Consider the following 55,976-nt stretch of genomic DNA (forward strand, 5'->3'; position numbering starts at 1 on the left):
TCCCGAGCCGGCTTTCGCGCGTTATATCTCCGAACACGGCATTCAACTGAAGCGGCAGGCATTTTCCGACGAAACGCTCGCCGGCGCGACGCTCGCCTTCGCTGCAACCGGCGACGCGGCTGCCGACCGGGCGATCGCCGCTGCCGCGCGTGCGCGGGCGGTTCCGGTCAATGCGGTCGACCAGCCGGAGGTCTGCGACTTCTTCACGCCCGCCCTCGTCAACCGGGCTCCCGTCGCCGTGGCGATCGGCACGGAAGGGGCGGGACCTGTTCTGGCGCAGATGATCCGTGCGCAGGTCGACCGGATTCTTTCTCCTTCCCTCGGGCCGCTGGCAAGGCTTGCGGCAAGCTATCGCGAGGTCGCGGAATCGGTATTGCCGCGCGGTTTCGTCCGCCGGCGCTTCTGGCATGCGTTCTTCGGTGGCGCCGTGGCGGCCGCCGTTAGCCGGGGCGATACGGAAGCGGCGCGGCGCGCCGCCAACGGGCTTCTCAATACCGCTCACCGCGCGGAGGGCCGCGTCTGGCTCGTCGGGGCGGGGCCTGGAGCGGAGGACCTGCTGACGCTGCGCGCCCAGCGCGTGATGATGGATGCCGATGTGCTCGTCCACGATGCGCTGGTGCCCCAGGCCGTCATCGACATGGGACGCCGCGACGCCGAGCGCATTTCCGTCGGCAAGCGCAAGGGCTGCCATTCGAAGTCGCAGGACGAGATCAACGATCTTCTGGTGGCGCTTGCCCGCGCCGGCAAGCGTGTCGTGCGTCTGAAATCCGGCGATCCGCTGGTCTATGGCCGGGCGGGCGAGGAAATGGCGGCGCTGCGCCAGGCGGGTATCGGCTACGAGATCGTGCCGGGCATCACCTCGGCTTTCGCCGCCGCCGCCGATTTCGAACTGCCGCTGACGTTGCGCGGCGTCGCGTCCTCCCTGGTTTTCACCACCGGCCACGATCTGACGGGCGATGTGTTGCCGGATTGGGCGCGCCTTGCGGTGTCGGGTGCGACCGTCGCCGTCTATATGGGGCGCACGGTGGCGGCTTCGGTCGCCGGCCGCCTGATGCAGGCCGGCCTTCCGCCGGAGACGACGGTCGCCGTCGTCGAGAACGCCAGCCGCGCCGACAAGCGCCTGCTGCACGGCACGCTCAAGGACCTGCCGGGGCTGGAGCGCTACGACGATCTTTCGGGTCCCGTCATGGTGATTATCGGCGATGCGGTCGCCGGTGCGAATTTCGAACGGTCCGAGCCGCTCGCCTACGGCGAGCCGGCACGCGCCACTGCAACATTGGGAGCATGACATGGCCGACAAGGTTCTGACAGCAAACCGCCTCTGCGACGGCGTTTCCGTTTGGCTGGACGCCGCCGGCAACTGGAACGAATGCCTTCAGGCCGCCTTCGTCGCACGCCACAAGGAGGCCGTCGAAGCACTGGAGGCCACGGGCCGGCAGGCTTTCGCCGACAACAAGGTCGTCGACGTCAATGTCGTCGACGTAGAGGAGGTCGAGGGCGTCCTGCAACCGCTGCGCATGCGCGAGCGCATTCGCGCCCAGGGCCCGACCATCACCTATGCTGCCGGCTACGCCGGCCTGACCGTCACCGACCGCCCGGCGGCCTGAGGATTTTCTTCAATGTATCGTTACGATGAATTCGACCATGCCTTCGTCGCCGGCCGCGTGGAGCAGTTCCGCGATCAGGTAGCGCGCCGCCGCTCCGGGGAGCTGACGGAAGACGCCTTCAAGCCGCTCCGGCTGATGAACGGCGTCTATCTTCAGCTGCATGCCTATATGCTGCGCATCGCCATTCCCTATGGCACGCTGAGTTCGCGCCAGATGCGGATGCTCGCCCATATCGGCCGCAAGTACGACCGAGGCTATGGCCATTTCACGACCCGCCAGAACATCCAGTTCAACTGGCCGAAGCTGTCCGAAATCCCGGATGCGCTTGCCGAACTCGCCGGCGTGGAAATGCATGCGCTCCAGACCTCGGGCAACTGCATCCGCAACGTCACGGCGGATCATTTCGCAGGCGCCGCCGCAGATGAAGCAGCCGATCCGCGCCCCTATGCGGAGATCCTGCGGCAATGGTCCTCCGTCCATCCGGAATTCTCCTTCCTGCCGCGCAAGTTCAAGATCGCCGTCACCGGAGCCGAACGCGACCGCGCCGCAATCCAGGTGCACGATATCGGCCTGCATCTGAAGAAGAACGATCGGGGCGAGATCGGCTTTTCCGTCTACGTCGGCGGCGGGCAGGGCCGTACGCCGATGGTGGCGAAGAAGATCCGCGACTTCCTGCCCGAGGCCGACCTGCTTTCCTACACCACCGCGATCATGCGCGTGTACAATCTGCATGGCCGCCGCGACAACAAATACAAGGCGCGCATCAAGATTCTCGTCCATGAGACGGGTGCGGAGGAACTGGCGCGTCAGGTGGAAGCGGAGTTCGCCGAACTGCGCAACGGCGAACTGACGTTGCCGGCCCAGGATATCGCCGCCATCGCCGCCTATTTCGCGCCGCCGTCCTTGCCGCCGCGCGCCGAGGGCTGGGCAAGTCTTGCGCAATGGAAGAAGGCGGATGCCGAATTCGCGCGCTGGGTGGGGCAGAACGTTCAGCCGCACAAGCATCCCGACTACGGCATGGTGACGATCTCGCTCAAGGCCATCGGCGGCATTCCCGGCGACGCGACGTCCGAACAGATGGAGGCGGTCGCCGATATCGCCGAGGAATATGCTTTCGACGAAATCCGCGTCAGCCACGAGCAGAACCTGATCCTGCCGCATGTGGCGCTCGCCGATCTGGAGCCCGTCTATCGCGGATTGCTCGCCGCCGGCCTTGCGACCGCCAATGCGGGTTTGATCACCGATATCATCGCCTGCCCGGGTCTCGATTATTGCGCGCTCGCCAATGCACGCTCGATCCCGGTGGCGCAGGAGATTTCCACGCGGTTCGGCGCCGCCGCGCGCCAGACGGAAATCGGGGAGCTGAAGATCAAGATCTCCGGCTGCATCAACGCCTGCGGCCATCATCATGTCGGCCATATCGGCCTTCTCGGGGTGGAGAAGAAGGGTGAGGAGCTTTACCAGATCACGCTTGGCGGCTCCGGCGACGAGAACACCTCCATTGGCGAGATCATCGGCCGCGGCTTCGCGCCGGAAAAGGTGACGGATGCGGTCGAGGTGATCGTCGATACCTATCTCGGCCTGCGCCTCTCCGCTTCGGAAACCTTTCTGGCGGCCTATCGGCGCGTCGGTCCGCAGCCGTTCAAGCAGGCGCTTTACGGCAATGCGGCGGAAGCGGCCTGAGGAGCATGACGATGATGAAAATCTGGAACGAAGCCGGCTTCGTGACCGACGATCCCTGGCTCGTCGAGACGGAGGAAACCAAGGCGGGTTCGAACGAGAAGGTTCTCCTCTCCCTCGACGATTTCCTCGAACGGGTCGCGGAAACGGCGGAAACCGGGCTGGGCGTGCTGATCCAGCCTGCCGACGACATCCGCCGGCTGGAAGGCCATCTCGACCGGCTGGCGCTCGTCGCGCTCGCTTTCCCGGCTTTCAGCGACGGGCGTTCCTTCAGCCATGCGGCGCTTCTGCGGTCGCGCCTTGGCTATGCCGGAGAGGTGAGGGCGGTCGGCGACGTGCTGATCGATCAGATCCCGCACATGCTTCGCTGCGGCATCGACAGCTTTGCCGTCACCAATGCCACGGCGTTGAAACGGCTTGCCGAAAGACGCCTGCCCGGCATCGACGTTCACTATCAGCCGGCGGCCCAACCTTCCGTTGCTGCCGGTTCCTATAGCTGGCGGCGGCTGGCCCGGCCGGCGGTTTGAACCGGCGGGAGCTTTCCCGCTGGCAGGGGAACACCGAAAATTGCGCGACCAATGCGCGCAATGGAATGGAAGTGCTTCCTTTGCCGACCTATTTGTCCTATTGGCTGCATCCGGAAGCAGACACGTAAACTCAGGATCGATCCGAGCATGAACGCACCTGCCAAACAACAGGAATTCGCGACCAGCGTGCCCGCCGGCGTCTTCGCCGAGACGGTGACGGAGGTGCAGCACTATACGGACCATCTGTTCCGGTTCCGCATGACGCGGCCGGAAAGCTTCCGCTTCCGCTCGGGCGAATTCGCGATGATCGGCCTCGTGGTGGACGGCAAGCCGATCTATCGCGCCTACTCCGTCGCCAGCCCCGCCTGGGATGAGGAACTGGAGTTCTTTTCCATCAAGGTGGCGGACGGGCCACTGACCTCGCACCTTCAGAAGATTAAGCCCGGCGATACGGTGCTGATGCGCAAGAAGCCGACCGGTACGCTCGTGCTCGACGCCCTGACGCCCGGCAAGCGCCTCTATATGTTCTCGACCGGCACCGGGATCGCCCCCTTCGCGAGCCTTATCCGCGATCCGGAAACCTACGAGAAATTCGACGAGGTCATCCTGACGCATACCTGCCGCGAAGTGGCGGAGCTGCAATACGGCTTCGACCTGATCGAGGGGATCCGCAATCACGAATTCCTGTCGGAGATCGTCGGCGACAAGCTGCGTCACTATGCGACGGTCACGCGGGAGGACTATCCGTTCCGCGGACGCATCACCGATCTGATCAGCAGCGGAAAGATGTTCGATGATCTCGGCCTGCCGCCGTTCGATCCCGCCGTCGATCGCGGCATGATCTGCGGGTCCGCCGCCATGCTGAAGGACACCAAGGCGCTGCTGGAAACGGCAGGGCTGACGGAAGGTGCCAACAGCAAGCCCGGCGAATTCGTCATCGAGCGCGCCTTCGTCGACTGAGACGTTCCAGGTCAGGCTGTGCGGTGGTCCATAAGGTCCGCCATGGCGGTGGCGGCGAGCGGCCCGTCCGCTTGGCGGATGGCGCGAATGACCCGGACGTGCAGTTCGATCGAACGCTCCATGCGCCGGTCGTCGGTTCTGGAGAACCAGAGACGGCGTGAATGGGTCCTGAGGGGCGCGAGGCTCGCTGTCAGAAACCGGTTGGGGCAGGCGTCTTCCATGACCTCGTCGAAGGCCGTGTCAGCCGCCAGAAACCCCTCCGCATCGAGATCGATGGCGCAGGCCGTCATGGCTTGAGCGCAGACGACAAGCCGCCTGCGATGATCTTCCCCGGCATGACGCGCCACCAGATCGGCGGCCAAAGGCTCCAGCCGACCGCGCGCCTGCATGACATCGGCATGATCCTCCGGCCCGATAGCGGCTATACGCAGCCCGGCCCGGGGACGCACCTCCAGCAGGCCCTGCCATTCCAGTTTCTGGATCGCCTCGCGCCCCGGCGTGCGGCCCTGGCCGGCAAGCTCGACGAGCTGCTTTTCGGTGACCATCGCTCCCGGTTTCAGTTTCAAGGTGACGATTGCGCCTTCGAGCGCGCGATAGGCGAGGTGGGACAACGGTGTCGTCGGTTCCGGCATGTTTGCCCCTTCTGATATATCACGCCTCGCCATGTCGCAAATAGCGCTAGACACGCCGTGATATATCAGAGTGCTTTGCAGCAGGGAAGGCAGGCATAGGGTGGCTGGATGGGAAGACGGGGGCGGACGGCCGCCTACAGGCTGAAGGCCGAGCGAACGCCGTCCACGACGAATTGCACCGACAGGGCGGCGAGAATGACGCCGAGAAGCCGCGTCAGGATCGCGCGTCCCGTCGCCCCGAGGAAGCGGTCGACCCGTTCGGCGATGACGAGAGACAGGAAAAGGATGCCGATACAGGCGGCCAGCACGCCGATCAGTTCCAGCCGTTCCAGCGCCGAGGGAAAAGAACCGGCAAGCAGAATCGTCGCCGAGATCGCGCCCGGACCGGCGATCAGCGGCAGGGCGAGCGGAAAGGCGGCGATATTGTGCATATGGTCGCGGGTGATGGCGACCTCGCTGGTCTTTTCCTTGCGCTCGTTGCGCCGTTCGAAAATCATCTCGAAGGCGATCCAGAAGAGCAGCAGTCCACCGGCGATCCGAAAGGCTCCGATGGAGATCCCGAGAAGCGACAGCACGGCCGAACCGGTCAGCGCGAAGACGGCGAGGATACAGAAGGCGATAATCGACCCGCGCAACGCCACGAGGCGGCGCTGCGCCCGGGTCATGCCGACGGTCAGGCCGAGGAAGATCGGCGCGAGCCCCGGCGGGTCGATGGTGACGAGCAGGGTTGTCGTGGCGTTGACGATATGATCGATGTCGAACATCCGGCCGTTCTCCTCCCGTGCGGACCGGCCTCCTCGCCACGCCGCGCACCGGCATTTCTAGGCGAGAGCGGCGGGTGAGGGAAGGGCGTTGCCCGTCGGGCGGCGGGGCGGCCACGAAAAAGCGGAAATCGGCGGCTTATATCGGAAAAGCCTGTTCAAAACCGCGCACGAAATTGGCGCTGACAGCGCTGGTAGGCTATAAATTCCCGAATGATTCTGAACAAAGATCGTGATCGGCATTGACAGACCAAGCGACCCCCGGCGGCAAGACCCCTCCCGGCATTGAACCTATTTCCATCGTCGAGGAGATGCAGCGCTCCTATCTCGATTACGCCATGAGCGTGATCGTCAGCCGCGCGCTTCCCGACGTGCGCGACGGCCTCAAGCCCGTGCACCGGCGCATCCTCTACTCGATGAGCGAGATGGGCGTCGACTGGAACAAGAAATATGTGAAGTCGGCCCGCGTGACCGGTGACGTGATGGGTAAATACCATCCGCACGGCGACTCCGCCATCTACGATGCGCTTGCGCGCATGGCCCAGGACTGGTCGCTCCGCCTGCCGCTGATCGACGGCCAGGGCAATTTCGGCTCGGTCGACGGCGATCCGCCGGCCGCCCAGCGTTATACGGAATGCCGCCTCCAGAAGGCCGCGCATTCTCTGCTCGACGACCTTGACAAGGATACGGTCAATTTTCGCGACAACTACGACGGTACGCTTGCGGAGCCCGTCGTCGTCCCTGCGAAGTTCCCGAACCTGCTCGTCAACGGCGCCGGCGGCATCGCCGTCGGCATGGCGACCAATATCCCGCCCCACAACCTCGGCGAAGTCATCAACGGCTGCATCGCGCTGATCGACAATCCGGCAATGGAACTGCCGGAGCTGATGCAGATCATCCCCGGCCCCGACTTTCCTACCGGGGCGATGATCCTCGGCCGCTCCGGCATCAAGCATGCCTATGAGACCGGCCGCGGCTCCGTCATCATGCGTGGCGTCGCCCGTATCGAGCCGATGCGCGGCGACCGCGAGCAGATCATCATCACCGAGATTCCCTATCAGGTGAACAAGGCGACGATGATCGAGAAGATGGCCGAACTGGTGCGCGACAAGCGGATAGAGGGCATCTCGGACCTGCGCGACGAATCCGACCGCGAGGGCTATCGCGTCGTCATCGAGCTGAAGCGCGACGCCAACGCGGAGGTCATCCTCAACCAGCTCTACCGCTATACGCCGCTGCAGACCTCCTTCGGCTGCAACATGGTGGCGCTGAACGGCGGCAAGCCGGAACAGATGACCCTGTTCGACATGCTGCGCGCCTTCATCGCCTTCCGCGAGGAGGTCGTCAGCCGCCGCACGAAATATCTTCTGCGCAAGGCGCGCGATCGCGCTCACGTCCTGGTCGGCCTCGCCATCGCCGTCGCCAATATCGACGAGGTGATCAACCTCATCCGCCGCGCGCCCGATCCGCAGACGGCGCGCGAGCAGCTGATGGAGCGCCGCTGGCCGGCGAAGGACGTCGAAAGCCTGATCCGCCTGATCGACGATCCGCGTCACCGGATCAACGAGGATCTGACCTACAATCTCTCCGAGGAACAGGCCCGCGCCATTCTCGAACTGCGCCTCGCCCGCCTCACGGCGCTGGGTCGCGACGAGATCGATGACGAATTGAACAAGATCGGCGACGAGATCAAGGATTATCTCGACATCCTGTCGTCGCGCCTGCGCATCATGACCATCGTCAAGGACGAGCTTGCGGTCGTTCGCGACGAGTTCGGCACGCCGCGCCGCACCGAGATCGCCGACGGCGGCCCGGACATGGACGACGAGGACCTGATCGCCCGCGAGGACATGGTGGTCACGGTCTCGCACGCCGGCTATGTCAAGCGCGTGCCGCTCGCCACCTATCGCGCCCAGCGCCGCGGCGGCAAGGGCCGCTCCGGCATGGCCATGAAGAACGAGGATTTCGCAACCCGTCTCTTTGTCGCCAATACGCATACGCCGGTCCTTTTCTTCTCCTCGCGTGGCATCGTCTACAAGGAAAAGGTCTGGCGTCTGCCGATCGGAACCCCGCAATCGAAGGGAAAGGCGCTCATCAACATGCTGCCGATCGAGCCCGGCGAGCGCATCACCACGATCCTGCCGCTGCCCGAGGACGAATCGACCTGGCAGGACCTCGACGTGATGTTCGCCACGACGCGCGGCACGGTCCGGCGCAACAAGCTCGGCGACTTCGTCCAGGTCAATCGCAACGGCAAGATCGCCATGAAGCTCGAGGAAGAGGGCGACGAGATCCTCAATGTCGAGGTCTGCACGGATCGCGACGACGTGCTGCTGACGACGGCGCTTGGCCAGTGCATCCGCTTCCCGGTGGATGACGTGCGGGTCTTTGCCGGCCGCAATTCGGTCGGCGTAAGGGGCATTTCGCTCGGCAACGCCGATCGCATCATCTCGATGTCGATCGTCAGCCATGTGAGCGCCGAACCGTGGGAGCGGGCCGCCTATCTGAAACGCTCCGCCGCCGAGCGGCGCGCAAGCGGCGCGGACGACGACGAAATCGCCCTTGTCGGTGAGGAAGTCGGGGAAATGGGCGAGCTTTCCGAGGAGCGCTACCAGGAACTCAAGGGCCGCGAAGAATTCGTCCTGACCGTGTCGGAAAAGGGGTTCGGCAAGCGCTCGTCGTCTTATGATTTCCGCACGTCGGGTCGCGGCGGCAAGGGGATCCGCGCCACCGATACGTCGAAAACCGGCGAGATCGGCGAATTGGTCGCTGCATTCCCGATCGAGGAAACCGACCAGATCATGCTCGTCTCCGACGGCGGCCAGCTCATCCGCGTGCCGGTGCACGGTATCCGCATCGCCAGCCGCGCCACCAAGGGCGTGACGATCTTCTCGACCGCAAGGGATGAAAAGGTCGTATCGGTCGAGCGCATCAGCGAGCCGGAGAGCGACGACGATGATGGCGAGGAGGAGAGCCTTGCCGACGGCGTCGAGGGGAACGGCGAGATAGAGGCGACCGGGGAATAGACCCCGACAGCCTGATGCAAACGAAAAAGCCGGACGGGCAGGGAACGACCGTCCGGCTTTTCAATGTCGCGGAGCGCCTGGAGGCAACGCGCACCGCGTCGTGACGGGGGCTCACACGCCGAAACCGCCTGTCCGTGTCTTGAGCCTGTTGCGTTTCAGCATCGCGCGATCCTTGTTGATCTCGCGAATGGTATGCGCGAAGTCGACGGTGAAGACGACGCTGATGAACAGGGCGAAAAGAATGCCGACCGCTTCCATTCTGCCTCCTCGCCTAGCGCAGCCATTTGCCGCGGATCGCGGACTTCGGCGCGACGGGGCGAGCCTCCTGCCGCAGCGCATGCAGCGTTGCGGCAGTCATGGCGATGAACATGGTCATGCAGAAAATAGCGAGGGCCATTGCGACTTTCCTTCCAGCCAGAGGAAACGCGATACGTGGTTTCAAGGTGTCGAACCTGCAATGCGCGATTGCGCCGTTTGTTCCCGACATTGGTCATTCAGCCATAATCGGGCTGAAACACGCTTGAACGCCCCGTTCACGCGCCATTCAGGTTCGCGAACGGGGACAACCGCAGGCCGGGGAACCTGGAGCCTTGCGGAAACCGGCCGTCCGTGACACAAGGCGGCAAACGAGGCCTTGCCGATGACCATTGCCTTTTATCCCGGATCCTTCGATCCGATCACCAACGGCCATGTCGATGTGCTGGTGCAGGCGTTGAACGTCGCGCCGAAGGTCATCGTGGCGATCGGCATTCATCCCGGCAAGACGCCGCTCTTTTCTTTCCATGAGCGCGCGGACCTGATCCGCCGTTCGATTGCCGCCGTGCTTCCCGAGCGGGCGCAGGACGTGAGCGTCGTCTCCTTCGATAACCTCGTCGTCGACGCGGCGCGCGAATATGGCGCCGGTCTCCTCATCCGCGGATTGCGCGACGGAACCGATCTCGATTACGAAATGCAGATGGCGGGCATGAACCGGCAGATGGCGTCCGATGTCCAGACGGTGTTCCTGCCGGCCGGCGCCCTCTCGCGGCCCATTACCGCCACATTGGTCCGCCAGATCGCGGCTATGGGTGGCGATATCAGGTCTTTCGTTCCCGCGCCCGTTTTCGAAGCCCTGAGCGCAAGGCGCGAGGGCTGAACGTCGTTCCATAGCAACGCTTGAGAGAACCCATCATGAATATCCTTCGCATCGCCTTCGCCGGAGCCGCTTTCGTCGCTTGTGCCGCCGGCGCGACGCTCGCCCAGGCCGCCGAGAACCTGACGATCCAGCTCAAGGACGGCCCGGTCGTCATCGAGCTTCTTTCGGATGTGGCGCCGAAACACGTCGAACGGATCAAGGAACTGGCCACCGCCGGGGAATATGACAATGTCGCCTTCCACCGGGTGATCGACGGCTTCATGGCCCAGACCGGCGACGTGGAATTCGGCGATATGGAAGATGGCTATCAGCCGCAGCGCGCCGGCACGGGCGGCTCCAGCAAGCCGAACCTGCCGGCGGAGTTTTCCGAGGTGCCTTTCGAGCGCGGCACGGTCGGCATGGCGCGCTCGCAGGATCCGAATTCCGCCAATTCGCAGTTCTTCATCATGTTCGCGCCCGGCGACTTCCTGAACGGCCAGTACACGGTCGTCGGCAAGGTCATCGAAGGCATGGAGAACGTCGACAAGATCAAGCGCGGCGACGAAGCCGCCAACGGTTCGGTGAACGATCCCGACCGCATGATCAAGGTAACGGCGGGCGAGTGACCCGCTTGCGTCCCACATTTCATTTTCGAGAAGGAGAAAACCATGGCCGAGATCAAGGACCCGGAAAACACCGTCATCATGGAGACCACGAAGGGCAGGGTGGTCATCCAGCTTCTTCCCGATCTCGCCCCGGGCCATGTAGCGCGTGTCAAGGAATTGACGCGGGAAGGCGCCTATGACGGCGTCGTTTTCCACCGGGTCATCGAGGACTTCATGGCGCAGACCGGCGACGTCAAGTTCGGCAAGAAGGGCGGCGAGAACTTCAACCCGTCCCGCGCGGGCATGGGCGGCTCCGACAAGCCGGATCTTGCGGCCGAATTCTCCAACATGAGCCATGTGCGCGGCACCTGCTCCATGGCGCGCAGCCAGGCGCCGAATTCCGCGAATTCGCAGTTCTTCATCTGCTTCACCGATGCGCCCTGGCTCAACAAGCAGTATTCGGTCTGGGGCCAGGTTATCGAAGGCATGGAAAGCATCGACAAGATCAAGCGTGGCGAGCCGGTGAGCGATCCCGATTCCATCGTTTCGATGAAGGTTGCCGCAGACGTTACGGCCTGATAGAAAACCGTCGATTTCAACCGCGCTCGCCTCCAGCGGGCGCGGTTTTCTTTTGTCGCTTTTGCAAGAGTATTGATATGGCTGCATTCCTATGGGCGCTGCTCGCCGTGGCCGCCGGCGCTTGCATCGCGATCCAGGCACCCATCAATGCGCTGCTCGGCCGGGGTCTCGGCATGCCGGTTGCGGCGGCCTGCATTTCCTTTGTCGCCGGCGCGATCGTGCTGGCGTTCCTCGTGCTGGTGGTGACGGCGTTCGAAGGCCGGGCTCCCGCCTGGCGCACGCCCGATGGCTGGCTCTATGTCGTCGGCGGCGTTCTCGGCACGGTCTATGTCACGACCGCAATCTATCTGACGCCCCGCATCGGCGCCGCCGCCGTCATGGCGTTTGCCGTCTCGGGCCAGCTTCTCGCCGGCCTGCTGCTCGACCGGATCGGCTTTCTCGGCATGGCGGTGCGCGAGCTTTCCCTCGGCCGGGTTGCGGGCGCGGTGCTGCTCGTTGCCGGCGCGCTTATGATCCGCGTCTTCTGAGGCCCCCATGCGCGTCGACCTCTTCGATTTCGATCTGCCGGAAGACCTTATCGCGCTTCGCCCCGTCACGCCGCGCGAGGCCGCGAGATTGCTTGTCGTGCGCCCGGGGGGCCGGCCGGCCTGCGAGGATCGGACGGTGGGCGACCTGCCTGGTCTGCTTCGGCCCGGCGATGCGCTCGTTTTCAACGATACGCGGGTCATCCCCGCACAACTGGAAGGCATTCGCCGCCGTGACGGCGCCACCGGCCAGAAGATTTCCGCAACGCTGCACATGCGCACCGCCGCCAATTGCTGGAAAGCCTTCGCCCGGCCGGCAAAACGCATCAGGACCGGCGATCGCATATCGTTCGGCGCGGCCGGGGAACTTTCGGCGACGGTCGGGGAAAAGGGCGAGGGCGGCGAGGTCGCGCTTCACTTCGATGCTTCCGGCCCGGAACTCGATCGCGCCATCGCAGGCGTGGGCCATATCCCCTTGCCGCCCTATATCGCCGCCAGACGCGACGAGGACGCGGCCGACCGGCGGGATTATCAAACCATCTATGCCCGCGAGGAAGGCGCCGTCGCGGCACCCACCGCAGGCCTGCATTTCACCGATTCCCTTTTCCGCAATCTCGACGCCCTCGGCGTGGAACGGCATTTCGTGACGCTGCATGTCGGCGCCGGAACGTTCCTGCCGGTCAAGGCCGACGATACGGCCGATCACGTCATGCATGAGGAGATCGGCTACGTTGCGGAAGAAACGGCCGCGGCACTCAACGCGGTCAAGGCGAGGGGCGGGCGGATCGTCTCCGTCGGCACGACCTCGCTGCGGCTGCTCGAAAGTGCCGCCGATGCGGATGGCACGATCAGGCCATGGTCGGGTGCGACGGGCATCTTCATCACGCCCGGCTATCGCTTCCGCACCGCCGACATGCTGATGACCAATTTCCATCTGCCGAAATCGACGCTTTTCATGCTCGTTTCGGCCTTCAGCGGTCTTGAGACGATGCGCGACGCCTATGCCCATGCGATCGCGACCGGCTACCGCTTCTATTCCTACGGCGACTCCAGCCTGCTTTTCCGGGACGAGCGATGACACAGACCTTCCAGTTCAAGCTGCTTGCCACCGATGGCAAGGCGCGGCGCGGCGCGGTCAGCATGCCGCGCGGCACGATCCGCACACCGGCTTTCATGCCTGTCGGCACGGCGGGCACGGTCAAGGCGATGTATCTCGACCAGGTCCGCGATCTCGGGGCCGATATCATCCTTGGCAACACCTATCACCTGATGCTGCGGCCCGGCCCGGAGCGCGTCGCACGCCTTGGCGGCCTGCACGAGCTTATCCGCTGGCCCTGGCCGATCCTCACCGATTCCGGCGGCTTTCAGGTGATGTCTCTGGCCGGGCTGCGCAAGCTCGATGAAAAGGGCGTGACCTTCAAGAGCCATATCGATGGCGTGCTGCATCATATGTCGCCGGAGCGCTCCATCGAGATCCAGGGCCTGCTCGACAGCGATATCCAGATGCAGCTCGACGAATGCGTGGCGCTGCCGGCCGCTCCGAAGGAAATCGAGCGGGCCATGGAGATGTCGCTTCGCTGGGCGGAGCGCTGCAAGGTGGCCTTCGGTGACCAGCCCGGCAAGGCGATGTTCGGTATCGTGCAGGGCGGCGATATCGCGCCTTTGCGCGAGCGCTCGGCCGCAGCGCTCGCCGGGCTCGATCTCAAGGGCTACGCCATCGGCGGTCTTGCCGTCGGCGAACCGCAGGCCGTCATGCTCGACATGATCGATGCGACCGTTCCGCATCTGCCGCAGCAAAAACCGCGATACCTGATGGGCGTCGGCACGCCCGACGATATGCTGAAATCGATTGCGCGCGGCATTGACATGTTCGATTGCGTGATGCCGACACGCGCCGGTCGCCACGGTCTCGCGTTCACCCGCCACGGCCGTATCAACCTGCGCAATGCGCGCCATGCGGAGGATATGCGTCCGCTCGACGCAGAATCGAATTGCCCGGCCGCCCGCGACTATTCGCGGGCCTATCTGCATCATCTCGTGCGCGCCAATGAGTCGCTCGGCGGCATGCTGCTGACCTGGAACAATCTTTCCTACTATCAGGACCTGATGGCCGGCAGCCGAAAGGCGATCGAGGATGGGCGTTTTACCGAATTTACGGCGGAAACCGCGGATGGCTGGGCGAGGGGGGATCTGGCGCCGTTGTAAGGACGCCGGTCGCCGGACACCAGACCCCCCATCGGCGATGAAAGAGACGTCGTCAAAAAGACCCGCTATCCGAATGGGATAGCGGGCCTGAAAAAAGTCAGGAAAGGAATTCCGGGCACTGTTAGCGGCTGAGGACCACGATCCCGGCGTCGCCGGCGTCGTTCATCTGCACCGTGGCATGGGAGCCGGCGCCGAGGTTTGCCGGAATGGCGACGTCGGATGCGATGGCGACGGTCTTGCCGCTTGCGAACGTGATGACGCGGGCCGCGGGATCATAGGACTGGACCGCGCCGCTGACGGGCATGGCTGCGAAAGCGGAACCGGCGATCAGGGCGAAAGCGGCGGCGGAGAGAGCGATTTTTTTCATTTCAGTCACCTTGTTTGTTTGTCGCTCGAAGCGGTCTGTCCGTTTCGATGAGGAATAGATAGACGCGCAGGATCGTTCAGAGAAGACGATAAATATTGACCATATCGTTCACTAGAAATGAACGATATGGTGTTATCCCGTCAGTGTGCGGTAAGGATCATTGGCACGGCGCGAGTTGCCCGGAGCGCTATCGCTTCCAGCCCGTGCAAGTGTCGCAGATAATTGCGGAGAGGATCGGGGCGAGGGGCGTTCATCCCCTCGACAGGGGGACCGCTCAGATACCGGGGCCTGGCGCGGCGCGCACCAGATGCATGCCGTTGATACGCCAGCTATCGTCCGGCAGGCGCACAAGCTGGTAAAGCACCGTCCAGTCCTTGCCGTCCGGACCGGAAATCAATACTTCCTGCACCACTGCATTCTGTTCCAGCTTCACCCGACCGAAAGCAAAATTGCCGGGCCGGTAGACCGGGGCATATTGCTGTTTCACCATATCGAGGAAACCCGCCCCGGTCCGGAACCGCTCGCGAACCGGCGGCGACGCGAGCGCATAGGCGGTCGCGGCGTCGTCCTTCATAAAGGCCCGGATTTGTTGCTCGATGATTTCCTGCACGACAAATGTCGGGTCCTCCGGCGTCGTATCCGGCGCAACGGAAAGGGAGACGCAGAGCATCAGGGCAAGGGCAAGTTTCATCGGGCGAATCCTCCGCGTCTCCGATTCTAGGGGCGTGAACCGGTGAGGTCCAGCAAAGGATGTGGGCGATCGAAACATAAAAAGACCCGCTATCCGGACAGGAGAGCGGGCCTGAAAAGCCAGGAAAGGAATTCCGGGGACTGTTAGCGGCTGAGAACCACGATCCCGGCATCACCGGCGTCGTTCATCTGCACCGTGGCGTGGGAGCCGGCGCCGAGGTTCGCCGGAATGGCGACGTCGGAGGCGATGGCGACGGTCTTGCCGCTTACGAACGTGATGACGCGGGCCGCGGGGTCATAGGACTGGACAGCGCCGCTGACGGGCATGGCTGCGAAAGCAGAACCGGCAGCAAGGGCGAAAGCAGCGGCGGAGAGAGCGATTTTTTTCATTTCAGTCACCTTGATTGTTTGTTTGTCGCTCGAAGCGGTCTGTCCGTTTCGATAAGTAATAGATGGGTTTTCGGGACCGTAAAAATAAGATCACGATGTTGAACACACTGTTCGTCAGATTGAACGATGGGATTCTACAGTATCAACAAGAGTGACAATCCCTGATTGTGCTATGCGAAGCGGTGAAGTCAGACAGTCGACAGGGCATCGCATCCTTTATGGACGAAGGATGGCATTCATTATAAAAATTCCATCTTTCTGATCTTGAAGGAGACACTGCATGGACCATTTTTCAGGTGGTTGCCTTTGCGGAAACGTCCGGATCGCGGCGTCAGGACGCCCATATCGGGTCGGCCTTTGTCACTGTCTCGAATGCCGCAAGCACCACGGTGCTCTTTTTCATGCTTCGGCGATCTTTCCGGAGGATGCCGTGAGGATCGAGGGCGAGACCCGCGATTACGCGGGGCGATTTTTCTGCCCGCACTGCGGCTCGTCCGTTTTCGCACGCACCGCGGACGAGATCGAAATCAACCTCGGTTCTCTGGACGCGCCCGACCAGTTGATGCCGACCTACGAAAGCTGGACCGTCCGCCGCGAATCCTGGCTGCCGCCATTTCCGCTTGCAAGACGATACAGGCACGATCGCGATCATACCGGTCGGCTGGAGGAGTAGGCGCGTTTCATTGCAGCGTCCTTGCGAGTGACAACCCATTGGTATCATTCGCAAGTCGCACTTCATCCTTGAACCCACCCGGCTACACACAATAATCGCATAAGATAGATTATGGAACTATCGTCCATGAAAGATCGGCCGTTGCTGTGCGGTATGTGGGCGCTCGGTCCTTTCCGTCTTGACCCCATGCGGTTGCGGGCCGTAAGCGGAAATGCAAAATGGACACCAACCCGAAGGCCATGCCGATGAGCGATTTGCGCACTCTCTCCGACGCCCATATTCCGGAATTGCCGAACCGCTACAAGGGCAAGGTTCGCGAGAATTACGATCTTCCCGACGGACGACGCATCATCATCGCGACCGACCGGCTCAGCGCCTTCGACGTCATCCTGACGTCCATTCCGTTCAAGGGCCAGGTCCTGACCCAGACGGCGCGCTACTGGTTCGAGGAAACGGCGGATATCTGCCCCAATCATGTGCTCGATTATCCGGATCCGAACGTCGTCATCGGCACCCGGCTCGACATCCTGCCGGTTGAAATTGTCGTACGCGGTTATCTTGCCGGCACCACCAGCACCTCGATCCTCACCAAATACCGCAAGGGCGAGCGCGAGATGTATGGCATCCGGCTTCCGGACGGCCTGAAAGACAACGAGAAACTGCCCGAACCGATCATAACGCCCACCAGCAAGGCCTTCGACGGCGGCCACGACGAGCCGTTGTCCGGCGCGGAGATCCTTTCCAAGGGCCTGCTGACGGCCGAGCAATGGGAAACCGTGTCGCGCCACGCGCTGGCGCTTTTTGCGCGTGGCCAGAGCCGCGCGGCCGAACGCGGACTGATCCTCGTCGACACGAAATACGAATTCGGCACCGACAAGGACGGCCGCATCGTGCTGGCGGACGAGATCCATACACCGGATTCGAGCCGTTACTGGATTGCCGACAGCTATAAAAGGACCTTCGCCGAAGGTGGACGACCGGCAAGCTTCGACAAGGATTTCGTGCGCGCCTGGGTCACGGAACGCTGCGATCCCTACAAGGATCCGATCCCGGAAATTCCCCGCGACATTATCGAGCAGACGTCGAAGGTCTACAGGGAGGCCTTTGAGAAAATCACCGGCAATACGTTCGTGCCCGATTTGTCCGGAGCCACGGTGCTTGAGCGCATCCGCACCAATCTCAAGCCCTACTTTTCCTGAGCGGCCCTATTTTTCCTGAACGGCCCTACTTTTCCGGAACGGAAAGAGGCTCCGGAATGACGAATTCGAAACGCAATCCGTCATAGGCGGGCTCGACGTGGTCCGGCGTCTCCCGCGCCACGGTGTCATAGTCGAGCGGCACATGCATATGGGTCAGGATCGCCCGTGCCGGCTTCAGCCGGTCGATCCATTGCAGCGCCTGCGACAATGACAGATGACTGGAATGGAAGCGATATTGCAGCGCGTCGATGACGAGCACGTCGAGACCGGAAAGCAGCGGCAGCGTGTCGTCGGGAAAATCGCTGACATCGCTGCAATAGGCGACGTCGCCGATGCGGAACCCCAGCGAGTGGATCGAACCGTGAACCTGGACGAGCGGCTGGAAGGTGATCGGCCCCCCTGCTCCGAAGATCGTCAGCGGCCGATCCATCGGCTCGATCAGGTTTTCCGTGACGATCGGCGGATACATGCTGCCCGGCGGCGTCTTGAGGCAATAGCCGAAGCCCTCGTGGATGCGCGCCATCGTAAAGGCGTCGGCCCAGATCGGCACCTGCCGGTGATTGTGCAGGACGAAGCCGCGGATATCGTCGATGCCGTGGATATGGTCCGCGTGGCCATGCGTATATAGCACCGCGTCGATGGCCTGGACGCCGCTTGCGATCATCTGCTCGCGGAAATCCGGCCCGGTGTCGATAACCACGGTCGTAAGGCCCTCCGGGCCGATCTGCTCGACGAGAAAGGCGGCGCGGCTGCGGCGGTTCTTCGGATTCTCGGGATCGCAGGCGCCCCAGTCGCCGGTGATGCGCGGCACGCCGGGCGACGAGCCGCAACCGAGAATCGTGAAGCGACGCCGGTAGACCAAAGCACTATACCTTCGGCATTTTCGAGAAGATGCGGAAGGCGTTTTCCGTGGTGATGCGGGAAATCTCCTCCATGCTCACGCCGATGGTATCGGCAAGCACGGCGGCGGTATGGGTCACATAGGCCGGCTCGTTGCGCTTGCCGCGGAACGGCTTCGGCGCGAGATAGGGCGCATCGGTCTCGACCAGCATGCGCTCCGGTGGAACGGTGCGGGCGATCGCCCGCAATTCTTCCGATTTCGGGAAGGTCAGGATACCGGAAAAGGAGATATAGCCGCCCAGTTCGACGCCGGTGCGGGCAAGCTCCGGGCCGGCCGTGAAGCAATGCAGCAGAAAGGGAAAAGCCCCCTTCCCCGTTTCCTCCGTCAGGATCGCCGCCATGTCCTCATCGGCCGAACGGCTATGGATGACCAGCGGCAGGCCGGTCTCGCGCGCTGCGGCGATATGGTTGCGCAGGCCGATGGCCTGCGCCTCGCGCGGTGCATTGTCGTAATGATAGTCCAGGCCCGCCTCGCCGATGGCGACGACACGGGGGTGGCGCGACAGTTCCACGAGTTGCGAAACGGAAATATCCAGTTCCTCATCCGCATAGTGCGGATGGGTGCCGACGGAGCAGAACACCGTCGGATATTTTTCCGCGATGGCGAGGATGTTCGCGAAGCGTCGGACGCGTGTGGAGATGGTGATCATCTGCCCGATGCCGGCCGCATGCGCCCGCGCGACGATCTCGTCGCGTTCCGCCTCGAAATCCGGAAAATCCAGATGGCAATGGGAGTCGATCAGCATCGCCCTTCACGCCTCCGGCGCGACGTAGCGCGGGAAGACCGGCGTCGGCGCGTCGAGCGCCGTGCCGCTGACGAGGCGGCCAGTCGGCCCGAGTGCGGAAAAACCGCGCCTGTCCGCCGGCACGGCCACCAGATCGAGCAGCTTTACCGCCGACTGCGGCATGAAAGGCTGCAACAGGATGGCGATCTGGCGCACCACTTCCGCCGTGACATAGAGCACCGTGCCCATGCGGGCCGGATCGGTCTTCTTCAGCGCCCAGGGTGCTTCGCCGGCAAAATAACGGTCGGCCTCGGAGACGACGGCGATGATCGCCGCCAGCGCCCTGTGAATCTGCTGCCGGTTCATCTCCTCGCGGGTTGCGCCATGCAGCGCATCGGCGGAAGCGAGCATTGCCCGGTCGGCATCGGTCAGCTCGCCGCATTCCGGGATTTTCCCATCGCAGTTCTTGACGATCATCGATAGCGAGCGGCTGGCGAGATTGCCGATGCCGTTGGCGAGATCGGAATTGATGCGCGTTGCGATCGCCTCTTCGCTATAGCTTCCGTCCTGGCCGAAGGAGACTTCCCGCAGGAAGAAATAGCGGATCTGGTCCAGCCCGAAATGGTTCACCAGGTTTTCCGGGTCGACCACATTGCCGAGCGACTTCGACATCTTCTCGCCCTTGTTGAGCAGGAATCCGTGGGCGAAGACGCGGCCCGGCAGCGGCAGCCCGGCCGACATCAGGAAGGCCGGCCAGTAGACGGCATGAAACCGGATGATGTCCTTGCCGATGACATGAAGGTTGGCCGGCCAGTATTTCGCGCGCGGGCCGTCGGGGTCGGTGAGATAGCCGGTCGCGGTCACATAGTTGGTGAGCGCGTCGACCCAGACATACATGACATGCGCCGGATCGTCCGGCACTTCGATGCCCCAGTCGAAGGTGGTGCGGGAGATCGACAGGTCCTTGAGACCCGACTTGACGAAGGAAATCACCTCATTGCGGCGTTCGGCAGGCCCGATGAAGTCCGGGTTTTCTTCATAATGCTTCAGGAGCCGGTCCTGATAGGCGGAGAGGCGGAAGAAATAGCTTTCCTCCTCCACCCATTCCACGGGCGTGTCCTGCGGCCCGTAGCGCACGCCGTCGGCGCGCAGCTCCGTCTCGCTCTCCTGATAGTAGGCTTCGTCGCGCACCGAATACCAGCCCGCGTAGCCGCCCTTGTAGATATCGCCGCTGGCCGCCATGCGCCGCCAGATCTCGCGGCTGGCTTCATGGTGGCGGGCTTCGGTGGTGCGGATGAAATCATCGTTCGATGCATTAAGAAGAACCGCCATCTTCTTGAATTCAGCGGAATTCTTTTCCGCTAACTCGCGCGGTGAAATGCCTTCCTTACGTGCTGTTTGCTGCATCTTCTGGCCGTGCTCGTCGGTTCCCGTCAGGAAGAACACGTCCCGCCCGTCGAGGCGCTCGTAGCGCGCCATGGCATCTGTCGCCATCAGTTCGTAGGCATGGCCGATATGCGGCTTGCCGTTCGGATAGGAGATGGCGGTGGTGATGTAATAAGGAGACGTATCGGTCATGGGTCCGGTCTGGCTGGGAGGATGCGATGCCGTAGGCTAATAGCCCATGCGGGCGGACAGGGAAAGCAGCTTTCCCCCGCCCCTGCGGCTTTCCGTCAAAGCGCAGCCCGGATATCGTCGAGAAGGCCGATAATCGTCTGCTTGCGATCGAGATTATAGGCCTGCGCCACGCCGATCCTTTCGACGATCTCGCTGGAAAGCGCGGCCAGCCGGTCGGCACGCGGCAGGTCGCCTGCCTGGGCTGCCTGGCGTGCCGCGTCCGTCACGAAGTCGCAGACATGCTGGCAGAAGAAGCCGAAGACGATATCGCTGTCTTTCGCCGAGAGCACTTCGGCCAGCTTGTGCACGTCGCGGCGCGGCGCGTCCTTCTCACTTGCGACGATCGTCCGGAAGGCTTCCAGAATATCGAACCCGCCATAGTTGACGAGCTTGAGGGCCTGCGAGACGCTGCCATGGGCGGCGTCGAGCACCTCCCCTGCCCGTGCGCCGGATGGCATCGCGCCAAGACTTTCGAGCGCCGAGGCGAGGTCGGCTGACGACAACGGTGACAGCGAGAGCGGCAGGCAGCGCGACCGGATGGTCGGCAGCAGCTTGCCCGGCGCATGGGTCAGCACGAGGAACAGCGCCCGCTTTGGCGGTTCCTCGAGGATCTTGAGGATGGCGTTGGCGGCGCTGCGGTTGAGATCGTCCGCCGGATCGATGATCACGATGCGCCAGTTTCCCGTGCCCGAGGTCTGCGCGAGGAACTTTCCGGCCTTGCGGACCTCATCGACGGTGATGGCGGATTTCAGCCTGCCGGTCTTCTCATCCGCCGGTCGGGAGATGTGCAGGAGATGATGCGAGGCGCCGCCGACGAGTTGCCGTGTCACGATCGAGTCGGGCGAGGGATCGGCGATGGTTTCCGGCGCCTGCAAGGGTTCCGGATGGCTGAGGACATGATTGGCGAAGCGGAAGGCGAGCGTCGCCTTGCCGATCCCTTGCGGTCCCTCCATCAGGATGGCGTGATGGCCCTTGCCGGAGCGATAGGACCGCGCGAGGAACGCCTGCGCCTCCGCATGGCCGAACAGCGCCGTCTGCTCGGCGGGGTGGCGCGCGCCATCGAGCACATCGGGACGATCCGCGCTCATGGCGCGGTCTCCGGGGCCGGCGTCGGTATTTGCCCCGCCACCGGCAGCAGCGGCTCGACGATGGCCTGAATTTCGACGGCGACCTGTTCTTCCGGCTTCGTGGCATCGATCACCCGGCAGCGCTCCGGCTCGCGCATGGCGATGTCGAGAAAGGCTTCGCGGCGTTTCTCGTGCGTTTCCAGTTCTTCCCTCTCGAAACGGTCAGGCGTGTCCTCACCTTGATGATCGGCGCGCCGGCGGGCGCGCTCCAGCCCGACGATTGCGGGAAGATCGAAGACGATGGTGCAGTCGGGCGCGACGCCGTTGATCGCCACCCGCTCCAGCGTCTCGACGAAAGCCGGTTCCAGATTGCCGGTGATGCCCTGATAGACGCGGGAGGAATCCAGGAAGCGGTCGCAAAGCACCACCACACCCTCGGCAAGCGCCGGCCGGATGACGCGTTCCACATGGTCGCTGCGCGCGGCGGCGAAAAGGATCGCCTCCATGCGCACGCCGAACGGTTCGGCCGCGCCGGAAAGCAGCACATGGCGCACCGCTTCCGCCCCTTTCGAGCCGCCGGGCTCGCGGGTCTCCAGGACGCGGAACCCCCGTTGGCGCAGCGCTGCGGCCAGCCGCCTGATCTGCGTCGATTTGCCGGCCCCTTCGCCGCCTTCGAATGTGACAAACAAACCCGGTGCGGCCGCCACGTCCCGTTTCCATTCCCATCGTCGCAGCAAGGCGACGCATCAGCATTTCACAATCCACCCGGGCGGGCGGCGTTTCGAACCACTACTAACCGATGTTACCCGTTGGCGAAACGGCTTTCGGCCTTTTCTCAAAGCCAGAAGAACAGCAGTTCCAGCATCGCGTCGAGCGCGCGGGAGCGCAGGCTGCCCACGCCGACGGCGGCGGCCGTGCGGACGGGGACTTCCCGCAACAATTGCGTGTCGTTGGAAATCCGCAGCACACCCACCTCCCGCCCCGGCTCCACCGGCGCGCGGATGGGCCAGGTATAGACGACGCGCGCCGTCAGGCGCTGGGAGTTGTCGACGGGCAGGAACACATCCACCTTGCTGTCCGCAACGAGCGGAACCCTGGAGACCGCGCCGCCGTAGACGCTCGCCTCGGCAACGGTTTCGCCTGCCTCGAACAGCGTGCGGCGTTCGAAGGTGGAAAGCGCCCATTCGATCAGCCGGCGCGACTCCGAGACGCGCAGTTTGTCCGTCTCGATGCCGCCCATGGCGAAGATGAGTTTCTTGCCGTCGCGGCTGACGGAGGCGACGATGGAATAGCCGTCCTCCTCCGAATAGCCGGTCGTAAATCCGCTGACGCCGAGATCAAGCGCCAGCAGCGGATTGCGATTGCGCTGCCGGATCTTGTTCCACTCGAATTCCGGCTCGTCGTAATAGTGCAGATACTCGGGATAGGCGGTCATCAGGTGGTGGGCCAGCAGGACCGTCTCGCGCATCGTCACCCGGTTTTGCGGGGACGGCAGACCGGTCGCATTGGCAAAATTCAGGCTGTCGAGCCCGAGCGCCCTCGCCTCCTGCGTCATGCGTGCGGCAAAGGCGCTTTCGGAACCGGCAAGCCCTTCCGCCAGAATGATGCAGGCATCATTGGCGAATTGCACGGCGATGCCGCGCAAAAGATCCTCCACCCGGATATTCGACTTCAGCGCCGCAAACATCGTGGCGGTGCGCGACGGCGCGCCGCCGGTGCGCCACGCATGTTCCGTTACCGGATAGGTCGTCTCCAGCGTGGTATCGCCATTTTTCAGCGCCTTGAAGACCACGGCCATCGTCATCAGCTTGGCGAGCGAGGCGGCGGGAACCGGCCGGTCCTCGTTCCGGGCGAGCAGAACAGTGCCCGTTTCGGCCTCGATCAGGTAGACCTGCCGCGCCTTGACGTCGAATCCCGCCACCGGCTGCTGCCCGAAGGCGGCGGCCGCGGAGAGTAGAAACAGGATGAGGCAGGCGAAAAGGCGACGATGCATGGCGACTCCAGGACTGTCGTCACCTTTTCATGTCGCTGCGCGCCACGCAAACGGCTCCCGGTGCGGATCGCCGCGCCGCGCCGCCGGAACGACGGGCCAGGGGAGCAATCTAACCGGCATTGCCGGTCGGCCCCGAAAGCGGCGTCAAGGAGCCATCGAGATGAAGGATCGCATCGAAAGCGCCGGCTGCGTCCCGCACCCGCTCGTCGGCATAGGCCGAGGCGTAGCTGGGATCGGCCGCAAAGCCCGGAACGAAATTCGGCCGCTCGACAGGCATCGGGCCGACGTCCGGCAGCAGGGAGAATTGTTCCAGCGCCTGGAAGGCGTCCGGCGCGGATGTCGACGTTTCGGCCAGCGCCGTCATCGTGCCGCTGGCCGGCGTCGGAACCCGCAGGATGTTTTCGCCGCTGTCGGGCAGCGAACGGGGATCGGCGGATGCGACCATCACGCCCGTCGCGATCTGCCCGCCCGGATCGACCGCCGGAACGCGCGATCCCTTCGGGATGTAGGATGCCATCAGATACGGCATGTCGTGGCCGTCCATCCGGGCCTTGCCGACATATTCGACACGCACCTTGGCCGTGCCGTTGCGCTTCATTTCCAAGAGGTCGGCCGCCTTGGAGGAGACGTCGATGATGCGATTGTCGTGGAAAGGACCGCGATCGTTGACCCTGACGACGACGGATGTGCCGGTGTCGAGGTTCGTCACCCGGGCGTAGCTCGGCAGGGGGAACGTGGGATGGGCCGCCGAGAGATGATATTTGTCGTAGATTTCGCCATTTGCCGTCTGGCGGCCGTGAAAGGCCGAACCGTACCAGGACGCGAGGCCGACCTTGCTATAGTTCGGATTTTCTTCCGGCTTGTACCATTTGCCCCGCACCTGATAGGGCTTTCCGACCTGATAGCGCCCGCCCCCCTTGGGAACGGAACTTCCTTCCTGAACGACGCGGGGGCTCGCCTTCACGCCATATTCGGATTCTGCGAAGAATTCCTTGCTTCGTGCCTTCTTCTTGGGCGGCGGCGTCGTCGTCGCGCAGGCGGCGAGGCCAGCGCAGAGGAAGGGAATGGCCAAAAGACGGATCTTCCTGCCGAAGCGCCTTTTGCCGTTTTCAAGTGTATGCTGTCCCACGCCGCTTTCGTCCCCAAGGGTAGTATCGACCCGCCTGCCTTGCCCCCGGCAGGCGCGTCGTCATTGCCATTCAGTCGATAACAGTGCGTTAATCATGCCAACAACATGGCAAAAATGCGAACGAAGCTTCGCTCGCCCGCCGGATAATACGCACCTATGGTTGATGTCTGGTTAAATGTACCCGTTGTGTTCGCATTTCCTGACGCAATACCGGAAACGGAGTCTCAATTGCGGCCGGCGTGGAGACTATCGGCGATCTTCTGGGGATCGCGGACGCCCTGACGATAGAGCGCGATGATGGAGCGGGCGAGCGAACGCGCGCTTTCTTCGTCCCGCGCCCGGGGATCCGTCGCATTGATGCAAGCGAAAGCTTTTTGCAGGATGACGACATCCTGCGGCTCGAAAATTCCGGTATGCGCCGCATCATGAAGCATGTCCATCAAGGCCTCCTTCCGAGCGGAGCGGGACTTGTGCCCGACTGAATGGCCAGAGCCTAAAGGACCAATGCGACGATAACAAGTCGCTAAATCCGGCCTTTGAAGCGCACCGCGAAACGGACCTGAAGGAAAAGGGTCTCCGGCGCCGTCAGACCGGCACCGCCATGTCGAGTTCCGCGCCCCGCCCGAGCTGGACCATCCATTCGCTGAAGCGGGGTTGCGCGACAAGCTGGCGACCGTAGTGATGGCGCAACGCGGTGACGAGAGCCCCCTTGCGGCCCAGAAGCTCGTCGGCATAGGTCACCATGCGTGAGTTCGGCCAGGCTTGCGGCCGGACGGCGACGAGGCGCGCAAACAGGCTTTCGGCCTCCTCCTGCGGGGCGGCGAGCGCCATCAAGGCCAGCATCGCGGCGGTGGAGCGCGATACGCCCATGTGGCAATGCACGAGCAGGTGCGCGTCGCGGCCGCTTTCGCGGCTGTCCGCGAATTCCTCGCCGAACCGCAGGATGGCTTCGACATGTTCCTGCTGCGGCATCAGCCGGTTCGGGTCCGGTGCGATGATATCGTGGAAGCGGAGCGTCGTGCGATGGTGATCGCCGTAGTTGGTGAACGCCTCGATCTCCGGATAATCCGGATCGAGGACGGAAAGCACATGCGTCACACGCCGCCCGCTCTGCGCCTGAAGCTCATCGATGCCGCATATCGTCAATTCGGGAACGGATAGGATCGTCATGGCAGGCTCCTTGCAGCTTTCTTGCAGATGTCGGTTCGACCCTTACGGTGTGCACCCAGGCACCGGCAAATACAAGGCGGCCGGCGGCCAGATTCCACGGCCTCCCGCCGGTCAGAAATACTGGATGCTGACCCGGAAAAGCTGTTCGACATGACGCACCGCCGAAGCGGTGGCGAAAAGCACGACGCGGTCCCGCGCCTTGATCCGCGTGTCCCCGTTGGGACGGACGAAGGCCTTGTCGCGATAGATGCCGCCGATGCGGACGCCCTCCGGCAGTTCGGTTTCCCGCAACGGCCGGCCCACCAGCGGCGAGGTCTCCAGCGCCTCGGCCTCGATGACCTCGGCCGATCCCTGCTGCACGGCGTAGACCGCGCGGATCCGGCCCTTGCGGACATGCTGGAGGATTCCCGAAATCGTCACCGCACGCGGATTGATCTGGGCGTCGATGCCAAGGCTCTTGGTGAAATCCTGATAGCTGGGATCGTTGATCAGCACGAGATTCTGCTTGCAGCCGAGCCGCTTGGCCATGACGCTGCCGAGAATGTTGATCTGGTCGTTGTTGGTGAGCGCGATCACCAGATCGGCCGACTGGATATCGGCCTGCAACAGCATCTTCCGGTCGAGCGCCGAGCCGTGCAACACGACGGCATGGCGCAGCTTGTCGGCGATGGCGATGGCGCGCTCGCGGTCGTTCTCGATGATCTTGAGCCGTGTGCGCGGCTGATAGTCCTCGATGGCGTTGGCGACGAAGTAGCCGATATTGCCGCCGCCGGCGATGACGATGCGCGCCGCTTCCTTCTCTTCATGGCCAAAGAGCGCCAGCGTGCGCCGGACATGGTCGCGGTCGCAGACCACATAGGCGAGGTCGCCGGAATGCAGCCGGTCGGTGGAGGTCGGCACGAACAGCCGGCCGTTGGTGAAAATGCCGGTCACCGTGGCGTTGAGGTCCGGAAACAGCTCGCTCAGCTGCTTGAGCGGCGTCTCGACGACCGGGCAATCCTCCATGCATTCGATCGCGATCATCATGATGCGATCCTCGGCGAAGCGCACCACGTCCGTCGCACCGGGAAAGGAGATGCGCCGCAACACCATCTTGCCGACCTCGATTTCCGGCGAGATCGCCACGTCGATCGGAATATCGTCGCGGGAAAACAAATCGGCATATTCCGGCGCAAGATAGCTTTGCGAGCGGATGCGGGCGATCTTGGTCGGCACGTTGAACAGCGAATGGGCCACCTGGCAGGCGACCATATTGATCTCGTCGAAGAGCGTGACGGCAATGATCATGTCGGCCTGGTCGGCGCCTGCCTTCGCCAGCACGTCCGGATAGGCGCCATGGCCGACATGGCCGCGCACGTCCAGCGTCTCCGTTATCGCGGCGATGAGCGACGGCTGCGTATCGATGACCGATACGTCGTTGCCCTCTTCCGACAGGCGCTCGGCGATGCCGTAGCCGACGCGGCCGGCGCCGCAGATGATGACCCTCATGCTTTCATCCCCATCCCGCGCGGCTTGCCGCCTGCGGCCTTAGAGCACCTGACAGAACCTCTGGGCGGAGGATGGCCGAGGGATTTTCGTTCGTCGGCAAGGAGCCAACCACAGTCGATGCCGGAGGCATCGGCGAGGATTGACGACACAGCGGGCGACGAAAAGAACCGGCCAGGCGACCCCATGAGGTTTCGTCAGGCGCTCTTATACGCCAAGCGATTTCAGTTTGCGATGGAGAGCCGAACGTTCCATGCCGACGAATTCGGCCGTGCGCGAGATATTGCCGCCGAACCGGTTGATCTGCGCCACCAGATAGTCCCGCTCGAACATCTCCCGCGCCTCGCGCAGCGGCAGCGTCATGATATGCTGGTCGCCCTGGCTCGACACCTTCGGCAGCATGTCGCCCACTTCCGTCGGCAGCATGTCGGCGGTGATCGCCGTATCGGGGCCGTCGCTGCGCGCCAGGATCATCAGCCGCTCGATATTGTTGCGCAGCTGGCGGATATTGCCGGGCCAGTCATGGGCCTGAAGAACGGCGAGCGCATCGTCGCCGATCCGGCGGGCGCGGATGCCGGCCTGTTCGCTGATCTGGCGCATGAACTGGTCGACGAAGAAGGGAATATCCTCCCGCCGCTCGGCAAGCGAGGGCACGCGGACCGGCACGACGGCGAGACGATGGTAGAGATCTTCCCGGAAGAGACCTTCAGCGATCATGCTCTCCAGATTGTAGGCGGTGGAGGAGATGATCCGCACGTCCACCTTCACCCGTTTCGACCCGCCGACGCGCTCGAACTGCTGGTCCACGAGGACGCGCAGGATCTTGTTCTGGGTCTCGCGCGGCATTTCGCCGATCTCGTCGAGATAGAGAATACCGCCATGCGCCTCCTCGAGCGCACCGGTCTTGCGTGACTGGCCGGGCGAGCCCTCGGTGCCGAACAGCGCGATCTCCATCCGGTCCGGCGTGATCGCCGCCGCGTTCAGCGCCACGAAGGCGCCGTTGGCGCGGTTCGACTTGCGATGGATCATCCGCGCGACCAGTTCCTTGCCCGAGCCGGAGGGGCCGAGAATCATGATGCGGCTGTTGGTCGGGGCCACCTTGTCTATGGTCTGGCGAAGCTGCGAAACGGCGACGGATGTGCCGATCAGTTCGACCGGATCGCCGGACCGCTTCTTCAGTTCCGTCACCTCGCGCCTGAGCTTGGAGGCTTCGAGCGCCCGTTCGGCGATCAGGATCAGCCGGTCCGCCTTGAAGGGCTTCTCGATGAAGTCATAGGCGCCGCGGCGGATCGCCGACACCGCGGTCTCGATATTGCCGTGGCCGGAAATCATCACCACCGGCAGGTCGGGGTAGCGGCTCTTGATCTCGTCGAGCAGCGCCAGCCCGTCCAGCCGGCTGCCTTGCATCCAGATATCGAGAAAGACCAGCCGCGGCACGCGATCGCCGATCGAGGCGAGCGCGCTGTCGCTGTCGTGGGCGGTCCGCGTCTCATGCCCTTCGTCGGAAAGAATGCCGGAGACGATCTCGCGAATGTCCTCCTCGTCGTCCACCACCAGAATATCAGAGGCCATGGGTCAATTCCTTGTCGTTCTTGTCGTCGTCGCCGGCTGGCGTTTCCGCAAACGGAAGCATCACGCGGATCATTGCGCCGCGGCCGTCGTCGAAGTCTTGAGGTGCGTCGTTCAGCTCGATCTGGCCGCCGTGATCCTCGATGATCTTCTTGACGATGGCGAGGCCGAGACCCGTCCCCTTCTCGCGCATCGTCATATAGGGTTCGAGGATGCGCTGCCGGTTCTGGATCGGCAGGCCCTTGCCGTTGTCCATGATGTCGACGACGAAATGCCGGGCGTCGACATCCTTGCGCGCCCGCGCCAGAATTCTCGGCTCCTCGCGCTGGGCCTCCGGCGGCACCGCCTCGATGGCCTCGACGGCGTTCTTGATGAGGTTGCCGAAGGCCTGCCCGAGCATCCGCGCATCGAAGAGCCCTTCGAGCACCTCGTCGCCGAAATCCTTGTAAAAGGTGATATGGGTATTCCCCATTTCGCGCAGGAAGACGGCATCCTTGAGAATGCCGCGCAGGTCCGCCTTTTCCTTGGTCGGCTTCGGCATGCGCGCGAAGGCGGAAAACTCGTCGACCATCCGGCCGATGTCCTCGACCTGCCGGACGATCGTATCGGTGCACTGGTCGAAGACCGCGCGGTCCTCCTGGTCGATCTGCTTGCCGTAACGACGCCGGATCCGCTCGGCCGAAAGCTGGATCGGCGTCAGCGGATTCTTGATCTCATGGGCGATGCGGCGGGCGACGTCGGCCCAGGCGGTGGAGCGTTGCGCCAGCACCAGGTCGGTGATGTCGTCGATGGTGATGACGTGGGATTCCTTGGCGTCGTTCGTCTCTTCCCGTGTCACCTGCACATTGAGCGTGCATTCCTTGCCGCCCTGCATCAGGTTGATCTGCTTGCGGTAGTCGTTGCGGTGACGTCCGGCGGCCTCGGCAAGCACCCCGGCGATCTCCGGCGCGACATCGATAAGCGGCTTGCCGACGAGATCCTCGGCATCCCGGCCGGTCAGAAGCTCGGCGGACGTATTGGCGATGGTGATCCTGCCGTCTTCCTCGACGCCGATGACCGCCGCCGTGACACCGGACAGCACCGCCTCGATGAAGCGCCGGCGGTGGTCCATCTCGTCCTTGGCGTCGATGATCTGCTCCTGCTGGGCGCGGATTTCGGCGATCATCTTGTTGAAGGTGCGCGAAAGGCTGCCGACGTCGCCATCGGCCGTGCGCACGGGCACGCTGACGTCGAGATTGCCGGACGCCACGCTGTCGGCGGCGCCGATCAGCAGGCGGATCGGCCGGACGATCCGGTCGGCGACGGCGATCGCCGTCCAGATGGCGGCCAGCAGAACGATCAGCGCGAACCCAAGATAAAGCACGCCGAAGGCGAACTGGAGGGGCGCTCGCCCGGCCTCCAGCGCACGATACTCGGCCGTATTTTCCTCCATCAACCGCATGGAGCGCATGACCTCCGGATCGACGGTACGCACCGTATAGAGGATCGCGCCGGGGATATTGTTGAGCTTGATTACCGCGCCGACCAGATTGGTCGTCCCCGGTGGGATGAGCGTCGGCTGGCCGGCCGCCGAGGCGTCGAGCGATTCCTCCGGCACCGGCGGCAATGGATTTTCCGTGAGGATGCTCGCCTGAAGGATCGTCGAGCCGTCCGCGCGCAACAGGAAAGCGCCGAGCATGCCGCGACCGCGCGCCTGCCGCGTCATCAGGTCTATGAAACCGGTGCGGTCGAGGCTGTAGAGCTGGCGATTGCGGTCGAGGTCGTTGGCCATCGACACCGTCTGCCCTTGCAGATAGCTCGCATTTTCAAGAACATAGGCTTGGGCCACATTGAGCGAGGAACTGACGATCGACTGGGTGCGGATCGAAAACCAGCGGTCGAGGCCGACGTCGAGGGTGATGGAAGCGAAGATCGCCACCAGCACCGCCGGCGTGATCGCCACGATGGAGAAGAGCGCAACGATGCGGACATGCAGCCGCGCCGCCGCCCGCCCGCGCCGCCGCGCCCTGACGAGGCGGGTGATCTCGCGGCCGATGAGATAGAGCAGACCGACCACGAAGAGGGCGTTGACGGTCGCCGAGGCGATGACGACATTGGCCTCCGGCCGCACCGGCGTCAGACCGAGCAGGATGAACAGCGAAACCGTCGCCGCGACGAGCGCGCCACCGGCCAGCAGCAGCCCCGGAAGCGCAAAGGAGGCGCGCCGGTCGCCACCGGCGCCGCCGTCGTTTCCGCCCGCAAGCAGGCTCACCCCGTCCGCCATTTGCGTATTCGACTCCCCGCCGCGCCGCAAAGGCGCGGTCTTGTCCTGGCCGCGAGCGACTCATGGCCGCTCCTGTTACCCTCAAGCAACAGATTGTGGCCAAAATGCAACGCATTCGCGCGCGAAGTCAAGCGGAACGGGTCGGCCGATAGACCGAGACGCCGCGTTCGCGGATCTTCTTGCGCAGCGTGTTCCGGTTGAGACCGAGCAGTTCCGCGGCCTTGATCTGGTTTCCGCGCGTGGCGCTCAAAGCCGCCAGAATAAGGGGATATTCCACCTCCGCCAGAACCCGTTCATAAAGGCCGGGCGGCGGCAGGTCTTCACCGAAATCGGCGAAATAGCGGCGCATGTTTTCCTCGACCGCCTGCGCGATGGTGGTGGGCGATCCGCCGTGACCGGTCGCCGCCGGCGGCTCTCCCGACGTTTCCGATCGCAGTTCCGTCGCAATGATCCCCGGCGTGATCACCTCCTGCGGATATAGCGCCGTCAGCCGCCGCACGAGATTTTCCAGCTCGCGAACGTTTCCGGGCCAGGGATAGGTCTTCATCAGGTCGAGCGCTTCCGGGGCGAAGCGCTTCACGTCCAGCCCCTCCCGTTCGGCCTGCTGCATGAAATGACGCACAAGATCGGGAATGTCCCCCGCCCTTTCGCGCAGCGGCGGCAGACGCAGCGGCACGACGTTCAACCGGTAATAAAGGTCCTCGCGAAACAGCCCGCGATTGATCGATTGCTTGAGGTCGCGGTTGGTCGCGGCCACGATGCGCACATCGGTGCGGATCGGCGTGCGCCCGCCGACCGTGGTATATTCGCCCTGCTGCAACACGCGCAGCAGCCGCGTCTGGGCGTCCATCGGCATATCGCCGATCTCGTCGAGGAACAGGGTTCCGCCCTCGGCCTGCTCGAAACGGCCGCTGGAGCGCGCCTGCGCGCCGGTGAAGGCCCCCTTCTCGTGACCGAACAGTTCCGATTCGATCAGATCGCGCGGGATGGCGGCCATGTTGATCGCCACGAAGGGGCCGTTGCGGCGCTTGCCATAGTCATGCAGCGCGCGGGCCACCAGTTCCTTGCCCGTACCCGACTCGCCGGTGATCATCAGCGTCAGGTCCGTCTGCATGAGGCGCGCCAATACGCGATAGATCTCCTGCATGGCGGCCGAACGGCCGACGAGCGGCATGGTCTCCTGCCCGTCGTCTTCCGCCCGCTCGGGCGCGTGGCGCGGCTCCGAAAGCGCCCTCCCGATGATGGCGATGAGTTCGGTCAGGTCGAAGGGTTTCGGCAGATAGTCGTAAGCGCCCTTTTCAGAGGCCTTGACCGCCGTCATGAAGGTGTTTTGCGCGCTCATGACGAGCACCGGCAGGTCCGGCCGGGCCTTCTTGATACGCGGCAGAAGATCAAAGGCGTTCTCGTCGGGCATCACCACGTCGGTCACCACGATATCGCCTTCGCCGGCGGCGATCCATCGCCACAGGGTCGCCGCGTTGGATGTGATGCGCACGTCGTAGCCGGCGCGGCTCAGGGCCTGGTTGAGGACCGTCCGGATCGCGGCGTCGTCGTCCGCGACAAGAACTGTGGCGTTTGTCATCGATCGGATCCTCCGGTTTGCTGCCGGCCGGCATCCTCTGCGGGGTCGCGGGAGGCGGGCATCAGCACGCGAAAGGTGGTTCGGGCGGGATGGCTGTCGCATTCGACGATGCCGCCGTGATCGCCGACGAGCTTGGCGACCAGCGCCAGCCCGAGGCCCGAGCCGTTGGTCTTGGTGGTGATGAAGGGATCGAACAGAAGCGCCAGCAGATCGGCGGGCACGCCCGGTCCGTTGTCGCGCACGCAGAATTCCATCGGCAGCGAGATTTTCTCGCGGCTGCCGGTGACGGAAAGACGGATGCCGGGACGATAGGCGGTCGTAAGCTGGATCTCGCCATCGGGCCGCGCGCCGATCGCTTCGGCAGCGTTCTTCACGAGGTTGAGAAATATCTGCACGAGCTGATCGCGATTGGCATGCACCGGCGGAAGCGAGGGGTCGTAAAGCTCGCTGATGCGGATATGGCGGGCGAATCCGGCTTTCGCGACGGCCTTCACATGATCGAGCACCGCATGGATGTTGAGCGGCGCGCGATCGACGGGGCGCTCGTCCGAAAACACCTCCATGCGGTCGACCAGCGCGACGATACGGTCGGTCTCCTCGCGGATAAGCCGGGTCAGCGCCCGGTCCTCGTCGGCGGCCGACATTTCCAGCAGTTGCGCCGCACCGCGAATGCCGGAAAGAGGGTTCTTGATCTCGTGGGCGAGCATGGAGGCAAGGCCGGTGACGGAGCGGGCCGCGCCGCGGTGGGTGAGCTGGCGGTCGATCTTGTCGGCCATCGAGCGCTCCTGGAAGACGATCACCACACCGCCGCCCTCGCCTGTCGCCGGCGCGACATGGATATCGACGAGCTTGTCCGTCCCGAGCCTCGGCGTGCTGAGGTCGACGCGATATTCGTTGACCGCACCGCGCCCCTGCCGCACCTCGTCGATCAGCCCGAGCAGCGGGCTCCCGAAGGGGACAAGCGCATCAATGCGCTGACGCGCCAGAGCGGCGGCGCTCGCCCCGAAGAACGCTTCGGCTTCCCAGTTCGCAAAGACGACATGCCCCGCCTCATCCACCATGATCACCGGATTGCGAATGCCGTTCAGCACCGTCATCGCAAGGTCTCCGCCCTGCCCTTCCGCCATCTTGGCGGCTTGCGCCGTCATGCGGCCTCTCCCTGCGGCGGATGGCGATCGCCCAAGAATGCCGCCTTCAGCTTCTCGATGACGGCGGCGCTGTCCCGCGCCGTCATGATGTCCGCCTTCTCCGATCCGGGAAGGGCCGCCGCGAAACGGTCGAGATACCAGCCGAGGTGTTTGCGGGCATGGCGAAGGCCGGCATCCGGGCCGTAAAAATCCAGCATCATGCGATAGTGCTCCACGGCGATCTCGGCGGCCTCCTGTCGCGAAGGCGGCGAACAGGCGCCGGCAAGCACCGCCGGATGCCATGGCCGTCCCTGTGCGGAACGGCCGACCATCACGGCATCGGCTCCGGAACGGCGAAGGATCTCGCGCGCGTCCTCGGCCGTATCCACATCTCCATTGGCGATCAGCGGCACGGAGACGGCCTCCCGCACCGCGCGAATGGCGTCCCAGTCGGCCTTTCCCTCGTAGAACTGCATGCGGGTACGCCCGTGCACGGTGATCAGCACCGCGCCGGCCGCTTCGGCGCGGGCGGCGATTTCCGGCGCGTTGATCGAGGCGTGATCCCAGCCGAGCCGCATCTTGACGCTCACCGGAACGCTGACCGCATTGACCGTCGCCTCGATCAGCGACAGCGCATGATCGGGATCGCGCATCAGCGCGGAGCCGGAATACCCGCCGATCACTTTCTTGGCGGGACATCCCATATTGATGTCGATGATATCCGCCCCCTCGCCGGCGGCGATGCGGGCGGCCTCCGCCATCCAGTGCGGCTCCCGTCCGGCGAGCTGGACCATATGCGGACGGATGCCGCAATTGCGAATGCGCGCCCAGCTTTCGCGGGCATTGAGCGCCAGTTCGCGGCTCGCCACCATCTCCGTGACCACGAGCCCCGCGCCGAAACGCCAGGCAAGATCACGGAACGGCAGGTCGGTGACGCCGGACATCGGCGCAAGAACGACCCGGTTGCGCAGCGCAAGTCCGCCGATACGGAGTTGTTTCGAAAGATCGGGAATCAATGAGTGCTCATCTTTCATGCATATATGGAAGATGCTTTATTTTTAACCAGCCCTGATGACCTTGCCAAGCGTCAATATACGCTGGCGTGAATTTTCCGAATGCCGCTGGCTTTGGCCCGTCCTTCCGGCTAGACCACGGGAAACGCTATGATTTCGGAGCCGGTAGAGAGGCATGCAGGCGGAAAACACGATGAAGTGCGGCGTGGTGATCGTCGCCGCCGGCCGCGGCGAACGCGCCGGCGGCCCTGCCGAAGGCCCGAAACAGTATCGCCGGATCGGCGGGCGGCCGGTGATATCCCATACGCTCGACCTTTTTATCGGCTGGCGACCGGCCCGGCAGATCGTCGTGGTGATCCACCCGGACGACGAGGCGCTTTTCAGCGACGCCCGGAAAGCGGCCCTTTCGGCCGGAAACCGCCTTACGGTCGTACACGGGGGCGCGACCCGGCAGCAGTCGGTGCTGGCCGGCCTGGAGGCTCTGGCTGGATCCGATGTCGACCACGTCCTCATTCACGACGCCGTGCGGCCGTTCGCCGAACCCGCCCTTCTCGACCGGATTCTCGTGGCCCTGCGTGCCGGCGCTCCGGCGGTCCTGCCGGCCGTGGCGGTCGCCGATACGCTGAAGCGGGCCGACGCCGAGGGCAATGTCGCCGAAACCGTGCCGCGCGAAGGTCTTCATGCGGCGCAGACCCCGCAGTCGTTTCAATTCGCCGCCATCCTGCAAGCCCACCGCCGCGCAGCCGCCTCGGGCCGCACGGATTTCACCGATGACGCCGCCATCGCCGAATGGGCCGGAATGCCGGTGCAACTCGTGGATGGCAGCGCCGGCAACGTCAAGCTCACCCTTCAGAAGGATATCGCCATGGCCGACAACCGGCTTTCCTCCACCTTGCCGGATGTCCGCACCGGCAACGGCTACGATGTGCATCGGCTGGTCGAGGGCGACGGCGTGATACTCTGCGGCCTCTTCATTCCGCATGATCAGGCGCTTTCCGGTCACTCCGATGCCGACGTGGCGCTGCATGCCCTGACCGATGCCTTGCTCGCCACCTGCGGCGCAGGCGACATCGGCGATCATTTTCCGCCGTCCGATCCGCAATGGAAAGGGGCCGCCTCGCGCATTTTTCTGGAACATGCCGTCGATATCGTACGCACCCGCGGCGGAACGATCATGAACGCCGATGTCACGCTGATCGTCGAAGCGCCCCGGATCGGGCCGCATCGCGAGGCGATGCGCCGGAACCTTTCGGATATGCTCGGCATTGCGCTGGAACGCTGCTCCGTCAAGGCGACGACCAACGAGACAGTCGGCTTCGTCGGCCGGCGGGAAGGTATCGCCGCCATCGCGACGGCGACCGTCGTCTTCAGGGAAACCGATCCATGAGCTTCTGGCCCGCCGATATCGAGGAAACCGCAAAACGCATCGTTGCCGATTTCACCGAACGCAAGCTTCTGGCCGCCACGGCCGAATCCTGCACGGCGGGGCTGATCGCCGGGGCCATTACCGAGATCGCCGGATCCTCCACCATGTTCGACCGCGGCTTCGTCACCTATTCCAATGACGCCAAACAGGAGATGCTCGGGGTTTCCGGTAAAACGCTGGCCGCCTTCGGCGCGGTTTCCCGGCAGACCGCGCTGGAGATGGCCGAGGGCGCCATCGAAAGGTCCGCCGCCGTCATCTCCGTCGCCGTGACGGGGATTGCCGGTCCGGGCGGCGGCTCGCCGGAAAAGCCGGTCGGCCTCGTCCATCTCGCGGCCGCCCGCAAGGGGTATCCGACGCTTCACCGCGAAATGCGCTATGGCGATATCGGCCGCTCCGCGGTTCGCCTTGCGACCCTGCGCACCGCCTTCGAGATGCTCGAGGAACTAGGCCGCTGACGAGCCGTAGATCACCACCGCCCGTTTCTCGAAGGAATCGGTGAACAGGCGGAAAGCGCGGTCGAACATCGAGCCCATCAATGCCCCGAGAATGCGGCTCTTGAATTCGTAGTCGATGAAGAAATCTACGGTCGAACTGCCGTCGGGCAGCGCCTCGAAGCGCCAGCGGTTGTCCAGATAGCGGAACGGCCCGTCGATATATTTGACGTCTATCGTCCGTTCGGCCCGGTTCAGCAGCACCTGCGTCGTGAAGGTTTCACGGATCGCCTTGTAGCCCACCGTCATGTCGGCGACGAGCAGTTCCTTGCCGTCGCGCTCCTTGCGCGACCGGATGGTCAGCGCCTCGCACAGCGGCAGGAATTCCGGATAACGCTCGACGTCTGCAACGAGGTCGAACATTTCTTCGGACGAATGGGGAACCGGGCGGCGGGTTTCGAACTGGGGCATGGCCGAGAGCTAATAAACCCGGCCCGGCCTGACAAGTGGCAGGCCGATTTCGAAGCGGGATTTCAACACGCAAAGCACTCCATCCGGTCGAAATGCCGCAAGCATTCCCGAAATTTCCGGGTTTTCGGCGACCGGATCCGTCATCGGGCAGCCCCTGAAACGCGGCGGTCGGGACACCTATTCGGCGGCAACCAGCAGCTTGCGCTCGCGGGCGGCCCTCAGACGCGCGAAATCATCGCCGGCATGATGGGAAGAGCGCGTCAGCGGGCTCGACGAAACCATGAGGAAACCCTTGGTGTAGGCGACGGTCTCATAGGATTTGAATTCCTCCGGCGTCACGAAGCGTTCGATCTTGTGATGCTTGCGCGTCGGCTGGAGGTACTGGCCAATCGTCAGGAAATCGACATCGGCGGTGCGAAGGTCGTCCATCAGCTGGAGCACTTCGTTACGCTCCTCGCCGAGGCCCACCATGATGCCCGACTTGGTGAACATGGTCGGGTCCAGTTCCTTGACCCGCTGCAACAGGCGGACGGAGTGGAAGTAGCGCGCACCCGGACGCACGGTCAGGTAATTGCCCGGCACGGTTTCCAGATTGTGGTTGAAGACGTCCGGTCTGGCGGCGACGACACGCTCCAGCGCGCCCGGCTTCTTGAGGAAGTCCGGCGTCAGGATCTCGATCGTCGTCTGCGGTGAGGCCGCGCGGATTGCAAAGATTACCTTCTCGAAATGCTCGGCCCCGCCGTCGTCGAGATCGTCGCGGTCGACCGATGTGACGACGACATGGGAAAGTCCCATTTGCAGGACGGCCTTGGCGACATTTTCCGGTTCGCTCTGATCCAGCGGGTTGGGCTTGCCTGTCGCCACGTTGCAGAAGGCGCAGGCCCGCGTACAGATCTCGCCCATGATCATGAAGGTCGCGTGCTTCTTGTCCCAGCACTCGCCGATGTTGGGGCAGCCCGCTTCCTCGCAGACCGTCACCAGATTGTGACTGCGCACGAGGTCGCGCGTCTCCTGATACCCCTTGGACACCGGCGCGCGAACGCGGATCCATTCCGGCTTGCGCATCACCTCCGTATCCGGCCGGTGGGCTTTCTCCGGATGGCGTACCCGCCCGGCGTCGGGAGCAAGATTGGTGCGGTCAAGAATTGTGACCATGTCGAACCCACTTTCCTAGCAAGCGCCTTCGCGCCCGTCCTGCGGACCGATTGCCCGTCCTGCGGACCGATTGAATGAGCCCGCCCCGTCAGAATGCGGCAGGCTCTATCATGTTCAGGCGTTCAGCGCACGCCCGTATGCGTCCAGCACGCTCTCCTTCAGCGTTTCCGAAATCGTCGGGTGCGGGAAGATCGTGTGCATCAGCTCTTCCTCGGTGGTCTCCAGGTTCATGGCGATGACGAAACCCTGGATGAGTTCGGTGACTTCCGCGCCGACGAGATGCGCACCGATGAGTTCGCCGGTCTTCTTGTCGAAGATCGTCTTGACGAGACCCTGATCCTCGCCGAGCGCGATCGCCTTGCCGTTGGCCACGAAGGGAAAACGGCCGACGCGGATGTCGCGGCCCTCGGCCTTGGCTTTGGCCTCCGTCAGGCCGATCGATGCGACCTGCGGGTGGCAATAGGTGCAGCCGGGGATCTTCGACTTGTCCATCGGATGGACGTTCGGCAGGCCGGCGATCTTCTCGATGCAGATCACCGCCTCGTGCTCGGCCTTGTGGGCGAGCATCGGGGGACCTGCGACATCGCCGATGGCGTAGATGCCGGAAACATTGGTCTTGCCGTAGCCGTCGATGGCGATGAAGCCGCGATCGGTCTTCACGCCGAGCGCTTCGAGACCGATATTCTCGATATTGGCCTCAACGCCGACGGCCGAGATCATGCGGTCGGCGGTGATCTTCTCGATCTTGCCGTCCTTGGTCTCGACATGGGCGGTGATCGAGTTCGCGCTCTTCTCCACCTTGGCGACCTTGGCGTCGAGCAGGATCTTCATACCCTGCTTTTCGAACTGTTTCTTCGCCAGCGCCGAGATTTCGGCGTCCTCGACCGGCATCACCTGCGCCATCACCTCGACCACGGTCACCTCGACGCCGAGCGTGCGATAGAAGGAGGCGAATTCGATGCCGATGGCGCCCGAGCCCATGACGAGCAGCGACTTCGGCATTTCCTCCGGCTTCATCGCCTCGAAATAGGTCCAGATCAGCTTTCCGTCCGGCTCGATGCCTGGCAGCGCGCGCGGGCGTGCGCCGGTGGCGATCACGATATGCTTGGCCGTATAGGTGCCTTCGGGAAGAACGGTCTTCGGCAGCGGCGCTTGCGGTTGCTGGATTTCCTTCGTCGTTTTGGTAACGACGATCTCGCCCGGCTTGGTGATCTTCGCCTCGCCCCAGATGATATCGACCTTGTTCTTCTTCATCAGGAAGCCGACACCGGCATTCATGCGGCTTGCGATGCCGCGCGAGCGGGCGACGATGCCTTTCAGATCGGGCGTCACCGCGCCTTCGATCTTCACGCCGTAATCATCCGGGTTCTTCGCATAATGAAAGATCTCGGCGGAACGCAGCAGCGCCTTGGTCGGGATGCAGCCCCAGTTGGAGCAGATGCCGGCAAGATGCTCGCGCTCGACGATGGCCGTCTTCAGGCCAAGCTGCGCAGCGCGGATCGCCGCGATATAACCGCCCGGCCCCGAACCGATGATAATGACGTCATAGGATTGAGCCATGTCGTTTCCTGCCTTGTTCCTTGCGCGGAAGAAGCGCCGCGCTCTTGAATTCCTGGGTTACAGTCCGAGCATCACGCGCACGACGGGTTCCAGTCCCCGGCCCAGCGCCCGCGTGTTCTCCGCATCGAGATGGACCCCGTCGAGCGGCGTGGTCCTGGCCACCGATCCCGCGTCGAAGAAACCGCACCCGCTCTCGTCGGCAAGATCGGCATAGAGCGTCGCCAGCATCGGCGACTGCTCGGTGCCGCCCGCAAACATCGCGGCGAAGGCGGCGTTCGCCGTCTCGCAGAGCGGCGGTGGCGCGACGATCAGGATTTCCGGCGCCTCATGGTCCTCGAAGGACCAGGCGTGATGGCGGATCAGTTCCACCAGCCGCGACATCCCCTGCGCGGCACCGAAGGCGGTGCCGCAAATGGCGGGCTTCATATCGTTGCTACCGAGTAGGAGGATCACCAGATCGATCGGATCGTGGCTATGAAGGATGGTCGGCAGGATACGCGCGCCATTGCGATCGCAATCGGCCATATGGTCGTCATAGGCCGTCGTGCGGCCGTTCAGCCCTTCGGCAATGACGGTGCCCCCCTCCCCGAGCGCGCGCGCCAGCACGCTCGGCCAGCGGTCCTCGAAGGGGTGCCGTTCCAGCTTGTCGGCGCTGTATCCCCAGGTCAGGCTGTCGCCATAGCAGAGAACCGTCTTCATGGCCGACCTCCGTGATCAGACGAGCATCGCCATCGGTTCTTCGATATAGCGCTTGAAGGCGCCGAGCAGTTCCGCTCCGAGTGCGCCATCGACGCAGCGATGGTCGGTGGAAAGCGTCACGCTCATCGCGTTGACGATCACCATCTCGCCCTTCTTGACCACGACCCGCTCTTCGCCGGTCCCGACCGCCAGGATCGTCGCATGCGGCGGGTTGACGACGGCGGCGAAATTCTTCACCCCCATCATGCCCATGTTGGAGACGGCGGTGGTCCCGCCCTGATATTCCTCGGGCTTCAGCTTGCGCTCTTTCGCGCGCTTGCCGAGATCCCTCATCTCGTTGGAGATCGCCGACAGGCTCTTCGTTTCGGCCTTGCGGACGATAGGGGTGATCAGGCCGCCGGGGATCGATACCGCGACACCGACATCCGAATGCTTGTGCTTGACCATATTCGTCTCGGTCCAGGAGACATTGGCGTCCGGAACGTCGCGCAGCGCCAGCGCCATGGCCTTGATCACCATATCGTTGACCGAGACCTTATAGGCCGGCTTGCCGTCCTTTTCGGGGGCTGCGGCATTGATCTGGGCCCGCAAGGCGAGCAGCGCATCGAGTTCGCAATCGACGGAGGCATAGAAATGCGGGATCGTCTGCTTGGATTCCTGTAGCCGCCGCGCGATGGTCTTGCGCATGCCGTCATGCGGCACGAGTTCATAGGAGTCGGGATCGAACAGCTTGAGAACCGCGTCGTCGGATGGCGCTTTCGCGGTTGCAGGTTCAGCCGTGGCGGGCGCCGCCGCTTTGCCGCCGCCGGCCAGCGCCGCCTCGACGTCGCTCTTCACGACGCGTCCGCGCGGCCCGGATCCGGAGATCGCGGCAATATCGATGCCGGCATCCCTGGCGATACGGCGGGCGAGCGGCGAGGAGAAGACACGCTTTCCATCCGCCGCAGCCGAGGCCGGAGCTGGAGTGGGAGCGGGAGACGCGCTGGCTTGCGCCGGTGCGGCGGACGATTGCTCATCACCTTTCGCCGCCGCCGTGCCGGCGGGCTCGTCCTTCGTCCCAGTCTTCGGGGCTTCGGCGGTCGCCGTCCCTTCGCCGGAGGCCGCCGCTGCGGTCACGTCCTCGCCTTCGGCGGCAAGGATGGCGATCACCGCATTGACCTTCACGCCGTCGGTTCCGGCCGGAACGACGATCCTGGCGACCGTTCCTTCGTCCACGGCCTCGACTTCCATCGTCGCCTTGTCGGTCTCGATTTCGGCGATCACGTCACCGGATTTGACCGTATCGCCTTCGTTGACGAGCCATTTGGCCAGATTGCCCTCTTCCATCGTCGGCGAAAGGGCGGGCATCGTGATGTTGATCGGCATGTCTCCGCCCCTTCCTATTTGTAGCAGACGGCTTTCACCGCCTGAACCACTTCATCGACGTGCGGCAATGCGAGCTTTTCGAGATTGGCTGCATAAGGCATCGGAACATCCCTGCCGGCAATGGTGACAATCGGCGCGTCGAGATAATCGAAAGCCTCGCGCTGGACGCTGTTGGCGATGAAATCGCCAACCGACGACTGCGGGAAACCCTCCTCGATGGTGACGAGACGGCCGGTTTTCCTGACCGATTCGATGACCGTGGGCAGATCCATCGGCCGGATGGTGCGCAGGTCGATCAATTCGACGTCGATGCCGGCGGCTTCCAGTTCCGCCACCGCCTTGACCGCATAGGTCATGCCGATGCCGAAGGAGACCAGCGTCGCATCCTTGCCCTTGCGGTGAATACGCGCCTTGCCGATCGGCAGCACGAAATCGTCGAGTTTCGGCACGTCGAAATGCTGGCCGTAGAGGATTTCGTTTTCGAGGAAGATGACCGGGTTGGGGTCGCGGATCGCCGCCTTGAGCAGGCCCTTCGCATCCGCCGCCGTATAGGGCATGACGACCTTGAGGCCCGGAATGTGGCTGTACCATGCGGCATAGCACTGGGAATGCTGCGCTGCGACCCGCGCCGCCGCCCCGCTCGGACCCCGGAAGACGATCGGCGCGCCCATCTGGCCGCCGGACATGTAAAGCGTCTTGGCCGCCGAGTTGACGATCTGGTCGATCGCCTGCATGGCGAAGTTGAAGGTCATGAACTCGACGATGGGCTTCAGGCCGGCCATCGAGGCGCCGACGCCGACGCCGGCAAAGCCGTGCTCGGTAATCGGCGTATCGATGACACGCTGCGCGCCGAATTCCTGCAACAGGCCCTGCGTGATCTTGTAGGCGCCCTGGTATTCGGCGACCTCCTCGCCCATGACGAAGACGTCGCCGTCGCGGCGCATTTCCTCGGCCATGGCGTCGCGCAGCGCCTCGCGCACCGTCGTCGACACCATTTCGGTTCCGGCCGGGATATCCGGGTCGGCGGCGGCCTCGACCTTCGGGGCCGCCGGAACGGGGGCAGGAGCAGCCGCAGCCGCTTCAGCAGCCGGCGTTTCCGCTTGCGTGGGCTTTTCCTCGACTTTCGGCGCGGAAAGCGCGTCGGCGCTTTCACCGTCCTGGAGCAGGAGCGCGATCGGCGTATTGACCTTCACGGCTTCGGAGCCGGCGGGGATCAGGATCTTGCCGATCACCCCCTCGTCCACCGCCTCGACCTCCATCGTGGCCTTGTCGGTTTCGATCTCGGCGATCACATCGCCGGATTTCACCGCCTCGCCTTCCGCCTTGAGCCATTTCGAGAGCGTGCCTTCCTCCATGGTCGGAGACAGGGCGGGCATGAGAATTTCTACAGGCATGAATGGTCCCTCCCCGGCTTAAAGCAGGATGTCGGTATAGAGTTCGGAGACATCCGGCTCCGGATCGGACTGGGCGAAGTCGGCGCTGTCGGCGACGATGTCGCGCACGTCCTTGTCGATCTGCTTGAGATCGTCCTCGCTGGCCCAGCCGTTCTCAAGCAGGCGCGCGCGCACCTGTTCGATCGGATCGTGCTCGGAGCGCATCTTCTGCACTTCGTCCTTGGTGCGATATTTCGCCGGGTCGGACATCGAATGGCCGCGATAGCGATAGGTCAGCATTTCGAGGATGATCGGACCCTTGCCGGAGCGGCAATGCTCGACGGCTTCGTCGGCTGCGGCCTTGACGGCGCGCACATCCATGCCGTCGACCTGATAGCCCGGGATCCCGAGGGACGCGCCGCGCTGCGAGAAGTCCGTCTGGGCGGAAGCGCGCGAAACGGCGGTGCCCATCGCATAGCGGTTGTTCTCGATGATATAGACCACCGGCAGCTTCCACAGCGACGCCATGTTGAAGCTTTCATAGACCTGGCCCTGGTTGGCCGCGCCGTCGCCGAAGTAGGTCAGCGACACATTGTCGTTGCCCCGGTAGCGATTGGCGAAGGCAAGTCCCGTACCGAGAGAAACCTGCGCGGCGACGATGCCGTGCCCTCCGTAGAAGTTCTTCTCCTTGGAGAACATGTGCATGGAGCCGCCCTTGCCCTTGGAGTAGCCGCCCCGGCGTCCGGTAAGCTCCGCCATCACGCCGCGCGCGTTCATGCCGCAGGCCAGCATATGGCCGTGGTCGCGATAGCCGGTGATGACCTGATCGCCATCCTTCAGCGCCATCTGCATGCCGATGACGACTGCCTCCTGGCCGATATAGAGATGACAGAAGCCGCCGATGAAGCCCATGCCATAGAGCTGGCCGGCCTTTTCCTCGAAACGCCGGATGAGCAGCATCTCGCGATAGACCTTCAGGTCTTCTTCCTTGGAGAATTCGGCGAATGTACCACCGTTGAAATCTTTTCTCGCGGGCCTGGACGTGGACTTGCGGCCGGATGTGGACGTGGACGCGGGTTTACGCGGAGCCATTCGTTCCTCCCCATGGGGTTGCGTTGACCAGACCATAAGGGAGTTTTTCGGCCGCAGCAATGCTATAATTGCATGCCTAGTATTCGCCACAAAGCATTAATATGCAAAGGGAATTGGCGATTAACCTGATTCCGGCTAATTGCGGAAATCAGTGGAATATGATGATTTCCTCGACCCTCGACATGTTCAGCGCGTAGCGCGCGCGCTCGTCCAGCATGTCGCGCTCCAGCGAACCGTCGCTCAGCAGGGCAACCTCCTTTTCCAGCATCCGCCGCTGCCGGACCAGCACATCGAGCCGCGACTGACGCTCCACGCGCTGGCGCTCGAAAGCCTCCATCGCGTTGAGCCCGAAATCGCCATGAATGGAATGGTAGCTGAAATAGGAGAGAAAAGCGACGGTAATCGCCGGCAGCACCAGCCGCCCGAGTTTCCGCTTCTTGTGATGTCTGGTCCACATGCTGGTGCCCCGATACGCAATACGGGGCAAAGACTAGCGCGAAGCGGTTAACCGACCATTGACCATGAAACGGCAGGCAAGAAAAAACCCGCATCCACCGATGCGGGTCTCCTCATGTCCCGGACGGATGGTGTCCGATCAGCCGCGAAGAATGCCGCGGCCGGCATATTTCGCCTGCGCGCCGAGCTGTTCCTCGATACGGATGAGCTGGTTGTATTTGGCGGTGCGGTCGGAGCGGGCGAGCGACCCCGTCTTGATCTGTCCGCAATTGGTGGCGACCGCGAGATCGGCGATCGTCGAGTCCTCGGTCTCGCCGGAGCGATGCGACATGACCGCCGTATAGGCCGCCTTATGGGCCGTTTCCACTGCGTCGAGCGTCTCGGAGAGCGAGCCGATCTGGTTCACCTTGACGAGGATCGAGTTGGCGACACCCATCTTGATGCCGTCGCGCAGGCGCGCCGAATTGGTGACGAACAGATCGTCGCCAACGAGTTGCACCGACTTGCCGACCTTGTCCGTCAACAGCTTCCAGCCGTCCCAGTCATCTTCCGCCATGCCGTCCTCGATGGAGAAGATCGGGTATTTCGCAGCCAGTTCGGCAAGATACTCGGCCATCGCGCCGGGCTCCAGCGTCCGTCCCTCGCCTTCCAGAACGTAATTGCCGTCCTTGAAGAATTCGGTCGAAGCGCAGTCGAGCGCGATATGCATGTCGTCGCCCGGCCGGTAGCCGGCCTTTTCGATGGACTGCATGATGAAATCGAGTGCCGCGGGGGCAGATGCAAGACCAGGCGCGAAACCGCCCTCGTCGCCGACATTGGTATTATGGCCGTCAGCGGCAAGCTGCTTCTTCAGCGTATGGAAGACTTCGGAGCCCATGCGCACAGCGTCACGAACCGTTTCGGCGCCCACCGGCACGATCATGAATTCCTGGAAGTCGATCGGGTTGTCGGCGTGGGCGCCGCCATTGATGATGTTCATCATCGGAACCGGCAGGACGCGGGCATTCGGGCCGCCGACATAGCGGTAGAGCGGCAGGTTGGCGGCTTCGGCGGCGGCCTTGGCGACGGCGAGCGATACACCGAGGATGGCGTTAGCGCCGAGGCGCGCCTTGTTCGGCGTGCCGTCGAGTTCGATCATCGCCTGGTCGATCTGGATCTGGTCTTCCGCATCGAGACCGCCGATCGCCTCGAAGATCTCGCCGTTGACGGCGGTGACGGCGCTTTCCACGCCCTTGCCAAGATAGCGCGTGCCGCCGTCGCGAAGCTCCACGGCCTCATGCGCGCCGGTCGAGGCGCCGGACGGCACCGCCGCACGGCCGAAGCTGCCGTCCTCCAGGTGTACGTCCACTTCCACCGTGGGATTGCCGCGGCTGTCGAGGATCTCGCGGCCGATGATGTCGATGATTGCTGTCATGGATATCGTCCTGGTTCGGGGTTTATAAATCGATTGAAATCACTCTTAGCCGATGCGGTGGAAATTACAATGCCGCCGCTCGACAGGCGCAGGCCTCCGGGGTTGCCGGTTTCCATCGCGGCGCGCAGGGGGCGCATCAGCCTTTGGCGATCGCATCAAAAGCCAGCAGTCTTTCCAGAAGCTGCGGCATGTCCTTCAGATGTACCATGTTCGGGCCGTCGGACGGGGCGTTGTCCGGGTCCTCGTGGGTCTCGACGAACAGGCCGGCGATGCCGACGGCGACGGCCGCACGCGCCAGCGTTTCGACGAACTCGCGCTGGCCGCCGGTCGAGCCGCCCTGCCCGCCGGGCTGCTGCACCGAATGGGTCGCGTCGAAGACGACCGGAGCGCCGAGGCCGGCCATGATCGGCAGCGAACGCATGTCGGAAACAAGCGTATTATAGCCGAAGGACGCCCCCCGCTCGCACAGCAGCACATTCGGGTTGCCGCTGTCGGTGAACTTGGCGAGCACGTTCTTCATGTCCCAGGGGGCCAGGAATTGTCCCTTCTTGACGTTGATCGTCCGGCCGGTGCGGGCGGCGGCGACAAGCAGGTCGGTCTGGCGGCAGAGGAACGCCGGAATCTGAAGGATGTCGACCGTTTCCGCGACGATCGCGCATTGCTCTTCGGTGTGAATATCCGTCAGCACCGGAAAGCCGAAGTCCTTCTTGAGGTCGGCGAAGATCTCCATGGCCTTTTCCAGGCCGATGCCGCGCCGGCCCGAAAGCGAGGTTCGGTTCGCCTTGTCGAAGGAGGATTTATAGATGAGACCCATGCCGAGGCGATCGCAAAGCTCGGACAGCGTGCCGGCGATCATATAGGCATGATCACGGCTTTCCATCTGGCAGGGCCCGGCGATCAGGGAGAGACGCGCGTCCTGCGAGAAGGTGACCTTCTTCCGCCCTTCGCCGACGATAACGGTGGAGTTGGTTTTCATGTCATTCTCCGAAGACAAAAAGGACGCCCTGGCCGGGCGCAGCGGCAACATGGAGGCGGCCGTCCCGCTCCGCAAAGGATACGCCCCGTTGCGTGAAGAGCTTGCGACATTCCGAAAGATCCGCGACGCGGAAGACCAGCGCCATACCCTTGAGGCCGCGGTCCGTCGCAGGCGGCGTCAGGCCGTAAAAGCCGTGCAACCCCGCCTCGTTCAGCACGGTGATGCGTCCGCGCGGTGTTTCGACGGACATGCCGAACGACAGCGCCTCCACCTCGCGCTCATCGGTCGCTTCCTGTAGCAGATACTGGAAATCGGTGGGGTTCTGTTCAAACAGCACGGCTTCGGTAAGCGCTGAAACCCCGTTGTCGTGCACGTCGAGCGACGACCGGTCGGCGGGGAGCGGCACCACGCGTTGCGAGGCGAAGAAGAAGAAATCCGGTGCGCGGGCATCGGCCGCGAAGGCGAGGCGGAAGGAACCCGTAGCGCTGCTTCCGTCCGGCAATGCCATATCCCGGGAAAAATCGAGCGCATCGCCGCCGCGAAGTCCCGCCGCCGCATAGCGTGCGTCATCGGCCCGGGCGTCGTCGCTGGCCATGGCGATGGCGGAAAAGCCCTCCAGGCCACAGCGGAAACGGAATGCCTGATCACGCGCCACGAAAGTGTTGCCCAGCCGGGCCGCTTCCTCGCATTCTTCCCGATTGGCGATGCCGAGAGGTTCGATATAGCTGCCGTCCCCGAGGAAAACGCAGCAGTTTTCCGTTCCGAAGGGATGGCGGGCATCCTTCGCCACGGTGAAGCCCAATTGCGTCAGTCGCTTTCGGGCCAACTCCAGATCCGCTACCGGCAGCACCAGGTGATCGATCGGGCGAGGCGTTCGGATACGCACGGACATAGCGGCTCCTCAAGTGTTTCAGGCGCCCGTGCTTTGCATGCTTTGGCGGCTGTTTGCAAGCGCAAGCCGGTCTTGCCGACCGGGAGGAACATTCTCCGCGATCGTCCCTCCGTCGCGGCCATCCCTGCAACGCAAGCGAACCGATCGTGGGATTAGCAGAACAGGGTGACAGTCCTATCACGGCGAAAGTGGGGACCGGCTCTGCGTCCGGAATTGGGGATAGGGTCTTTCCCATGATCCCGTTTCCAGCACGGATACTCTGGAAGGAAGGACAAAGGCTTGAAATCGGACCCCACCCGCCGGTCGCTTCGCGGTCGTTTTCTTTACGCAAAAGAACATGCCGGATACGCCATCGCATCCGGCATGTTCGCAATCTGACCGCCGCATCGGCCGGCCGTCGCCGGCTGACGATCAAAGGATGAAATCGGTTGCCTTCATCGCCAGAAGCAGGTCGAGCCTGATCGAAAAATCGGCCTTGCCGTCACCGTTGACGTCACCGCTGATGAAGGTGTCGCCATTCGACTGGTGGTAGCGCAATTCACCAGCCACCTTATGGAAATCGGCCTTCCCGATGAACTTGAACGCCTGATTGCCGCCGATCTTCGTATTGGCGTCGATCGCGCCCAGATCGATCTTGTCACCCTGACCGCGCTTGAAGTCGAAGATCGTGTCGCGGCCGCCGGCGCCGACGGTCGATTCGGAAACGGCCTTGAAGATGAACCGGTCCGCCCCCGCGCCGCCATAAAGCTGGTCCGCGCCGGCGCCGCCATAGAGCTTGTCGCTTCCGGCGCCGCCCCGCAACACGTCCTTGCCGGCCCCGCCGTTCAGGACATCGTTGCCGGTGGAACCGTGGATCTTGTCATTACCGTTCCCGCCGTTCAGCGTGTCATGGCCGGCGCCGCCGACGAGCGTATCGTGGCCGCCGCCGCCGTTGAGCGTATCGTTTCCGCCATAGCCATAGAGCGTGTCGCTGCCGCCATTGCCGGACAGGACATTCTTGGCCTGGTTGCCGTGGATGACGTCGTTACCGGCGCCGCCCTTGGCGTTTTCAATCAGCGAGCGCTGGTCGCCCTTGTAGAGCAACGCATTGAAGATGTTGCCCCGGGCATAACCATCGAACGGCCCGCCGCCGAGCCAGGCCAGTTGCACCGGGCTGAACTTGGAATATCCGCCCGGTCGCAGGTCGAGGCTGAGATCGGTCTTATAGGCGGAAAGGTCGTAGGTATCGGTTCCGCCGCCGTCCCAGATCGTCGCGAAAATGCGGTTGTCACCTGGTTCGATGGCCAGTTTGCCGTTGACGAACGTGTCGCCGCTGTCGGGGGTCCACCGGTAGACGGTATTGCCGCTGTTGACCTTGAAATTCGCGCCATACATATATTGCAGGGCCGCGATGTCGGCCATCATGAACGTTTGGGGCGCACCGAACATCTCGTAATCGTAGCCGGACCAGATGTCTCCTACGAAGCTACGATAGCTCATGATGCTGAATTCGATACTGTTCGTCTCGTCCGGCATCGAACCGTAAATCGCCGTTTCCTGCGGATGCTTCAGGCCGAGCGCATGCCCCAGTTCGTGCAGGAGCGTATGCCAGGCGTAATTGCCGGCGCGCGGGGCGCGAAGATCATTGTGGGTGCCGGCATAGGCCGTTCCGAACCAGATATCGCCATCGTCGGCGGAATCGGGCGTCAGCACGTTCCCCGGAAAATCCGCGACTTCCGCCGTTCCCGGCTCGTCCGACTGGGCAAAGCGGATGGTGGCGTTGTTGGCGTTGCCGAGGGTGAATTTCAGATTAGTGAAACCCTCGACGGAAAAGCCGTCGTTGGCCTTGTTGCCATCGGAAGTCTCCATTCCGAAAAGCGCTGCGGCTTTCTGCGCCTGGGAAATGGAGTTAAAGCCGTATTCCTTGTATCCGGAATAGCTATAGTTCGAGGATAGTTCCGGAAAAGCGTATGTTATTGTCTTTGTTGCCCACGCTTTTCCGACAAGCATGGAATCGACAAAAATATCACCGGTGGCGTCCACCGTTCTCGTAGATGTTACAAGACCCGACATCTCCCATCCCCCTCAAAAATTTAGGATCTCCGGTTTTCCCTGTAAAACGGCCCTTCCCAAGGGACCGTTTTCTGCCTTATCATAATAAGCAGTAGATCATATAACGCGCAAACTTGATATGATATTAGCAACGGTTGTAAAGATTTTTTTTATTGTCTCGCTCGGGATGGTTTCACCCGGGATTGCGCCTGAAAACGACTTAACCCGAAATGGAAGGCTGACCTCGATGGAAACGCCACCGGATCCGGAAAAGGCGGTTGCGGCGGAATACGAGAGGCTGCGCGCCAAGGGCACCCGTGCCGCACTCGAACTGTTCATCGCCCGCCACCCCTCCCACCCGCTGGCGAACAAGGCCCGCGAGGAAATAAGGGCCATGCCCGCGCCCGGAGATTGACGGCGGCGATCCCGTTGCGGACAGTCGCAGCAGCCGGTCACAGCCTCGGCCATGCCCGGCCGAACCCCGCAACCCCTTGATGTTTCACGGCGCCACCCCAAATAATCATCCGAAAGGTAGGTACGCCATGAAAATGCGAAGCGCAAAATTTGCGATCGGCGACGTGGTCCGCCACCGGGATTTTCCCTTCCGTGGCGTGATCTTCGACGTCGATCCCGAATTCTCCAATACGGAGGAATGGTGGAACGCCATTCCGGTCGCCATAAGACCCGCGAGGGATCAGCCGTTCTATCATCTCTTCGCCGAGAATGACGAGACGGACTATGTCGCCTATGTCTCCGAACAGAACCTGGTGGCCGACGACAGCGGCACGCCGATCCGTCACCCGCAGGTGCGGGCGTTGATGGATGTGGCGAACGGGCATTATCGCTGGAAACAGCAGGATACCCTCTTCCACTGAGAACACCGATTGAAAAGGCCCGGCCGGAGCGATCCGGCCGGGCCTTTGTCATGTCACGCGGCGGCCCGCATCCTCAGGCAAGGCCAGCCTTGCGCTTGAGATCGGGGGCCATGGCCTCCAGCCGCAGGGCCTCGATCGCCGCGTCGAGCGCCATCGGCGTCTGGTTCTGCGAGCCGAGGCGGCGGATATTGACGGAGCCCTCCTCCGCCTCGCGCCGGCCGCAGACGAGAATGACCGGCACCTTGGTCACCGAATGCTCGCGGACCTTGTAGTTGATCTTCTCGTTGCGAAGATCGGTCTCGACGGTCAGCCCCGCCTCGCGCAGCCTGTCCGCCACCTCGCGGGCGTAATCGTCCGCCTCGGAGGTGATGGTCGCCACCACCACCTGCAAGGGCGAGATCCACAGCGGCATGTGGCCGGCGAAATTCTCGATCAGGATGCCGAGGAAGCGCTCCATGGAGCCGCAGATGGCGCGGTGGATCATCACCGGCTGCCGCTTCTCCGAATTCTGGTCGATATAGAAGGCGCCGAAGCGTTCGGGCAGGTTGAAGTCGACCTGCGTGGTGCCGCACTGCCATTCGCGGCCGATGGCGTCCTTGAGCGTATATTCGAACTTCGGCCCGTAGAACGCGCCCTCGCCCGGCAGGACACCGGTCTTGATGCGCCCGCCGGATTGCGCCTCGATCTCTTTCAGAACGTCCATCATGACGCTTTCGGCCCGGTCCCAGAGATCGTCGGAACCGACACGCTTTTCCGGGCGGGTGGAGAGTTTCACCACGACCTCGTCGAAGCCGAAATCCTTGTAGACCGAGAGGATGAGGTCGTTGATGCGAAGGCATTCGGCCGCCATCTGCTCGTCGGTGCAGAAGACATGGGCATCGTCCTGGGTGAAGCCGCGCACGCGCATCAACCCATGCAGCGCGCCGGAAGGCTCGTAGCGATGCACATTGCCGAATTCCGCAAGACGGACAGGCAGTTCGCGATAGGACTTCAAGCCATGCTTGAAGATCTGAACATGGCCCGGGCAGTTCATCGGCTTCAGCGCGAAGACGCGCTCGTCGTCGGTCTCGTCGCCGGCGACCGTCACCTTGAACATATTGTCGCGATACCAGCCCCAGTGGCCGGACGTTTCCCAGAGCGACTTGTCGAGCACCTGCGGCGCGTTCACCTCTTCATAGGTGCCGTCGAGCCGCCGGCGCATATAGGCGACAAGCGTCTGGAATATGCGCCAGCCCTTGCCGTGCCAGAAGACGACGCCCGGTCCCTCCTCCTGAAAATGGAACAGGTCCATTTCGCGGCCAAGCCGGCGATGGTCGCGCTTTTCGGCCTCGGCGAGAATGTTGAGATAGGTGTCGAGTTCCTGCTGCGTGCGCCAGGCGGTGCCGTAGATGCGCGTCAGCATCGGGTTGTTGCTGTCGCCGCGCCAATAGGCGCCCGCCACCTTCATCAGCTTGAAGGCCGTGCCGATCTGGCCGGTCGCCGCCATATGCGGCCCGCGGCAGAGGTCGAACCAGTCGCCCTGATAATAGATCTTGAGATCCTGCCCCTCGGGAATCGCATCGACCAGCTCGACCTTGTAGGCCTCGCCCTTGTCGGCAAAGACCTGCTTCGCCTTGTCGCGCGACCACACCTCCCGGGTGAAGGGCTTGTTGCGCTGGATGATCTCTTTCATGCGCTTTTCGATCTTCGGCAGATCGTCCGGCGTGAAGGGCTCGTCCTTGGCGAAATCGTAATAGAAGCCGTTGTCGATGACCGGCCCGATGGTCACCTGCGTGCCGGGCCACAGTTCCTGCACGGCCTCGGCCATCACATGGGCGGCGTCGTGGCGGATCAGTTCCAGCGCCCGGTCGTCCTCGCGGGTGACGATCTCGATCCGCCCGTTTGCAACGGTGTCGGAGAGATCGCGCAGCTCGCCATCGAGCGCGATGGCGATCGCCTTCTTGGCCAGCGACTTGGAAATCGCCTCGGCCACGTCGCGGCCCGTCGAGCCCGCGGGATATTCGCGGACGGAGCCATCGGGAAAAGTCAGGGAAACAGGTGCGGACATCATAAAGTCTCCTATCCAGTCCCGCCAACGAATGCGGGTGGTATGCGAAGGAATGCGCCGGGAAAGCCGGCATGTTGCGCAGGCGGTATAAGGGGAAATCGGATGGATTGGAAGGGGCGGGAGCTAACCGCCGTCTTCAGAACGGGACCGTCAGCCGCGCTCGCCCTTCGAGACGCGCCACAGGCGCCAGGGCGCCCACCAGCGCCAGCGGCTTTCTCGCACTTCTGGCACGGGATCGAAACCGTGCGTGCCGCCCGGGCCGCAGCGGGCGACGCGGAAGAGCGTCAGGAAGCCGCCCTGCCAGAGGCCGTGGCGCGCAACCGCCTCGTAGCCGTATTCGGAACAGGTCGGCAGGTGCCGGCAGGCATTGCCGATGAAACCGGAAAGCGTCAGCTGATAGAGCCGGATCAGCCCCATGCCGAACAGGCGTCCCGGCGTCCGGCGGAACGCGCCCCGCCAGTTGCGGCCGGAATGGCGCGGGCGTTCGGGGCGGTGTTGGGACGGATGGCCGCAACCGGGAGCGTCACACATCGGCGCGTCCCGCCCTCACCCGGCCGTTTCCAGCCGTTTCGCCTCGATCTGGCCGATGGCGTCGACCACCGCGTCGAACGTCAGCATGGTGGAGGCGTGGCGGGCCTTGTAGTCCTTGACGGGCTTGAGGAAGCGCATGTCCTCGAAACGGCCTTCCGGTCCCTCGCCGCCGGCCTTCAGCATGGCGAGCATGTCCTCGCGCGCCTTGCGGATCTCGGCCACCGTCGCGCCCACCGCATGGCGCGCCATGATCGAGGAGGACGCCTGGCCGAGCGCGCAGGCCCTCACCTCATGGGCGAAATCGCTGACGCGATCGCCGTCGAGCTTCAACCATACCCGGACACGCGATCCGCACAGCTTCGAATGGGCGCCGGCCTCCGCATCGGCGTCGGCAAGCGTGCCGATGCGCGGGATATTGCCGGCGAATTCAAGGATACGGCTGTTGTAGATATCGTCCATCATGGTTCGGTGATCCGCGATTTTTGCTGAAACTTCAATGATCCGCGTCAATTATTCCAGGGTCGTCGAGAAAAAAGCACGGCGTGTCGCCATCGGCCCCTTTCGCAACGCCCGACCGATATTATATGATAACTCGTGTTGGGGTGAGCGTTTTGCAAGCGTGAGACACTCACCTGTTGTTTGGGAAACCGTGCCGGACGGTCGATGGCAGTGACAAGCCGCGACCCGAAAGCCCCGGAGCCCGCCAACGGAACCCATGCCTGCAGGTTAGGCGAATGGCCAGTGGCGAGTCCGAGATACACGTCAGATAACCTGTAGAGAGGTCAGTTCCGTCATGGACGCCATCGTCAAGAATTTCCCGCGTGTCGAGGATGACTCCGCACGCCCGACGCAGAAGGAAGCCGAGGACGCCGTCCGCGTGCTGTTGCGCTGGGCCGGCGACGACCCGACGCGCGAAGGGCTGCTCGATACGCCGTCGCGCGTCGCCAAGGCCTATCGCGAGCTGTTTTCCGGCTATGACCTGGCCGCCGAGGATGTTCTCGGCCGCACCTTCGAGGAGGTGGCCGGCTATGACGACATGGTGCTGGTCAAGGATATTTCCTTCTTCTCCCATTGCGAGCACCACATGGTCCCGATCATCGGCAGGGCGCATGTCGCCTATCTGCCGAAGGGGCGCGTTCTCGGCCTGTCGAAGATCGCGCGCGTGGTCGAGATTTTCGGCCGGCGTCTTCAGACGCAGGAAACCATGACCGCGCAGATCGCCACGGCGATCGACGAGACGCTCGATCCCCGCGGCGTGGCGGTGATGATCGAGGCCGAGCATATGTGCATGGCGATGCGCGGCATCCAGAAACAGGGCTCGACGACGCTGACCACCACCTTCACCGGCGCCTTCAAGACCGAGCCCGCCGAACAGGCGCGCTTCATGACGATGCTGCGGAGCTGACGGCTCCCCAACCGGACGGACCGGACAAGATGCCGATGACCTTCCCTCCTCCCTCCCGGGACAAGGCCGCGCTTGAAACCGGCGCGGTCTTCACGCCCCGTTTCGACGGAAACGGCCTCGTCACCGCCGTGGTTACCGACGCGCGCGACGGCGAATTGCTGATGGTCGCGCATATGAACGCCGAAGCCCTGGCGCTCACGCTTCAGACCGGCATCGCTCATTACTGGAGCCGCTCGAGAAATGCGCTGTGGAAGAAGGGCGAAAGCTCGGGCAATCTCCAGACCGTGGTGGAACTGCGCACGGATTGCGATCAGGACGCCGTCTGGCTGAAGGTCTCGGTCGCCGGCCACGACGCCACCTGCCACACCGGCCGCCGCTCCTGCTTCTACCGCACCGTCTCGGCCGCCCCCGGAGGCGCGACCCTTGCGATGACCGGCGGCGAACCGCAGTTCGATCCTGATACGGTCTATAGCAACTCATAGGCTGTGCTCGCACCGGACGGTTGGCACTGTCCGATTCCGGCACGGATTCACCAATTTGCAACGGGTTGAGCGCCTAATGACAGCAGGATGACGGCACCTGCCCCGTCATGTGGGTG

General features: G+C 63.4%; 57 protein-coding genes (1 of these 57 cut by a window edge). 20 read left to right on the top strand and 37 right to left on the bottom strand.

Annotated elements, in window-relative coordinates:
- The 5 genes from cysG to KYK29_RS00565 all read left to right on the top strand — a co-directional run.
- Positions 1-1,288 carry the 3' portion of a siroheme synthase CysG gene (gene cysG / locus KYK29_RS00545; RefSeq protein WP_254688904.1) on the top strand. 152 nt of this gene lie to the left of the window's left edge, so only the last 1,288 of its 1,440 coding nucleotides appear in the window; its start codon lies beyond the left edge, outside the window; it ends in the stop codon at positions 1,286-1,288.
- 1 nt (position 1,289) lies between these two features.
- A complete protein-coding gene (locus KYK29_RS00550; protein ID WP_254688905.1) occupies positions 1,290-1,607 on the top strand; it encodes a DUF2849 domain-containing protein in 318 nt (105 codons plus the stop codon).
- Positions 1,608-1,619: 12 nt separating this feature from the next.
- Entirely contained in the window at positions 1,620-3,290 is a 1,671-nt protein-coding gene (locus tag KYK29_RS00555; RefSeq protein ID WP_254688906.1) for a nitrite/sulfite reductase, read from the top strand.
- Positions 3,291-3,301: 11 nt separating this feature from the next.
- Positions 3,302-3,814 carry a DUF934 domain-containing protein gene (locus tag KYK29_RS00560; RefSeq protein ID WP_254688907.1) on the top strand — a complete coding sequence of 171 codons (513 nt, stop codon included), beginning with the start codon at positions 3,302-3,304 and terminating at the stop codon, positions 3,812-3,814.
- Between the two features lie 147 nt (positions 3,815-3,961).
- The gene (locus KYK29_RS00565; RefSeq protein WP_254688908.1) at positions 3,962-4,774 is read left to right on the top strand and encodes a ferredoxin--NADP reductase; all 813 of its coding nucleotides are present in this window, start codon (positions 3,962-3,964) and stop codon (positions 4,772-4,774) included.
- An 11-nt stretch (positions 4,775-4,785) separates the two neighbouring features.
- Here the strand turns inward: KYK29_RS00565 and KYK29_RS00570 are convergent, their stop codons facing one another.
- Positions 4,786-5,406, bottom strand: a complete 621-nt coding sequence (locus KYK29_RS00570; RefSeq protein ID WP_254688909.1) for a GntR family transcriptional regulator — start codon at positions 5,404-5,406, stop codon at positions 4,786-4,788.
- Positions 5,407-5,540: 134 nt separating this feature from the next.
- Complete coding sequence (locus KYK29_RS00575; protein ID WP_254688910.1) at positions 5,541-6,170, bottom strand: MarC family protein; 630 nt, start codon at positions 6,168-6,170, stop codon at positions 5,541-5,543.
- A gap of 239 nt (positions 6,171-6,409) precedes the next feature.
- On the opposite strand from KYK29_RS00575, the gene gyrA reads away from it, so the two are divergent.
- The gene (gene gyrA / locus KYK29_RS00580; protein WP_254688911.1) at positions 6,410-9,193 is read left to right on the top strand and encodes a DNA gyrase subunit A; all 2,784 of its coding nucleotides are present in this window, start codon (positions 6,410-6,412) and stop codon (positions 9,191-9,193) included.
- 111 nt (positions 9,194-9,304) lie between these two features.
- Here the strand turns inward: gyrA and KYK29_RS00585 are convergent, their stop codons facing one another.
- A complete protein-coding gene (locus KYK29_RS00585; protein ID WP_254688912.1) occupies positions 9,305-9,451 on the bottom strand; it encodes a hypothetical protein in 147 nt (48 codons plus the stop codon).
- A gap of 13 nt (positions 9,452-9,464) precedes the next feature.
- On the bottom strand, positions 9,465-9,590 hold the full coding sequence (locus KYK29_RS22420; RefSeq protein ID WP_302795365.1) for a hypothetical protein: 126 nt from the start codon (positions 9,588-9,590) through the stop codon (positions 9,465-9,467).
- 243 nt (positions 9,591-9,833) lie between these two features.
- On the opposite strand from KYK29_RS22420, the gene coaD reads away from it, so the two are divergent.
- From coaD to tgt, 6 genes are all read left to right on the top strand, one after another.
- Entirely contained in the window at positions 9,834-10,328 is a 495-nt protein-coding gene (gene coaD / locus KYK29_RS00590) for a pantetheine-phosphate adenylyltransferase (protein ID WP_254688913.1), read from the top strand.
- A gap of 35 nt (positions 10,329-10,363) precedes the next feature.
- A complete protein-coding gene (locus KYK29_RS00595; RefSeq protein ID WP_254688914.1) occupies positions 10,364-10,933 on the top strand; it encodes a peptidylprolyl isomerase in 570 nt (189 codons plus the stop codon).
- A gap of 42 nt (positions 10,934-10,975) precedes the next feature.
- Complete coding sequence (locus KYK29_RS00600) at positions 10,976-11,491, top strand: peptidylprolyl isomerase (protein ID WP_254688915.1); 516 nt, start codon at positions 10,976-10,978, stop codon at positions 11,489-11,491.
- A 77-nt stretch (positions 11,492-11,568) separates the two neighbouring features.
- On the top strand, positions 11,569-12,018 hold the full coding sequence (locus KYK29_RS00605) for a DMT family transporter (protein WP_254688916.1): 450 nt from the start codon (positions 11,569-11,571) through the stop codon (positions 12,016-12,018).
- Between the two features lie 7 nt (positions 12,019-12,025).
- Positions 12,026-13,093, top strand: coding sequence for a tRNA preQ1(34) S-adenosylmethionine ribosyltransferase-isomerase QueA (queA, locus tag KYK29_RS00610; protein WP_254688917.1), 1,068 nt, complete (start codon positions 12,026-12,028; stop codon positions 13,091-13,093).
- Positions 13,090-14,220, top strand: coding sequence for a tRNA guanosine(34) transglycosylase Tgt (gene tgt, locus KYK29_RS00615; RefSeq protein ID WP_254688918.1), 1,131 nt, complete (start codon positions 13,090-13,092; stop codon positions 14,218-14,220). Before queA ends, tgt begins: the two co-directional genes overlap by 4 nt.
- 121 nt (positions 14,221-14,341) lie before the next feature.
- On the opposite strand, the gene KYK29_RS00620 is transcribed toward tgt, so the two are convergent.
- From KYK29_RS00620 to KYK29_RS00630, 3 genes are all read right to left on the bottom strand, one after another.
- Positions 14,342-14,587 (bottom strand): hypothetical protein, encoded by a 246-nt coding sequence (locus tag KYK29_RS00620; RefSeq protein ID WP_254688919.1) that lies wholly within the window; start codon positions 14,585-14,587, stop codon positions 14,342-14,344.
- Positions 14,588-14,861: 274 nt separating this feature from the next.
- Positions 14,862-15,278, bottom strand: a complete 417-nt coding sequence (locus KYK29_RS00625; RefSeq protein WP_254688920.1) for a DUF4864 domain-containing protein — start codon at positions 15,276-15,278, stop codon at positions 14,862-14,864.
- A gap of 143 nt (positions 15,279-15,421) precedes the next feature.
- On the bottom strand, positions 15,422-15,667 hold the full coding sequence (locus KYK29_RS00630) for a hypothetical protein (protein ID WP_254688921.1): 246 nt from the start codon (positions 15,665-15,667) through the stop codon (positions 15,422-15,424).
- A 280-nt stretch (positions 15,668-15,947) separates the two neighbouring features.
- On the opposite strand from KYK29_RS00630, the gene KYK29_RS00635 reads away from it, so the two are divergent.
- The gene (locus KYK29_RS00635; RefSeq protein ID WP_254688922.1) at positions 15,948-16,340 is read left to right on the top strand and encodes a GFA family protein; all 393 of its coding nucleotides are present in this window, start codon (positions 15,948-15,950) and stop codon (positions 16,338-16,340) included.
- Between the two features lie 254 nt (positions 16,341-16,594).
- A complete protein-coding gene (locus tag KYK29_RS00640) occupies positions 16,595-17,539 on the top strand; it encodes a phosphoribosylaminoimidazolesuccinocarboxamide synthase (protein WP_254690036.1) in 945 nt (314 codons plus the stop codon).
- Between the two features lie 25 nt (positions 17,540-17,564).
- On the opposite strand, the gene KYK29_RS00645 is transcribed toward KYK29_RS00640, so the two are convergent.
- The 15 genes from KYK29_RS00645 to dusB form a co-directional block, all read right to left on the bottom strand.
- Entirely contained in the window at positions 17,565-18,401 is an 837-nt protein-coding gene (locus KYK29_RS00645; protein WP_254688923.1) for an MBL fold metallo-hydrolase, read from the bottom strand.
- Positions 18,402-18,405: 4 nt separating this feature from the next.
- Positions 18,406-19,185: a TatD family hydrolase gene (locus tag KYK29_RS00650; protein WP_254688924.1), complete on the bottom strand. Its 780-nt coding sequence runs from the start codon at positions 19,183-19,185 to the stop codon at positions 18,406-18,408.
- 6 nt (positions 19,186-19,191) lie between these two features.
- Positions 19,192-20,742 carry a methionine--tRNA ligase gene (metG, locus tag KYK29_RS00655; RefSeq protein ID WP_254688925.1) on the bottom strand — a complete coding sequence of 517 codons (1,551 nt, stop codon included), beginning with the start codon at positions 20,740-20,742 and terminating at the stop codon, positions 19,192-19,194.
- 95 nt (positions 20,743-20,837) lie between these two features.
- Entirely contained in the window at positions 20,838-21,869 is a 1,032-nt protein-coding gene (locus KYK29_RS00660) for a DNA polymerase III subunit delta' (protein WP_254688926.1), read from the bottom strand.
- Complete coding sequence (gene tmk, locus KYK29_RS00665; protein ID WP_254688927.1) at positions 21,866-22,555, bottom strand: dTMP kinase; 690 nt, start codon at positions 22,553-22,555, stop codon at positions 21,866-21,868. Before tmk ends, KYK29_RS00660 begins: the two co-directional genes overlap by 4 nt.
- A 128-nt stretch (positions 22,556-22,683) precedes the next feature.
- Positions 22,684-23,841, bottom strand: a complete 1,158-nt coding sequence (locus KYK29_RS00670) for a D-alanyl-D-alanine carboxypeptidase family protein (RefSeq protein WP_254688928.1) — start codon at positions 23,839-23,841, stop codon at positions 22,684-22,686.
- A 109-nt stretch (positions 23,842-23,950) separates the two neighbouring features.
- Entirely contained in the window at positions 23,951-24,970 is a 1,020-nt protein-coding gene (locus KYK29_RS00675) for a septal ring lytic transglycosylase RlpA family protein (protein WP_254688929.1), read from the bottom strand.
- Positions 24,971-25,194: 224 nt separating this feature from the next.
- The gene (locus KYK29_RS00680; RefSeq protein WP_254688930.1) at positions 25,195-25,410 is read right to left on the bottom strand and encodes a hypothetical protein; all 216 of its coding nucleotides are present in this window, start codon (positions 25,408-25,410) and stop codon (positions 25,195-25,197) included.
- Positions 25,411-25,555: 145 nt separating this feature from the next.
- Positions 25,556-26,140: a tyrosine phosphatase family protein gene (locus KYK29_RS00685; RefSeq protein WP_254688931.1), complete on the bottom strand. Its 585-nt coding sequence runs from the start codon at positions 26,138-26,140 to the stop codon at positions 25,556-25,558.
- A 111-nt stretch (positions 26,141-26,251) separates the two neighbouring features.
- Positions 26,252-27,628, bottom strand: a complete 1,377-nt coding sequence (gene trkA / locus KYK29_RS00690; RefSeq protein ID WP_254688932.1) for a Trk system potassium transporter TrkA — start codon at positions 27,626-27,628, stop codon at positions 26,252-26,254.
- A gap of 204 nt (positions 27,629-27,832) precedes the next feature.
- Positions 27,833-29,197 carry a nitrogen assimilation response regulator NtrX gene (ntrX, locus tag KYK29_RS00695; RefSeq protein WP_254688933.1) on the bottom strand — a complete coding sequence of 455 codons (1,365 nt, stop codon included), beginning with the start codon at positions 29,195-29,197 and terminating at the stop codon, positions 27,833-27,835.
- Positions 29,187-31,457 carry a sensor histidine kinase NtrY-like gene (locus KYK29_RS00700; protein ID WP_254688934.1) on the bottom strand — a complete coding sequence of 757 codons (2,271 nt, stop codon included), beginning with the start codon at positions 31,455-31,457 and terminating at the stop codon, positions 29,187-29,189. Before KYK29_RS00700 ends, ntrX begins: the two co-directional genes overlap by 11 nt.
- Positions 31,458-31,584: 127 nt before the next feature.
- Positions 31,585-33,039 carry a nitrogen regulation protein NR(I) gene (gene ntrC / locus KYK29_RS00705; protein WP_254688935.1) on the bottom strand — a complete coding sequence of 485 codons (1,455 nt, stop codon included), beginning with the start codon at positions 33,037-33,039 and terminating at the stop codon, positions 31,585-31,587.
- Positions 33,036-34,187: a two-component system sensor histidine kinase NtrB gene (locus KYK29_RS00710; protein WP_254688936.1), complete on the bottom strand. Its 1,152-nt coding sequence runs from the start codon at positions 34,185-34,187 to the stop codon at positions 33,036-33,038. Before KYK29_RS00710 ends, ntrC begins: the two co-directional genes overlap by 4 nt.
- A complete protein-coding gene (gene dusB, locus KYK29_RS00715; protein ID WP_254690037.1) occupies positions 34,184-35,206 on the bottom strand; it encodes a tRNA dihydrouridine synthase DusB in 1,023 nt (340 codons plus the stop codon). Before dusB ends, KYK29_RS00710 begins: the two co-directional genes overlap by 4 nt.
- A gap of 148 nt (positions 35,207-35,354) precedes the next feature.
- Here dusB and KYK29_RS00720 point away from each other — a divergent pair, with 148 nt between their 5' ends.
- Entirely contained in the window at positions 35,355-36,566 is a 1,212-nt protein-coding gene (locus KYK29_RS00720) for a bifunctional 2-C-methyl-D-erythritol 4-phosphate cytidylyltransferase/2-C-methyl-D-erythritol 2,4-cyclodiphosphate synthase (protein WP_254688937.1), read from the top strand.
- Positions 36,563-37,060 carry a CinA family protein gene (locus KYK29_RS00725; RefSeq protein WP_254688938.1) on the top strand — a complete coding sequence of 166 codons (498 nt, stop codon included), beginning with the start codon at positions 36,563-36,565 and terminating at the stop codon, positions 37,058-37,060. The genes KYK29_RS00720 and KYK29_RS00725 overlap by 4 nt, the downstream gene beginning before the upstream one ends.
- Here the strand turns inward: KYK29_RS00725 and KYK29_RS00730 are convergent.
- The 12 genes from KYK29_RS00730 to KYK29_RS22425 form a co-directional block, all read right to left on the bottom strand.
- On the bottom strand, positions 37,049-37,507 hold the full coding sequence (locus tag KYK29_RS00730) for a type II toxin-antitoxin system RatA family toxin (RefSeq protein WP_254688939.1): 459 nt from the start codon (positions 37,505-37,507) through the stop codon (positions 37,049-37,051). The genes KYK29_RS00725 and KYK29_RS00730 overlap by 12 nt on opposite strands.
- Before the next feature lie 177 nt (positions 37,508-37,684).
- Positions 37,685-38,662 (bottom strand): lipoyl synthase, encoded by a 978-nt coding sequence (lipA, locus tag KYK29_RS00735; RefSeq protein ID WP_254688940.1) that lies wholly within the window; start codon positions 38,660-38,662, stop codon positions 37,685-37,687.
- A gap of 114 nt (positions 38,663-38,776) precedes the next feature.
- Positions 38,777-40,222 (bottom strand): dihydrolipoyl dehydrogenase, encoded by a 1,446-nt coding sequence (gene lpdA, locus KYK29_RS00740; protein ID WP_254688941.1) that lies wholly within the window; start codon positions 40,220-40,222, stop codon positions 38,777-38,779.
- 57 nt (positions 40,223-40,279) lie between these two features.
- Complete coding sequence (locus KYK29_RS00745) at positions 40,280-40,921, bottom strand: SGNH/GDSL hydrolase family protein (protein WP_254688942.1); 642 nt, start codon at positions 40,919-40,921, stop codon at positions 40,280-40,282.
- 15 nt (positions 40,922-40,936) lie between these two features.
- The gene (locus KYK29_RS00750) at positions 40,937-42,286 is read right to left on the bottom strand and encodes a pyruvate dehydrogenase complex dihydrolipoamide acetyltransferase (protein ID WP_254688943.1); all 1,350 of its coding nucleotides are present in this window, start codon (positions 42,284-42,286) and stop codon (positions 40,937-40,939) included.
- 14 nt (positions 42,287-42,300) lie between these two features.
- Positions 42,301-43,680 (bottom strand): pyruvate dehydrogenase complex E1 component subunit beta, encoded by a 1,380-nt coding sequence (locus KYK29_RS00755; protein WP_254688944.1) that lies wholly within the window; start codon positions 43,678-43,680, stop codon positions 42,301-42,303.
- Between the two features lie 18 nt (positions 43,681-43,698).
- Positions 43,699-44,751, bottom strand: a complete 1,053-nt coding sequence (pdhA, locus tag KYK29_RS00760) for a pyruvate dehydrogenase (acetyl-transferring) E1 component subunit alpha (protein WP_254688945.1) — start codon at positions 44,749-44,751, stop codon at positions 43,699-43,701.
- Positions 44,752-44,899: 148 nt separating this feature from the next.
- Positions 44,900-45,208 (bottom strand): FtsB family cell division protein, encoded by a 309-nt coding sequence (locus KYK29_RS00765; protein WP_254688946.1) that lies wholly within the window; start codon positions 45,206-45,208, stop codon positions 44,900-44,902.
- A 138-nt stretch (positions 45,209-45,346) separates the two neighbouring features.
- Complete coding sequence (gene eno / locus KYK29_RS00770) at positions 45,347-46,621, bottom strand: phosphopyruvate hydratase (RefSeq protein ID WP_254688947.1); 1,275 nt, start codon at positions 46,619-46,621, stop codon at positions 45,347-45,349.
- Positions 46,622-46,757: 136 nt separating this feature from the next.
- Positions 46,758-47,597 (bottom strand): 3-deoxy-8-phosphooctulonate synthase, encoded by an 840-nt coding sequence (kdsA, locus tag KYK29_RS00775; protein ID WP_254688948.1) that lies wholly within the window; start codon positions 47,595-47,597, stop codon positions 46,758-46,760.
- A gap of 1 nt (position 47,598) precedes the next feature.
- Positions 47,599-48,489 (bottom strand): VOC family protein, encoded by an 891-nt coding sequence (locus tag KYK29_RS00780; RefSeq protein ID WP_254688949.1) that lies wholly within the window; start codon positions 48,487-48,489, stop codon positions 47,599-47,601.
- 411 nt (positions 48,490-48,900) lie between these two features.
- On the bottom strand, positions 48,901-50,337 hold the full coding sequence (locus KYK29_RS22425; protein ID WP_496543700.1) for a M10 family metallopeptidase C-terminal domain-containing protein: 1,437 nt from the start codon (positions 50,335-50,337) through the stop codon (positions 48,901-48,903).
- 430 nt (positions 50,338-50,767) lie between these two features.
- Here KYK29_RS22425 and KYK29_RS00790 point away from each other — a divergent pair, with 430 nt between their 5' ends.
- Both KYK29_RS00790 and hspQ read left to right on the top strand, forming a co-directional pair.
- Positions 50,768-50,935, top strand: coding sequence for a hypothetical protein (locus tag KYK29_RS00790; protein ID WP_254688950.1), 168 nt, complete (start codon positions 50,768-50,770; stop codon positions 50,933-50,935).
- A 127-nt stretch (positions 50,936-51,062) separates the two neighbouring features.
- Positions 51,063-51,395: a heat shock protein HspQ gene (hspQ, locus tag KYK29_RS00795; RefSeq protein ID WP_254688951.1), complete on the top strand. Its 333-nt coding sequence runs from the start codon at positions 51,063-51,065 to the stop codon at positions 51,393-51,395.
- Positions 51,396-51,468: 73 nt separating this feature from the next.
- Here hspQ and thrS read toward each other — a convergent pair whose 3' ends face one another.
- The 3 genes from thrS to KYK29_RS00810 all read right to left on the bottom strand — a co-directional run bounded on the left by thrS (position 51,469) and on the right by KYK29_RS00810 (position 54,435).
- Complete coding sequence (thrS, locus tag KYK29_RS00800) at positions 51,469-53,442, bottom strand: threonine--tRNA ligase (protein ID WP_254690039.1); 1,974 nt, start codon at positions 53,440-53,442, stop codon at positions 51,469-51,471.
- 150 nt (positions 53,443-53,592) lie between these two features.
- A complete protein-coding gene (gene yidD, locus KYK29_RS00805) occupies positions 53,593-53,973 on the bottom strand; it encodes a membrane protein insertion efficiency factor YidD (protein ID WP_254688952.1) in 381 nt (126 codons plus the stop codon).
- 15 nt (positions 53,974-53,988) lie between these two features.
- Positions 53,989-54,435, bottom strand: coding sequence for an iron-sulfur cluster assembly scaffold protein (locus KYK29_RS00810; RefSeq protein ID WP_254688953.1), 447 nt, complete (start codon positions 54,433-54,435; stop codon positions 53,989-53,991).
- 331 nt (positions 54,436-54,766) lie between these two features.
- Here KYK29_RS00810 and folE point away from each other — a divergent pair, with 331 nt between their 5' ends.
- Together folE and hisI are read left to right on the top strand one after the other, a co-directional pair.
- On the top strand, positions 54,767-55,378 hold the full coding sequence (gene folE, locus KYK29_RS00815; RefSeq protein WP_254688954.1) for a GTP cyclohydrolase I FolE: 612 nt from the start codon (positions 54,767-54,769) through the stop codon (positions 55,376-55,378).
- A 29-nt stretch (positions 55,379-55,407) separates the two neighbouring features.
- Complete coding sequence (hisI, locus tag KYK29_RS00820; protein WP_254688955.1) at positions 55,408-55,860, top strand: phosphoribosyl-AMP cyclohydrolase; 453 nt, start codon at positions 55,408-55,410, stop codon at positions 55,858-55,860.
- The last annotated feature ends 116 nt before the right edge of the window (positions 55,861-55,976 follow it).

It is taken from the genome of Shinella daejeonensis (genome assembly GCF_024281235.1).
Classification (GTDB): domain Bacteria; phylum Pseudomonadota; class Alphaproteobacteria; order Rhizobiales; family Rhizobiaceae; genus Shinella; species Shinella daejeonensis.

What these genes read in the sequence shown, in the direction of transcription:
- KYK29_RS00550 (WP_254688905.1), top strand. Translation starts at nt 1,290, where the DNA reads ATGGCCGACAAGGTTCTGACAGCAAACCGCCTCTGCGACGGCGTTTCC.
- KYK29_RS00555 (WP_254688906.1), top strand. Translation starts at nt 1,620, where the DNA reads ATGTATCGTTACGATGAATTCGACCATGCCTTCGTCGCCGGCCGCGTG.
- KYK29_RS00560 (WP_254688907.1), top strand. Translation starts at nt 3,302, where the DNA reads ATGATGAAAATCTGGAACGAAGCCGGCTTCGTGACCGACGATCCCTGG.
- KYK29_RS00565 (WP_254688908.1), top strand. Translation starts at nt 3,962, where the DNA reads ATGAACGCACCTGCCAAACAACAGGAATTCGCGACCAGCGTGCCCGCC.
- KYK29_RS00570 (WP_254688909.1), bottom strand. Translation starts at nt 5,406, where the DNA reads ATGCCGGAACCGACGACACCGTTGTCCCACCTCGCCTATCGCGCGCTC.
- KYK29_RS00575 (WP_254688910.1), bottom strand. Translation starts at nt 6,170, where the DNA reads ATGTTCGACATCGATCATATCGTCAACGCCACGACAACCCTGCTCGTC.
- KYK29_RS00585 (WP_254688912.1), bottom strand. Translation starts at nt 9,451, where the DNA reads ATGGAAGCGGTCGGCATTCTTTTCGCCCTGTTCATCAGCGTCGTCTTC.
- KYK29_RS22420 (WP_302795365.1), bottom strand. Translation starts at nt 9,590, where the DNA reads ATGGCCCTCGCTATTTTCTGCATGACCATGTTCATCGCCATGACTGCC.
- coaD (WP_254688913.1), top strand. Translation starts at nt 9,834, where the DNA reads ATGACCATTGCCTTTTATCCCGGATCCTTCGATCCGATCACCAACGGC.
- KYK29_RS00595 (WP_254688914.1), top strand. Translation starts at nt 10,364, where the DNA reads ATGAATATCCTTCGCATCGCCTTCGCCGGAGCCGCTTTCGTCGCTTGT.
- KYK29_RS00600 (WP_254688915.1), top strand. Translation starts at nt 10,976, where the DNA reads ATGGCCGAGATCAAGGACCCGGAAAACACCGTCATCATGGAGACCACG.
- KYK29_RS00605 (WP_254688916.1), top strand. Translation starts at nt 11,569, where the DNA reads ATGGCTGCATTCCTATGGGCGCTGCTCGCCGTGGCCGCCGGCGCTTGC.
- queA (WP_254688917.1), top strand. Translation starts at nt 12,026, where the DNA reads ATGCGCGTCGACCTCTTCGATTTCGATCTGCCGGAAGACCTTATCGCG.
- tgt (WP_254688918.1), top strand. Translation starts at nt 13,090, where the DNA reads ATGACACAGACCTTCCAGTTCAAGCTGCTTGCCACCGATGGCAAGGCG.
- KYK29_RS00620 (WP_254688919.1), bottom strand. Translation starts at nt 14,587, where the DNA reads ATGAAAAAAATCGCTCTCTCCGCCGCCGCTTTCGCCCTGATCGCCGGT.
- KYK29_RS00625 (WP_254688920.1), bottom strand. Translation starts at nt 15,278, where the DNA reads ATGAAACTTGCCCTTGCCCTGATGCTCTGCGTCTCCCTTTCCGTTGCG.
- KYK29_RS00630 (WP_254688921.1), bottom strand. Translation starts at nt 15,667, where the DNA reads ATGAAAAAAATCGCTCTCTCCGCCGCTGCTTTCGCCCTTGCTGCCGGT.
- KYK29_RS00635 (WP_254688922.1), top strand. Translation starts at nt 15,948, where the DNA reads ATGGACCATTTTTCAGGTGGTTGCCTTTGCGGAAACGTCCGGATCGCG.
- KYK29_RS00650 (WP_254688924.1), bottom strand. Translation starts at nt 19,185, where the DNA reads ATGCTGATCGACTCCCATTGCCATCTGGATTTTCCGGATTTCGAGGCG.
- metG (WP_254688925.1), bottom strand. Translation starts at nt 20,742, where the DNA reads ATGACCGATACGTCTCCTTATTACATCACCACCGCCATCTCCTATCCG.
- KYK29_RS00660 (WP_254688926.1), bottom strand. Translation starts at nt 21,869, where the DNA reads ATGAGCGCGGATCGTCCCGATGTGCTCGATGGCGCGCGCCACCCCGCC.
- KYK29_RS00670 (WP_254688928.1), bottom strand. Translation starts at nt 23,841, where the DNA reads ATGCATCGTCGCCTTTTCGCCTGCCTCATCCTGTTTCTACTCTCCGCG.
- KYK29_RS00680 (WP_254688930.1), bottom strand. Translation starts at nt 25,410, where the DNA reads ATGGACATGCTTCATGATGCGGCGCATACCGGAATTTTCGAGCCGCAG.
- KYK29_RS00685 (WP_254688931.1), bottom strand. Translation starts at nt 26,140, where the DNA reads ATGACGATCCTATCCGTTCCCGAATTGACGATATGCGGCATCGATGAG.
- trkA (WP_254688932.1), bottom strand. Translation starts at nt 27,628, where the DNA reads ATGAGGGTCATCATCTGCGGCGCCGGCCGCGTCGGCTACGGCATCGCC.
- ntrX (WP_254688933.1), bottom strand. Translation starts at nt 29,197, where the DNA reads ATGGCCTCTGATATTCTGGTGGTGGACGACGAGGAGGACATTCGCGAG.
- KYK29_RS00700 (WP_254688934.1), bottom strand. Translation starts at nt 31,457, where the DNA reads ATGGCGGACGGGGTGAGCCTGCTTGCGGGCGGAAACGACGGCGGCGCC.
- ntrC (WP_254688935.1), bottom strand. Translation starts at nt 33,039, where the DNA reads ATGACAAACGCCACAGTTCTTGTCGCGGACGACGACGCCGCGATCCGG.
- KYK29_RS00710 (WP_254688936.1), bottom strand. Translation starts at nt 34,187, where the DNA reads ATGACGGCGCAAGCCGCCAAGATGGCGGAAGGGCAGGGCGGAGACCTT.
- KYK29_RS00720 (WP_254688937.1), top strand. Translation starts at nt 35,355, where the DNA reads ATGCAGGCGGAAAACACGATGAAGTGCGGCGTGGTGATCGTCGCCGCC.
- KYK29_RS00725 (WP_254688938.1), top strand. Translation starts at nt 36,563, where the DNA reads ATGAGCTTCTGGCCCGCCGATATCGAGGAAACCGCAAAACGCATCGTT.
- KYK29_RS00730 (WP_254688939.1), bottom strand. Translation starts at nt 37,507, where the DNA reads ATGCCCCAGTTCGAAACCCGCCGCCCGGTTCCCCATTCGTCCGAAGAA.
- lipA (WP_254688940.1), bottom strand. Translation starts at nt 38,662, where the DNA reads ATGGTCACAATTCTTGACCGCACCAATCTTGCTCCCGACGCCGGGCGG.
- lpdA (WP_254688941.1), bottom strand. Translation starts at nt 40,222, where the DNA reads ATGGCTCAATCCTATGACGTCATTATCATCGGTTCGGGGCCGGGCGGT.
- KYK29_RS00745 (WP_254688942.1), bottom strand. Translation starts at nt 40,921, where the DNA reads ATGAAGACGGTTCTCTGCTATGGCGACAGCCTGACCTGGGGATACAGC.
- KYK29_RS00750 (WP_254688943.1), bottom strand. Translation starts at nt 42,286, where the DNA reads ATGCCGATCAACATCACGATGCCCGCCCTTTCGCCGACGATGGAAGAG.
- KYK29_RS00755 (WP_254688944.1), bottom strand. Translation starts at nt 43,680, where the DNA reads ATGCCTGTAGAAATTCTCATGCCCGCCCTGTCTCCGACCATGGAGGAA.
- pdhA (WP_254688945.1), bottom strand. Translation starts at nt 44,751, where the DNA reads ATGGCTCCGCGTAAACCCGCGTCCACGTCCACATCCGGCCGCAAGTCC.
- KYK29_RS00765 (WP_254688946.1), bottom strand. Translation starts at nt 45,208, where the DNA reads ATGTGGACCAGACATCACAAGAAGCGGAAACTCGGGCGGCTGGTGCTG.
- eno (WP_254688947.1), bottom strand. Translation starts at nt 46,621, where the DNA reads ATGACAGCAATCATCGACATCATCGGCCGCGAGATCCTCGACAGCCGC.
- kdsA (WP_254688948.1), bottom strand. Translation starts at nt 47,597, where the DNA reads ATGAAAACCAACTCCACCGTTATCGTCGGCGAAGGGCGGAAGAAGGTC.
- KYK29_RS00780 (WP_254688949.1), bottom strand. Translation starts at nt 48,489, where the DNA reads ATGTCCGTGCGTATCCGAACGCCTCGCCCGATCGATCACCTGGTGCTG.
- KYK29_RS22425 (WP_496543700.1), bottom strand. Translation starts at nt 50,337, where the DNA reads ATGGAGACTTCCGATGGCAACAAGGCCAACGACGGCTTTTCCGTCGAG.
- KYK29_RS00790 (WP_254688950.1), top strand. Translation starts at nt 50,768, where the DNA reads ATGGAAACGCCACCGGATCCGGAAAAGGCGGTTGCGGCGGAATACGAG.
- hspQ (WP_254688951.1), top strand. Translation starts at nt 51,063, where the DNA reads ATGAAAATGCGAAGCGCAAAATTTGCGATCGGCGACGTGGTCCGCCAC.
- thrS (WP_254690039.1), bottom strand. Translation starts at nt 53,442, where the DNA reads ATGTCCGCACCTGTTTCCCTGACTTTTCCCGATGGCTCCGTCCGCGAA.
- yidD (WP_254688952.1), bottom strand. Translation starts at nt 53,973, where the DNA reads ATGTGTGACGCTCCCGGTTGCGGCCATCCGTCCCAACACCGCCCCGAA.
- KYK29_RS00810 (WP_254688953.1), bottom strand. Translation starts at nt 54,435, where the DNA reads ATGATGGACGATATCTACAACAGCCGTATCCTTGAATTCGCCGGCAAT.
- folE (WP_254688954.1), top strand. Translation starts at nt 54,767, where the DNA reads ATGGACGCCATCGTCAAGAATTTCCCGCGTGTCGAGGATGACTCCGCA.
- hisI (WP_254688955.1), top strand. Translation starts at nt 55,408, where the DNA reads ATGCCGATGACCTTCCCTCCTCCCTCCCGGGACAAGGCCGCGCTTGAA.